The 55765-nt window shown below is 70.2% G+C and carries 57 protein-coding genes and 2 tRNA genes (1 of these 59 running past the window's edge); 34 read left to right on the forward strand and 25 right to left on the reverse strand.

Translation table 11 applies throughout. The features are described from left to right. The 3 genes from ACZ7P3_RS02585 to ACZ7P3_RS02595 form a co-directional block, all read left to right on the forward strand. Positions 1–86, forward strand: the end of a protein-coding gene (locus tag ACZ7P3_RS02585; RefSeq protein WP_472078529.1) for a ketosynthase chain-length factor. 1153 nt of this gene lie to the left of the window's left edge; the window shows 86 of its 1239 coding nt (coding positions 1154–1239); its start codon lies off the left edge, out of view; the stop codon is at positions 84–86. A 20-nt stretch (positions 87–106) separates the two neighbouring features. Next, on the forward strand, positions 107–364 hold the full coding sequence (locus tag ACZ7P3_RS02590; RefSeq protein ID WP_472078530.1) for an acyl carrier protein: 258 nt from the start codon (positions 107–109) through the stop codon (positions 362–364). Between the two features lie 91 nt (positions 365–455). Next, positions 456–1409, forward strand: a complete 954-nt coding sequence (locus ACZ7P3_RS02595) for an aromatase/cyclase (RefSeq protein WP_472078531.1) — start codon at positions 456–458, stop codon at positions 1407–1409. Here the strand turns inward: ACZ7P3_RS02595 and ACZ7P3_RS02600 are convergent. Beyond that, positions 1406–2197 carry a DUF6081 family protein gene (locus ACZ7P3_RS02600; protein WP_472078532.1) on the reverse strand — a complete coding sequence of 264 codons (792 nt, stop codon included), beginning with the start codon at positions 2195–2197 and terminating at the stop codon, positions 1406–1408. The genes ACZ7P3_RS02595 and ACZ7P3_RS02600 overlap by 4 nt on opposite strands. Before the next feature lie 129 nt (positions 2198–2326). Between ACZ7P3_RS02600 and ACZ7P3_RS02605 the strand changes: the two genes are divergently transcribed. From ACZ7P3_RS02605 to ACZ7P3_RS02615, 3 genes are read left to right on the forward strand one after another with little or no spacing between them, the layout of a single operon-like run. Then, a complete protein-coding gene (locus tag ACZ7P3_RS02605; RefSeq protein WP_472078533.1) occupies positions 2327–2755 on the forward strand; it encodes a nuclear transport factor 2 family protein in 429 nt (142 codons plus the stop codon). Then, positions 2739–3470, forward strand: a complete 732-nt coding sequence (locus tag ACZ7P3_RS02610; RefSeq protein WP_472078534.1) for a 4'-phosphopantetheinyl transferase family protein — start codon at positions 2739–2741, stop codon at positions 3468–3470. Before ACZ7P3_RS02605 ends, ACZ7P3_RS02610 begins: the two co-directional genes overlap by 17 nt. Positions 3471–3513: 43 nt before the next feature. Next, positions 3514–4464: an MBL fold metallo-hydrolase gene (locus ACZ7P3_RS02615; RefSeq protein WP_472078536.1), complete on the forward strand. Its 951-nt coding sequence runs from the start codon at positions 3514–3516 to the stop codon at positions 4462–4464. A gap of 11 nt (positions 4465–4475) precedes the next feature. Here the strand turns inward: ACZ7P3_RS02615 and ACZ7P3_RS02620 are convergent, their stop codons facing one another. After that, entirely contained in the window at positions 4476–4994 is a 519-nt protein-coding gene (locus ACZ7P3_RS02620) for a flavin reductase family protein (protein WP_472078537.1), read from the reverse strand. 583 nt (positions 4995–5577) lie between these two features. Further along, positions 5578–5650, reverse strand: a tRNA-Ala gene (locus tag ACZ7P3_RS02625). Positions 5651–5832: 182 nt separating this feature from the next. Between ACZ7P3_RS02625 and ACZ7P3_RS02630 the strand changes: the two genes are divergently transcribed. Both ACZ7P3_RS02630 and ACZ7P3_RS02635 read left to right on the forward strand, forming a co-directional pair. After that, complete coding sequence (locus tag ACZ7P3_RS02630) at positions 5833–6381, forward strand: helix-turn-helix domain-containing protein (protein WP_472078538.1); 549 nt, start codon at positions 5833–5835, stop codon at positions 6379–6381. Between the two features lie 143 nt (positions 6382–6524). Beyond that, positions 6525–8264 (forward strand): serine/threonine-protein kinase, encoded by a 1740-nt coding sequence (locus tag ACZ7P3_RS02635; protein WP_472078539.1) that lies wholly within the window; start codon positions 6525–6527, stop codon positions 8262–8264. Here ACZ7P3_RS02635 and ACZ7P3_RS02640 read toward each other — a convergent pair. Both ACZ7P3_RS02640 and ACZ7P3_RS02645 read right to left on the reverse strand, forming a co-directional pair. Beyond that, positions 8228–9766 (reverse strand): hypothetical protein, encoded by a 1539-nt coding sequence (locus tag ACZ7P3_RS02640; protein WP_472078541.1) that lies wholly within the window; start codon positions 9764–9766, stop codon positions 8228–8230. The genes ACZ7P3_RS02635 and ACZ7P3_RS02640 overlap by 37 nt on opposite strands. A 306-nt stretch (positions 9767–10072) precedes the next feature. After that, complete coding sequence (locus ACZ7P3_RS02645) at positions 10073–10201, reverse strand: DLW-39 family protein (RefSeq protein ID WP_003999697.1); 129 nt, start codon at positions 10199–10201, stop codon at positions 10073–10075. Between the two features lie 348 nt (positions 10202–10549). Between ACZ7P3_RS02645 and ACZ7P3_RS02650 the strand changes: the two genes are divergently transcribed. The 3 genes from ACZ7P3_RS02650 (at position 10550) to ACZ7P3_RS02660 (ending at position 12627) form a co-directional block, all read left to right on the forward strand. Beyond that, positions 10550–10885, forward strand: coding sequence for a DUF6344 domain-containing protein (locus ACZ7P3_RS02650; RefSeq protein ID WP_472078542.1), 336 nt, complete (start codon positions 10550–10552; stop codon positions 10883–10885). A 270-nt stretch (positions 10886–11155) separates the two neighbouring features. After that, positions 11156–11803, forward strand: coding sequence for a UTRA domain-containing protein (locus tag ACZ7P3_RS02655; RefSeq protein ID WP_472078543.1), 648 nt, complete (start codon positions 11156–11158; stop codon positions 11801–11803). Positions 11804–11811: 8 nt separating this feature from the next. Then, complete coding sequence (locus tag ACZ7P3_RS02660) at positions 11812–12627, forward strand: glycosyltransferase family 2 protein (RefSeq protein ID WP_472078544.1); 816 nt, start codon at positions 11812–11814, stop codon at positions 12625–12627. A gap of 93 nt (positions 12628–12720) precedes the next feature. Here ACZ7P3_RS02660 and ACZ7P3_RS02665 read toward each other — a convergent pair whose 3' ends face one another. Both ACZ7P3_RS02665 and ACZ7P3_RS02670 read right to left on the reverse strand, forming a co-directional pair. Then, positions 12721–12909, reverse strand: coding sequence for a ferredoxin (locus ACZ7P3_RS02665; RefSeq protein ID WP_472078545.1), 189 nt, complete (start codon positions 12907–12909; stop codon positions 12721–12723). A 102-nt stretch (positions 12910–13011) separates the two neighbouring features. Then, positions 13012–13500 (reverse strand): hypothetical protein, encoded by a 489-nt coding sequence (locus tag ACZ7P3_RS02670; protein ID WP_472078546.1) that lies wholly within the window; start codon positions 13498–13500, stop codon positions 13012–13014. A 171-nt stretch (positions 13501–13671) separates the two neighbouring features. Here ACZ7P3_RS02670 and ACZ7P3_RS02675 point away from each other — a divergent pair, with 171 nt between their 5' ends. Continuing rightward, positions 13672–14217 (forward strand): hypothetical protein, encoded by a 546-nt coding sequence (locus ACZ7P3_RS02675; RefSeq protein ID WP_472078547.1) that lies wholly within the window; start codon positions 13672–13674, stop codon positions 14215–14217. A gap of 545 nt (positions 14218–14762) precedes the next feature. Continuing rightward, on the forward strand, positions 14763–18965 hold the full coding sequence (locus ACZ7P3_RS02680) for an nSTAND1 domain-containing NTPase (protein ID WP_472078548.1): 4203 nt from the start codon (positions 14763–14765) through the stop codon (positions 18963–18965). Positions 18966–19208: 243 nt separating this feature from the next. Here ACZ7P3_RS02680 and ACZ7P3_RS02685 read toward each other — a convergent pair whose 3' ends face one another. The 4 genes from ACZ7P3_RS02685 to ACZ7P3_RS02700 form a co-directional block, all read right to left on the reverse strand. Next, complete coding sequence (locus ACZ7P3_RS02685; RefSeq protein WP_472078549.1) at positions 19209–19850, reverse strand: SIMPL domain-containing protein; 642 nt, start codon at positions 19848–19850, stop codon at positions 19209–19211. A 421-nt stretch (positions 19851–20271) separates the two neighbouring features. After that, positions 20272–20850, reverse strand: coding sequence for an HNH endonuclease (locus ACZ7P3_RS02690; protein ID WP_472078550.1), 579 nt, complete (start codon positions 20848–20850; stop codon positions 20272–20274). Between the two features lie 529 nt (positions 20851–21379). After that, positions 21380–22045, reverse strand: coding sequence for a YdcF family protein (locus tag ACZ7P3_RS02695; protein ID WP_472078551.1), 666 nt, complete (start codon positions 22043–22045; stop codon positions 21380–21382). Further along, positions 22042–22836, reverse strand: coding sequence for a GntR family transcriptional regulator (locus tag ACZ7P3_RS02700; RefSeq protein WP_472078552.1), 795 nt, complete (start codon positions 22834–22836; stop codon positions 22042–22044). The genes ACZ7P3_RS02695 and ACZ7P3_RS02700 overlap by 4 nt, the downstream gene beginning before the upstream one ends. Positions 22837–22997: 161 nt before the next feature. On the opposite strand from ACZ7P3_RS02700, the gene ACZ7P3_RS02705 reads away from it, so the two are divergent. From ACZ7P3_RS02705 to ACZ7P3_RS02760, 12 genes are all read left to right on the forward strand, one after another. Then, on the forward strand, positions 22998–23327 hold the full coding sequence (locus ACZ7P3_RS02705; RefSeq protein ID WP_472078553.1) for an SCO3933 family regulatory protein: 330 nt from the start codon (positions 22998–23000) through the stop codon (positions 23325–23327). A gap of 2 nt (positions 23328–23329) precedes the next feature. Next, a complete protein-coding gene (locus tag ACZ7P3_RS02710) occupies positions 23330–24670 on the forward strand; it encodes an FtsK/SpoIIIE domain-containing protein (protein ID WP_472078554.1) in 1341 nt (446 codons plus the stop codon). Positions 24671–24752: 82 nt separating this feature from the next. Next, positions 24753–25235, forward strand: coding sequence for a hypothetical protein (locus ACZ7P3_RS02715; protein ID WP_472078555.1), 483 nt, complete (start codon positions 24753–24755; stop codon positions 25233–25235). After that, entirely contained in the window at positions 25235–25903 is a 669-nt protein-coding gene (locus ACZ7P3_RS02720) for a DUF2637 domain-containing protein (RefSeq protein ID WP_472078556.1), read from the forward strand. Before ACZ7P3_RS02715 ends, ACZ7P3_RS02720 begins: the two co-directional genes overlap by 1 nt. Before the next feature lie 19 nt (positions 25904–25922). Further along, the gene (locus tag ACZ7P3_RS02725; protein WP_388758263.1) at positions 25923–26111 is read left to right on the forward strand and encodes a mobile element transfer protein; all 189 of its coding nucleotides are present in this window, start codon (positions 25923–25925) and stop codon (positions 26109–26111) included. Between the two features lie 14 nt (positions 26112–26125). Further along, positions 26126–26284: a hypothetical protein gene (locus tag ACZ7P3_RS02730; protein WP_472078557.1), complete on the forward strand. Its 159-nt coding sequence runs from the start codon at positions 26126–26128 to the stop codon at positions 26282–26284. A gap of 23 nt (positions 26285–26307) precedes the next feature. After that, entirely contained in the window at positions 26308–26613 is a 306-nt protein-coding gene (locus ACZ7P3_RS02735) for a SpdD protein (RefSeq protein WP_472078558.1), read from the forward strand. 5 nt (positions 26614–26618) lie between these two features. Beyond that, positions 26619–27164: a GGDEF domain-containing protein gene (locus ACZ7P3_RS02740; protein ID WP_472078559.1), complete on the forward strand. Its 546-nt coding sequence runs from the start codon at positions 26619–26621 to the stop codon at positions 27162–27164. A gap of 94 nt (positions 27165–27258) precedes the next feature. Further along, positions 27259–27438, forward strand: coding sequence for a hypothetical protein (locus ACZ7P3_RS02745; RefSeq protein ID WP_472078560.1), 180 nt, complete (start codon positions 27259–27261; stop codon positions 27436–27438). Beyond that, positions 27435–28829, forward strand: coding sequence for a replication initiator protein RepSA (gene repSA, locus ACZ7P3_RS02750; protein WP_472078561.1), 1395 nt, complete (start codon positions 27435–27437; stop codon positions 28827–28829). Before ACZ7P3_RS02745 ends, repSA begins: the two co-directional genes overlap by 4 nt. After that, the gene (locus ACZ7P3_RS02755; RefSeq protein ID WP_472078562.1) at positions 28826–29014 is read left to right on the forward strand and encodes a helix-turn-helix domain-containing protein; all 189 of its coding nucleotides are present in this window, start codon (positions 28826–28828) and stop codon (positions 29012–29014) included. Before repSA ends, ACZ7P3_RS02755 begins: the two co-directional genes overlap by 4 nt. After that, the gene (locus ACZ7P3_RS02760; protein WP_472078563.1) at positions 29014–30171 is read left to right on the forward strand and encodes a tyrosine-type recombinase/integrase; all 1158 of its coding nucleotides are present in this window, start codon (positions 29014–29016) and stop codon (positions 30169–30171) included. The genes ACZ7P3_RS02755 and ACZ7P3_RS02760 overlap by 1 nt, the downstream gene beginning before the upstream one ends. 81 nt (positions 30172–30252) lie before the next feature. On the opposite strand, the gene ACZ7P3_RS02765 is transcribed toward ACZ7P3_RS02760, so the two are convergent. From ACZ7P3_RS02765 to dnaA, 9 genes are all read right to left on the reverse strand, one after another. After that, a tRNA-Ile gene (locus tag ACZ7P3_RS02765) sits at positions 30253–30326 on the reverse strand. A 112-nt stretch (positions 30327–30438) separates the two neighbouring features. Then, positions 30439–31176: a DUF3566 domain-containing protein gene (locus ACZ7P3_RS02770; protein WP_472078564.1), complete on the reverse strand. Its 738-nt coding sequence runs from the start codon at positions 31174–31176 to the stop codon at positions 30439–30441. An 18-nt stretch (positions 31177–31194) separates the two neighbouring features. Then, on the reverse strand, positions 31195–33792 hold the full coding sequence (gyrA, locus tag ACZ7P3_RS02775) for a DNA gyrase subunit A (protein ID WP_472078565.1): 2598 nt from the start codon (positions 33790–33792) through the stop codon (positions 31195–31197). A 42-nt stretch (positions 33793–33834) separates the two neighbouring features. Beyond that, complete coding sequence (gyrB, locus tag ACZ7P3_RS02780) at positions 33835–35892, reverse strand: DNA topoisomerase (ATP-hydrolyzing) subunit B (protein ID WP_472078566.1); 2058 nt, start codon at positions 35890–35892, stop codon at positions 33835–33837. 411 nt (positions 35893–36303) lie between these two features. Beyond that, positions 36304–36903 (reverse strand): DciA family protein, encoded by a 600-nt coding sequence (locus ACZ7P3_RS02785; RefSeq protein WP_472078567.1) that lies wholly within the window; start codon positions 36901–36903, stop codon positions 36304–36306. Beyond that, positions 36900–38021 (reverse strand): DNA replication/repair protein RecF, encoded by a 1122-nt coding sequence (gene recF / locus ACZ7P3_RS02790; protein ID WP_472078568.1) that lies wholly within the window; start codon positions 38019–38021, stop codon positions 36900–36902. The genes ACZ7P3_RS02785 and recF overlap by 4 nt, the downstream gene beginning before the upstream one ends. Before the next feature lie 52 nt (positions 38022–38073). Next, complete coding sequence (gnd, locus tag ACZ7P3_RS02795; protein ID WP_472078569.1) at positions 38074–38949, reverse strand: phosphogluconate dehydrogenase (NAD(+)-dependent, decarboxylating); 876 nt, start codon at positions 38947–38949, stop codon at positions 38074–38076. 179 nt (positions 38950–39128) lie between these two features. Beyond that, on the reverse strand, positions 39129–40259 hold the full coding sequence (gene dnaN, locus ACZ7P3_RS02800) for a DNA polymerase III subunit beta (protein ID WP_472078570.1): 1131 nt from the start codon (positions 40257–40259) through the stop codon (positions 39129–39131). A gap of 1182 nt (positions 40260–41441) precedes the next feature. Further along, the gene (gene dnaA, locus ACZ7P3_RS02805) at positions 41442–43430 is read right to left on the reverse strand and encodes a chromosomal replication initiator protein DnaA (RefSeq protein WP_472078571.1); all 1989 of its coding nucleotides are present in this window, start codon (positions 43428–43430) and stop codon (positions 41442–41444) included. A 396-nt stretch (positions 43431–43826) separates the two neighbouring features. Here dnaA and rpmH point away from each other — a divergent pair, with 396 nt between their 5' ends. The 9 genes from rpmH to ACZ7P3_RS02850 all read left to right on the forward strand — a co-directional run bounded on the left by rpmH (position 43827) and on the right by ACZ7P3_RS02850 (position 50756). Beyond that, a complete protein-coding gene (gene rpmH, locus ACZ7P3_RS02810) occupies positions 43827–43964 on the forward strand; it encodes a 50S ribosomal protein L34 (RefSeq protein WP_005482975.1) in 138 nt (45 codons plus the stop codon). Positions 43965–43984: 20 nt separating this feature from the next. Further along, a complete protein-coding gene (gene rnpA / locus ACZ7P3_RS02815) occupies positions 43985–44356 on the forward strand; it encodes a ribonuclease P protein component (RefSeq protein ID WP_472078572.1) in 372 nt (123 codons plus the stop codon). Continuing rightward, complete coding sequence (gene yidD / locus ACZ7P3_RS02820; RefSeq protein WP_472078573.1) at positions 44353–44718, forward strand: membrane protein insertion efficiency factor YidD; 366 nt, start codon at positions 44353–44355, stop codon at positions 44716–44718. The genes rnpA and yidD overlap by 4 nt, the downstream gene beginning before the upstream one ends. Positions 44719–44721: 3 nt before the next feature. Continuing rightward, on the forward strand, positions 44722–46002 hold the full coding sequence (yidC, locus tag ACZ7P3_RS02825; RefSeq protein ID WP_472078574.1) for a membrane protein insertase YidC: 1281 nt from the start codon (positions 44722–44724) through the stop codon (positions 46000–46002). Positions 46003–46017: 15 nt separating this feature from the next. Further along, positions 46018–46530, forward strand: a complete 513-nt coding sequence (locus tag ACZ7P3_RS02830; RefSeq protein WP_472078575.1) for a Jag family protein — start codon at positions 46018–46020, stop codon at positions 46528–46530. Between the two features lie 116 nt (positions 46531–46646). Further along, positions 46647–47363 carry a 16S rRNA (guanine(527)-N(7))-methyltransferase RsmG gene (rsmG, locus tag ACZ7P3_RS02835; RefSeq protein ID WP_472078576.1) on the forward strand — a complete coding sequence of 239 codons (717 nt, stop codon included), beginning with the start codon at positions 46647–46649 and terminating at the stop codon, positions 47361–47363. Positions 47364–47650: 287 nt separating this feature from the next. Then, on the forward strand, positions 47651–48724 hold the full coding sequence (locus tag ACZ7P3_RS02840) for a ParA family protein (RefSeq protein ID WP_472078812.1): 1074 nt from the start codon (positions 47651–47653) through the stop codon (positions 48722–48724). Continuing rightward, entirely contained in the window at positions 48721–49821 is a 1101-nt protein-coding gene (locus ACZ7P3_RS02845) for a ParB/RepB/Spo0J family partition protein (protein WP_472078577.1), read from the forward strand. The genes ACZ7P3_RS02840 and ACZ7P3_RS02845 overlap by 4 nt, the downstream gene beginning before the upstream one ends. A 317-nt stretch (positions 49822–50138) precedes the next feature. After that, positions 50139–50756, forward strand: coding sequence for a GNAT family N-acetyltransferase (locus ACZ7P3_RS02850; RefSeq protein WP_472078578.1), 618 nt, complete (start codon positions 50139–50141; stop codon positions 50754–50756). A 100-nt stretch (positions 50757–50856) separates the two neighbouring features. On the opposite strand, the gene trxA is transcribed toward ACZ7P3_RS02850, so the two are convergent. The 5 genes from trxA to ACZ7P3_RS02875 form a co-directional block, all read right to left on the reverse strand. Continuing rightward, positions 50857–51186: a thioredoxin gene (gene trxA / locus ACZ7P3_RS02855; protein WP_472078579.1), complete on the reverse strand. Its 330-nt coding sequence runs from the start codon at positions 51184–51186 to the stop codon at positions 50857–50859. A 47-nt stretch (positions 51187–51233) separates the two neighbouring features. Beyond that, positions 51234–52199, reverse strand: a complete 966-nt coding sequence (gene trxB, locus ACZ7P3_RS02860; RefSeq protein ID WP_472078580.1) for a thioredoxin-disulfide reductase — start codon at positions 52197–52199, stop codon at positions 51234–51236. Between the two features lie 172 nt (positions 52200–52371). Then, positions 52372–53313, reverse strand: a complete 942-nt coding sequence (locus tag ACZ7P3_RS02865) for an anti-sigma factor family protein (protein ID WP_472078581.1) — start codon at positions 53311–53313, stop codon at positions 52372–52374. Then, positions 53310–54035, reverse strand: coding sequence for an RNA polymerase sigma factor SigM (sigM, locus tag ACZ7P3_RS02870; protein WP_472078582.1), 726 nt, complete (start codon positions 54033–54035; stop codon positions 53310–53312). The genes ACZ7P3_RS02865 and sigM overlap by 4 nt, the downstream gene beginning before the upstream one ends. A 20-nt stretch (positions 54036–54055) precedes the next feature. Beyond that, entirely contained in the window at positions 54056–55756 is a 1701-nt protein-coding gene (locus tag ACZ7P3_RS02875; protein WP_472078583.1) for a protein kinase family protein, read from the reverse strand. Between the last annotated feature and the right edge of the window lie 9 nt (positions 55757–55765).

Below are 55765 nucleotides of genomic sequence, written 5' to 3' on the forward strand. Positions count from 1 at the left end.
GCGCGGCCCTGGACACCGCGCTGGTGCTCGCCCGCGGTCGGCACGGCTTCAACTCGGCCGTCGTCCTCACCACCCACCGCCCCTGATCCCCCAAGGAGACCCAGACATGACTCAGCTGACCCTCGACGCCTTGCGCGCCATCCTCGTCGCCTGCGCGGGTGAGGACGACAGCGTCGACCTGTCCGGCGACATCCTCGACGTCACCTTCGAGGACCTCGGCTACGACTCCCTCGCCCTCATGGAGAGCGCCGCGCGCATCGAGCGCGAGTACGGCGTCTCGCTCTCCGACGACGACGTCAACGAGGAGCTCACCCCTCGCCTCCTCCTCGACCTCGTCAACGCCACGGTGGCCGAAGCTGCCTGACGTACACCGTCACCAGGCTGCGGGGGCACGCACGTCGCGTTCCCCCGCAACACCCCCGCCTGTACCCCAACCCGCCGAAGGAGTACGCACCATGGCCCAGACCGCCGCCCTCCCCACCGTTCACCGCAGTGAGCACACCGTGACGGTCGCCGCGCCGGCCGAGGCACTGTACGCGCTGGTCGCCGACGTGACACGGTGGCCCGCCGTGTTCGAGCCGACCGTGCACGTGCGGCACCTGGCCCGGGAGGGGCGGACCGAGCGGTTCGAGATCTGGGCCGAGGTGAATGGTGAGGTCGCGCACTGGCGTTCGCGCCGGGTCCTCGACCCGGAGCGCCTCTACGTGTCGTTCCGCCAGGAGCACAGCCGTCCGCCCGTGACGTCGATGTCCGGCGGGTGGCTGTTCAGGCGACTGGCCGACGGCGGCACGGAGATCGTCCTGCGCCACCGGTTCACCGTTGCCGACGACAACCCGGCGGCGGTGGCCCGCATCGAGGAAGCGCTCGACCGCAACAGCGTCCGCGAACTCGGCGCGCTCGCCGCACTCGCCGAGACCGGCCACGCCGTGGACGACCTGGTCTTCTCGTTCACCGACACGATCCCGCTGCAGGGCGCGGCCCTGGACGCGTACACCTTCATCGAGCGCGCCGAGCGCTGGGCCGAGTTGCTACCGCACGTGGCCCGGGTCGAGCTGACCGAGCCGGAGCCGGGCGTGCAGTGGCTGGAGATGGACACCGTGACGGCCGACGGCTCCGCGCACACCACGCGCTCGGCGCGGATCTGCCGGGCACCCGAGTGGATCGCCTACAAGCAGCAGCGCACCCCGCGGCTGCTGTCCGGGCACAGCGGCGAGTGGACGTTCGCCGAGACCCCGCAGGGGCCGGTGGCGACCGCCCGCCACACGGTCGCCGTCGACCCGACCGGCATCACCGAGGTCCTCGGCACGGACGCCACCCTGGCCGACGCCCGTACCTACCTCCGCGACGCACTCGGCCGCAACAGCCTGGCCACCCTCCGCCACGCCGCCGAGGCGGCCCAGCGCGTCTAGGGCGTGCCCGACGGGTCCGGCTGGGCCAGCGACACGCTGCGTGCCCGCAGCCGGACTCCCTGTCCGTACGCCGTGGTCGCGAGCAGTCCGAGGCCCAGCGCCAGGCGGTCCGGGGCCACCTCGGTGCGCGGGCCCGGGGTGGACCGCTCCAGGTGCTGGCCGTACCGGCGGGCGTCGAGCTCCAGGCCCGTGCGGTCCACCGCGAACACCTCCTCGCCCCCGAGCAGCCAGCGGGCCCGCCCGGCCGACGGGTCCACCTCCACCGCACAGCGGTGCCACGTCCCGGCGGCGCGGTGCGCCACCGGGACGGCGTACGCGAACGTGCCGTGCGCCGATCCGGGGCGCGGCAGCCGCTCGTACAGCACCCACACGAAGTGGTTCGTCAGGGCGAAGTCGAAGGCCAGGCCGGACGCAAGGTCCACGCAGATCAGCGCGGCCATGGCACAGCGCGGCCCGTCTCCGTCCGGGTGCCGGTCCGTACCGAGCACCCGCGCCGACAACTCCGCCTCGGCCCGGAACGGGCCGGGGCCGCGCGCCTCGGGCTCCGCGAAGGCCGCCCACCGCAGATGGGCCGCGCCCTCCTGCCCCTGTGGCGCCCGGGTGAAGACGGGCTCCTCGAACTGCCCCGTGCCGTAGCCGGATTCCACGCACAGCCCGTCGCCGTCGCCGGGCGTCCTCGCTCGCCCGTCGCCCTCGGCCAGCCACGGCAGCGGCCGCAGCCGCCAGCGGGCCGCCCGGCCCGGCGCCGCCCAGTCCTCCCGGAAGTCGTCCTCGAACAGCATGCCCATGCCCCACTCCTCCAGTGCCTCAGGTAACGCCCCGAGGCTCTTCGGCCGGGCTCAAGCCGTAGTGGAGGGCACTTCGAGCCCGCCCGGCGAGGGTGACGCCATCGACCATCTCCCGCTCTGGAGGAACCGGTGACCGCCACCGCAGTCCGTACCGACGTCTACGCCCAGGTCCAGCACTTCTACGCCCACCAGATGCAGGCCCTCGACGGGGGCCGCTTCACCGACTACGCTGCCACCTTCACCGAGGACGGCACCTTCCAGCACTCCCCCGCCGCCGAGCCGGCCGTGGGCCGCGCCGGGATCGTGGCCGAACTGGTGGAGTTCCACAAGCGCTTCGAGGGCGACCCGGTCCAGCGCCGGCACTGGTTCAACCACATCGCCCTGGAGCCGCAGGCCGACGGCTCGCTGCGCTCCACGGTGTACGCCCTGGTCGTCACGGTTCGCCCCGGCGGGAAGCCGGAGATCGCCCCGAGCTGCGTCGTGCACGACGTCCTGGTCGTGACCGAGGAGGGCGTGCACACCCGCTCCCGCCTGGTCACCCATGACCAATTGGCCTGACCCGCCGGTGCGGACCCCGCCCGCGCCCGGCCCCGGGCGTCCGCTGCTCGTCCACGGCATCGTCGAGGAATGGGCGGCTCGGGCGGCCCGGCACCCCGGGCACCCGGACGACGCGGAGCGACTGGAGGGGCTGCGCGACGACCGGCTGCGGCGGCGTTTCCGGGCCTCCCGGCTGCTGCTCCGCACCACCCTCGGCGCGCTGTCGGGCCTTGACCCGGACCAGGTCCGCCTGGGCCGGACCGCGCTGGGCCGCCCGTACGCCCGAGATCTTCCGGAGCTGGACTTCAGCCTCAGCCACACCGGCTCCCTGCTGGCCGTCGCGGTCCTGCGCGGCGGCCGCGTCGGCGTGGACGCGGAACGGCCGGGGCGCCCCATGTCCGTACTGGAGCACCGGATGTGCACGCCCCACGAGCGCGCCGGTCTTGACGCACGGGGGCTCCGCGACGCGGCCCGCGACGCGGAGCTGCTGCGCCTGTGGACCCTGAAGGAGGCGTACACCAAGGCGCTGGGGACGGGGCTGCGCCACCCACCGCGCACCTTCGGCCTGGATCCGGCCGACCCGGCGGGCCGCCCGGTCCTGCGGGACGCGGCGGGCGCCGCGCTGACCGGCCTGCTGACCACCCGCACACAGCTGCTGAGCGGCGTGCTGGTCAGTGTGGTCGCGGCGCGTCCGAGCCGGGAGCCGGTGGAGTTCGAGCCGGGCTCCAGTCGCTGAGCCGACGATGAACCAGATCCATGATGTCGAACAGGAGGCCCACATGACCGGAGTGACTGCCGGAGTGACTGCCGGCGCGACCGGAGGACCGGTCGGCCGCAGGCCGGAGTTGGCGGAGGTCGCCGACGGCGTTTTCGCCTATGTGCAGCCCGATGGCGGCTGGTGCCTGAACAACGCCGGCCTGATCGTCTCGGGCGACCGCGCGGCCGTCGTGGACACCGCGGCCACCGAGGCGCGCGCCCGGGCGCTGCGCGCGGCGGTGCTCGACGTCGCCCCGGGCGCCCCACAGGTCCTGGTCAACACCCACTTCCACGGCGACCACACCTTCGGCAACTTCGTCTTCCCCGAAGCTTTGATCGTCGGCCACGAGCGCCTTCGTACAGAAATGGCCGAAGCGGGCCTGCATTTGACGGGTCTGTGGCCGGACGTGGAGTGGGGCGACATCGCACTCGTCACGCCCACACTCACCTTCCGCGACCGGCTCACCCTGCACATCGGCGACAAGACCGCCGAACTGCTGCACCTGGGTCCGGCACACACCAGCAACGACACGGTGGTCTGGCTGCCCGCCGAGCGGGTCCTGTTCACCGGCGACGTGGTGATGAACGGAGTGACTCCGTTCTGCCCCATGGGTTCGGTCGCCGGCACCCTGGAGGCGCTGGACACGATGCGTGCCCTCGCCCCCGAGGTGGTCGTCACCGGCCACGGACCGGTCACAGGACCGGGGGTGTTCGAAGAGACCGAGGGGTACTTGCGCCTGCTCCAGGACCTCGCGCGACAGGGACTCGCCGAGGGACTCGACCCGGTCGCCCTGGCCCGCCGCACCGACCTGGGCCGGTACGCGCGGTGGCTGGACGGTGAGCGACTCGTCCCCAACCTCTTCCGGGCGTATGCCGAGGAACAGGGCGAGCCCCGCGGTTCCCGTGTGGACATGGGAGAGCTTTTCCGGCGTATGGTCGAGTACCACGGCGGACTGCCCGCCTGCCACGCCTGAGCGCTCGGCGCTCACGGGCGCGCGGCGATCTCTGCGGGCGCCGCGTCCCACGCGGCGAAGGCCCTCCGCCGGTACAGCAGCGGGCGGGCCTCCTCCCTCATCTGGACCTGCTCCATCCGCCCGATGAGCAGCCGGTGGTCGCCAGCCGGAATGCTCCGCTCCAGGGTGCACTCGGCGTGCCCGAGCGCACCGTCGAGCAGTACGGGGCAGTCGGGCACCGACTCGCCGCGCCGCCACGCCACCCCGTCGAACTTCCGGTCCGAGCGCCCCGCGAAGGTCAGGGCGAGCTCCTCGCCGCCCTCGGCGGACAGCAGGTGCAGCGCGAAGACCTCCGAGCTCAGCAGCGCGGGCAGCGTGCGGGACTTCTCGTCCACGGACACCAGGAGCAGCGCCGGGTCCAGGGACACCGCGCAGAACGCGTTGCAGGTGAAGCCGAGCGGTCTGCCGTCCGGGCCCACCGTGGTCACCACGCCGACGGCCGTCGGTACGGATCCGAAGAACTCGCGGAACGCCTCAGGCCCCAAAGCCATGCCCCTCACCGCCGTCACATCGCACGTTCGCAGCGCCGGGCGGACCCCGGCCACGCTGGACAGCGTCGTCGGGCTCTCTGGAGGTCACCTGGACTCCCGCTGGAGCCCGACCATCGGGCTTCCGTGAGGGGCGACCGGTCAGCCGGCGGCGGCGGGGGACTTCTTCGCTGATGCCGGGATGGGAGGTGACTACGCGGAGGACGTTCCAGGGGTGGGTGGCCTGGGGGGCGACTCCACATCCGGTGCCGTCTGCGTTGCCTCCGTAGTCCATGTGGCCGGTACCCGGACTGCCGTCGATCACCAAGTCCGGAGTCGCCGGCCGGCAGGAGACTCGAAGCGCCATACCGGCCTGGGAGCGCACGGCCTCGGTCTGCTGAAACGTGATGACCACGATCAGGGCTGGACCTCAGTCCACCCGGCGAGCCCGGGAGATCAGCAGGAGAGCACGGACACTGCCGGCGCCCCCGAGTGCAGCCGTCCGAAGCCGATCGTCAGCATCACCGTGCTGACACGTCAGCACGGAAAATTGGGACAAAAACACCCACCTGACAGCGTTTCCGCAGGTCAGATGGGTGCAACAGCGTGGAGCCTAGGGGAGTCGAACCCCTGACATCCGCCATGCAAAGACGGCGCTCTACCAACTGAGCTAAGGCCCCGAAAGGGAAGCGACGGCCGAAGGTATCGCGTACTCCGGCGCGTGCCAGAGACCAGAGTACCGGGTCACCCCCCGTATCCCGCAAAAAGATTGGGGGTCCCCCTGGATGACCACTCTCCGTAAGATGCTCGACATGGTTCGCTACAGCGAACCGCGGTTCAGGGGAAGCGATGGGGAGACGCAATGGACGCCGCACAGCAGGAAGCCACCGCGAGAGCGCGGGAGCTGCAGCGGAACTGGTACGGGGAGCCGCTGGGGGCGCTCTTCCGTAAGCTCATCGATGATCTCGGGCTCAACCAGGCCCGTCTCGCGGCGGTCCTGGGCCTGTCGGCTCCGATGCTGTCGCAGCTGATGAGCGGCCAGCGCGCCAAGATCGGCAATCCTGCCGTGGTCCAGCGGGTACAACTGCTGCAGGACCTGGCGGCGCAGGTCGCGGACGGCAGCGTCAGCGCGGCGGAGGCCACCGACCGCATGGACGAGATCAAGAAGTCCCAGGGGGGATCCGTGCTCAGCAACACCACACAGACGACCAGCAGTTCGGGGGCGCCGACGGTCAAGCGCGTGGTGCGCGAGATCCAGTCGCTGCTGCGCTCGGTGGCCGCCGCCGGCGACATCATCGACGCTGCCGACACCCTCGCCCCGACCCACCCCGAGCTGGCAGAGTTCCTCCGGGTCTACGGCGCCGGCCGCACCTCCGACGCGGTCACGCACTACCAGTCCCACCAGAACTGACCCCGGGGCCCGGTTCCGCGGAGGGGGGTCCGGGGGGCCGGGCCGAGGGGTGGCCCGTTTCAGGGCGTGGGAGAGGGGTCGTCACGCTCGTCCGGGGGGAAGAGGGGGAGACGAGGGGCTAGGGGGAGGAGCGGCGGACTGTCATGGGTGAGGTCTTCGCCGGCCGGTACGAGCTGGCCGACCCGATCGGACGTGGCGGCGCGGGGGCCGTATGGCGTGCCTGGGACCACCGGCGGCGGCGCTATGTGGCCGCCAAGGTGCTCCAGCAGCGCGACGCCCACTCGCTGTTGCGCTTCGTACGGGAGCAGGCCCTGCGCATCGACCACCCCCATGTGCTCGCTCCGGCCAGCTGGGCCGCCGACGACGACAAGGTCCTGTTCACCATGGACCTGGTCGGGGGCGGCTCGCTGGTCCACCTCGTGGGCGACTACGGCCCGCTGCCGCCGCTGTTCGTGTGCACCCTGCTCGACCAGCTCCTGTCGGGTCTTGCCGCGGTCCACGCGGAGGGTGTCGTACACCGGGACATCAAGCCCGCCAACGTGCTGCTCGAAGCAACCGGCACCGGCCGGCCACGGCTGCGGCTGTCCGACTTCGGCATCGCCATGCGGTTCGGTGAACCGCGTCTGACGGAGACCAACCTCGTGGTGGGCACGCCGGGCTATCTGGCGCCGGAGCAGATGCTGGGGTCCGAACCGGACTTCCCCGCCGACCTGTTCGCCGTGGGACTGGTCGCCCTGTATCTGCTGGAGGGCGCCAAGCCCGATGCCAAGGCGCTCGTCCAGTACTTCATGGAGCACGGAACGCCAGGCCCGCCCCAGGACGTTCCCGAGCCGCTGTGGCAGGTGGTCGCCACCCTGCTCCAGCCCGATCCGGAGGCCCGGTTCCGTACCGCCACGGGAGCACGCAAGGCGCTCGCCTCCGCCGCGGAGCTCCTGCCGGAGCCGGGACCCGACGACGAGTTGATCGAGGTCTTCGATCAACTGGGGCCGCTGCCGCCCGGGTTCGCGTCCGACGGCCCCCTCCGGCGCGCCTCCGGAGTGCGGGAGGGCCGGCCTGCCGCGGGCGCCCACGAAGGCGATGCCGACGGCACCGGCAGCACGGCGGGGCGGGCCGCCGACGGCACCGGGAGCGCGTCGGGGGCGGTCTCCGCCGCCGTACCCCTCGATCCGCGCCTGAGCGGCGACGGGACACAGCACTCCGTGTCGCCCCCCGCTTCGTCCTCCGTGCCGTCCCCCACGTCGTGGCCCTCCGCCCCAAAGGCCTCCACGCCGCCCGCCTCCACGCCGCCGGTATCCACGTCATCGCCGTCCACGTCATCGCCGTCCATGTCGGACACCGGGAGCTTCCACCTGCCGCCCCCGCAGCCGACTCCCAGCCCGCAGGCGTACGGGCTCCGGCACCCGCACGAAGACAGCGGGCAGGCACAGCAGGGCGGGCAGCACGGCGGCCGGTACGGCGGGCAGCACGGCGGCCGGTACGGCGGGCAGCACGGCGGCCGGTACGGCGTCCAGGCCGGCCCGGATCCCGCCGAGCATCCGCCCACCCCCGCCACAGCCCCTGTCTCCCGTTCCCCGCACACCCCCGCCCAGCCGCAGTCCTCCCTCCACCCGTACGACACCTGGCACCCCGCCCCGGCGGACCCTCCGCCCCCGGTCCCGGTGCCGGAGGAGCAGCCGCGCGGTGACACCTCCACCGCCGAGTACACCGCTCGGGACGCGCGGGTTCCCCCTCCCCTGCGGCCCGCCGAGCCGGGTCCCGCGCACGGCCGCCGGGCCCGCCGCGCGAAACGCCGTCCCGGCCCGCCGGCCAAGGCGGCGATCCCGGTCCTGCTCCTGGCGCTGGCCTGCTACGCCGTGGGCTTCTGGGCGCTGACCCGACTCTGAGTCCGCCGGGCCGCCAGCATCCACCCGCCCAGCCCGAGCAGCAGTGCGGTCCCGGCGCCGAACCCGACGACCGCGAGCACCTTCATCGCGGTGTCACCGGCCCCGGTGCTCCCGGTGACCGCCGCCTCCCGGTCGTGCTCCGTGACCGCGAAGATGCCGTCCGGCACGGATCGCCCAGCGTATCCGGGCCCGCCGTGCGCCTGCCCGCCGACCCGCACCCGCAACGTCACCGCGAACGGCCCGGTCCCGAACGTCCGGGTCATCTGGTCGCTGAGGTGCACGACCAGGTAGTAGTCGCCGGCGAACCGCACCGCGCGCTGCGCGCTGAGCACGGTGTACCGGTTGGTGTACTCCACGGGCGGCAGCGGGCTGAGCGCGGCGGGCTTCCGGGTGCCGGTGTAGCCGAGGGAGGCGTCGTCGACGAGGCCGCGGACGGGGTTGTACAGCGACAGGTTCAGGGCGCCGCCCACATATCCCCGGCCCTGGGGGGAGCTGTCGAGTTCGGCAACGGCGTGCACCTGCCGGCCCCAGTCGACCGGGACCTTGTAGAAGAGGGTCTGGCCGGGGACGATGTCGGTCCGCCAGACCCCCTGGCCGAGCGGGCGGGCCCCGGCGAACCCGGCGCCGCCGGACCGGCGGCGGGGCTCCCCGGAGAGGGGCTCGGGGGAGGCGGAGTCCCAGGTCCCGGGCGCGCTGGTGGGCCCGGCCTCGGCCAGGCGCGGCTCCATGACGGGCGCGATCTCCAGACCCCAGCGCTGCGCCGCACCGGAACCCGTACCGGAGCCCGCCGTACCGGAGCCGGAGTCCGTCGCCCCCGAGCCCGCCGCACCGGAGCCTGCTGTAACGGAGCCCGGCGTTCCGGAGCCCGCCGCACCGGTACCGGAGCCCGGCGTTCCGGAGCCCGCCGCACCGGTACCGGAGCCCGTCGCCCCCGAGCCCGCCGTCCCGGAACCCGCCGGGCTCTCCGACTCGACACGTTCGACCAGGACGTAGTACGTGCCCGCTCCCTGGCACAGCGTGCCGCCCGTCTCGCGCTGACCGAGGGCCGTGACGGGGCGCGGGCTCAGTCCGGCGCCGAAGCGGGCGGAGGAGTAGGAGCAGGCGCTGCCGCGCGCGTCCCGGAGCGAGACGCGGATTCCGTCGGTGGCGGAGACGGTGGCGTGGGCCGGGGGCACGGCGGTGACGGGGACGTACGCCGTGGTCGTGGCGGCGAGGTCCAGGCGGTAGTAGAGCTTGCCGTTCCTCGGGAGGAAGCTGCGGTAGGTCCGTCCGGGCTCCAGCCGTGCGGCGCCGGAGGTGGCTGCCGCACCCGCGACCGGCAGGGCGTCCGGAGCGAACGCGTACGTCCCGTCCTGGACACCGGCCGCCGTCCCGCCCGGCAGGACGGCCACGGCGCACAGCACCGCGGCCACGACCGCGGCCTTCACGACCGCGGCCTTGACGCAGACCCCTGCCGGACCGCCGACCCGCCGCCACCACGTCGTACGCGCTCGCCCCCGCACGTGCCACCCCCTGTAGCTGCCCGCCCTGTCCCTGCCCACCCGGCCGTGGCCCGCTCTGTCGCGGCCCACCCGGCCGTGGCCCACACGGCCTGGCCCATCCTGCCCCGGGCGGCTCTGCGGCATCCGGGGAATGCGTACGGCCGTCCGAAACGGCGCTCCGGTCGGTGCCGGGCCCTACGGCGCGCGTACACCACCCGTCGGGAGCCGGCAACACGAGGCGGGATCACGGCCCCGCTGCGCCGTCCGGGCAACACAAAACCCCGACCGCAGGGGCGGTCGGGGTCTGATCAGATTCTGGATCGGTACTCACGAACCCGTGGGCACGGAGTCAGTCGCCTCCGTCCACAGGTCCTGCTCGGCGCGATCCGCCTGGATCTGGCGGTACACGAGGAGCCCGCCGATGGCGGCCAGTGCGACCAGGAGCAGCTTCTTCACCGCGCGACCTCGTCTTTCCTTGACGTAGGGGACCTCTGGCGCCCGACTATACACACCGACCGATATCGATCGGTGACCTGCACAGGGCCCCAACTCCGGCCTGCGGCAGCGCATTAGGCGAGGTCGGAGCCGTTCCGATCGGAGGGTGATCACACCCCCACGGAACGTGACATTGCTCCCCCTTCGGTCTCCCTCACCTGGCTTTGGGGGTTTTCCGACGCTCTTGCGTCCATCCGAGTGGTGTTCATCGGAACATCGACGCGCCACGGGCGTAGGTCCACCACTTCGCGAGCCCCATACACATCATGAACAAAGTACGCAAATCGCCCGACCCGAAAGTGAGGGGCCATGACCCAGAACAAGGTCATGAAGCTGTGGACCGCCATCGTCACCGCCTTCGTCGCGCTGTTCACGGCGCTGGGACTCGTCACCGCGACCGACGCGACGGCCGCCACCCGGCCCGAGACCCCGAGCAACGGCACCACGCACCACACGGCCCCCACGATCCCGGCGATGAACCCCTGGGCCCGATCCCATCCCAGGGCCCTCCTGCCCCCCACGATGAAGCAGCGGATCCGGGCCGAGGCCCACGGGAAGTCCCCCAGCTGCCGGCACCGCCCCCTCACCGAGACAGAAGCCGAGACGGACGCCACGACCCAGGACACGGCCCCTCTCGCCTGCTGAGCACGGCGGCAACACGCAGGACCGCAGACGTTTCGACTTCACGGCGACTTGCGTACGCAGCAGTCGACACGGAAAGACCCCCGGCCGGGATCGGCCGGGGGTCTCGCGCGTTCGGGGGGCTTACGCGTCCCCGGGGGGCTTGCACGTTCGGGGGGGCTTGCACGTTTTTTTGGGGGGCCTGCGCGTTCCGGGGGCTTGCGCGTTCCGGGTGCCGCCGGCCGTCCCCGTCCCGACTCGCCGGCTTCGTTCGACCGGTCGTAGCCTGGACGAGTGCCCCAGGCCTACGAGGAGATCGCGGACGACGGGCAGCACGGGCGCGGGGCGTTCGCACGGCGTCCTCGCACCCGGGTGGTGCGCGACAACCGGCGACACCAGTGGGAGAAGGACCGGGCCCTGCAGCCCGCTGACACGCGGGCCCGGACCGGCGCCACGGAGCACGACACCGGTCTGACACCGGGCGACCTCGTCTTCTTCGCGCGCTACCGCACGCTCCGGGCGCCCGCCGGGCTGGCCGGGGCCTTCGGCGTACCGGAGGGCACGGCGCTCCTGGAACGCACCTACCGGACGCGGTACGCGGCGGAGACGGCCCCCTTCAGCCTTGTGACCTCGTACCTCCTGCACGCCATGGCGGCGGCCAATCCCGACCTCCTGGACGAGTCCAAGGAGCCCTGGCCCGGCGGCACACCCCACCAACTCTCCACCGTGGGCGTCGAGATCGACCGCGTCGAGGAACGGTGCACCGTGCGCCCGCCGATCCCGCAGGAGGTAAGGGAGTTGGCCCTGCCGGCCGGCACGCCGGTGATCCTGCTCCGCAAGACCTCGTACGACACCGGCGGCCGGGTCGTGGACGTCTCCGACGTCGTACTCCCCGGCGACCGTACGGAGTTGCTCTTCACCACGCCTCTGGAAAGGTGGTGAATGCCGCCGTGAGCCGGCGCGTCACCGTGATCACTGCTGTCCATGCCCCGTCCGCCGGCTTTCTGCCGCAGGCCTACGCGTCCCTGCGCGAGCAGCGGCTTCCGGACGGCTGGGAGTGGGACTGGGTGATTCAGGAGGACGGCAGGACGGACGCGGTACGCCCGTACGTCCCCGACGACGCGCGGGTGAGCTTCCGTCAGGGGCGGCCGGGCGGCGGGCCCGGCATCGCCCGCACGATCGCGCTGGCGCACGCCGACGGCGCGTATGTGAAGGTCCTGGACGCCGACGACCAGTTGCTGCCCGGCACGCTCGCCCGCGAGGTGGCCGTACTGGAGGCCGACCGCACGCTCGGCTGGACGACGTCCCGGGTGCTGGACCTGCTGCCCGACGGCTCCACGGCCGGTTTTCCCGGCGATCCGGACGAGGGTCCCGTCGAGCGCGGGGCCGTACTGCGCTACTGGAAGGAGCACGGGTACCGGGCCCAGGTCCACCCGGCCACGCTCTGCGTCCGCCGGGATCTGCTGACGGCCCTGGGCGGCTGGATGGCCCTGCCCGCGTCCGAGGACACGGGTCTGCTGCTGGCGCTGAACGCGGTCAGCCGCGGGTGGTTCTGCGCGGAGGCCGGGCTGCTGTACCGCAAGTGGGACGGCCAGATGACGGGGCAGGCCTCGCACGTCGATCCGGTGGAGCGGGAGGCCCGGATGGCGGTTGCGGAGGCCAGGGCACGGGCGCTGGCCTCGTTCGAGTGGGCCTATCCGGCCGGTCCGGCCTCTTCAGCCCGTCCGGCTCCTCCGGCTCCTCCGGCCCGTCCCGCCGGGAACTGAGCCGAGCCGCGGCTCCGTTGCTGCGGGGAAACCGGGCATCGCTCCGTTCCCGCCGGGAACCGGGATCCCCTCTCCTCCTGGGGACCCGGGCCCTCACTCCGTGAGGACGATGGCCTGTGAGGGGCACTTCTCGACCGCTTCCCACACCTGCGGATCGTCCCCGGCCCCTTCCCGGCCGGGCCGGACGACGCCGTATCCGCCCTCGAACGCGAACACGGACGGGGCCCGGTGCGCACACTCGGCGGAGCCGTAGCACACGGTGCGGTCGACGGAGACCTTCATACGTCCTCCAGCCCTCGGTGACCTTCAGAGTGACCTTCAGGACGTCACTGCCCGGCGCAGCGCACGCCGAACCGGGCCGGGCCGTACGGAGGCGGCCCTGCCTCAGGGGGCCTGGCCGTTCCGGCGTCCGGCGCCTGCGGTCGAGAGCCAGTGCGCCACGCGGCGGACCGTGGGTTCGTCGAGCCGTTCCACGAGTGCGCGCACCGCGTCCTCGTCCTCGGGGGCGAGGTCGTAAAGACCCGCCTTGCTCAGACCGGCCATCAGCACCTGGTGCCGGCGGTCCGACATGCGTTCCGCGAGCCTGACCGGCTCCTCGGCGGCCTTCGGGGACGGCTGCGCAGCGGCGGCGGCCGCCTTGCCGGCCGGAGCGTCGAACCGCTGCCAGGCGCCGTCCTGCGGGCCCCACAGAGCGACCGCCACCTCGCCACCGCGCGCCCGCACCGTCTGGGCCATGTCTCCTACGGCGTACAGCACGGGAGCCCGGTCGGGGGACTCCGCACCCACCTGCCAGGAGGCCTGCGCCGATCTGTAGAACATCGCGACCCAGCGGGGCACACCGGGAGGCTGTGGGCATTCGGGACGCTTCACCATGGCACTCACCCCTTCGGGAACGGGCGGGAGGCAGACCCTATCTGACGGATCGTCAGTTATCCAGAGAGCCGGTACCCCTGGCCTCTTCACGGTGGGCGTGGCACCCTGCCCGCGCCCGGCCCGGACACCCCCACAGGGAGACCGAAGAGACACCCCACAGGGAGACCGAAGATGAGCGGACTGGAAGAGGCAGCGGCAGGGACCGCCGTACCGACGGCGGCTCCGGCAGCCCTGCGGAAGATCCACGCCGACCGTGCACGCCGTGCGTACGAGCGCGCCGCCGCCACCTGCCTGCATGCCGGAGTGGGCGAGGACGATGCCCAGCTCGTGCCGACGAGTCCCGTCGGCCGGGCCGCAGGCGCACTGCGTCTGTCGGCCGGGTCCATCGCCGCGCTGGCCTCGAGTGCGCCCGACCCCGCGGCGGACGCACGCTGTGCCCGCAACGCCGCCGCCGCGGCGGCCCTGGCGGCCCAGGTGGCCGCGGCACACCACACCGGGACCGAAGCGGGCACCACGGCAGCCGTCTCCGCCTCCGCCCTGCGCGCCGCGCTGACCGCTTCCCAGGCCGCCGCGCTGGCCGCGGGCGGCGCGGCACTGGGCAGGGACGCCGCGTTGAACGCCGCCGCCGACGACGCCGAGCGGCACGCCGCCGCAGCGGCGCGCGCGGCGGGATGGATCTCCCGGGCGGCTGAAGGACCGGGCCACCGTCCCGCCTGAAGCACAGGCGGAACAGGCCCGTCCGAAGCGCAGGAGGAGCCGGCCCGTCCGAAACGAAGGAGGACCCGGCGGCCCGGCCCGTCCGAAGCCCCGGGGCACCGGCCCGTCCGGCACCGGTCCCTCCCCACGTGGGGACCGGTACCGGACGGAGCAGGTGGTCTCGACCGTGCCGTGACGGCGTATCGGCACGGACCGAAGCAACGGCATCGAAGCAGGGCCCGGCCCGTACCCGGTCCGGTCACCCGCCGCCGATGTCCGTGACGGCTCTCGTATCTGGCATCTCTCTGGTGCCTGCGCTGCGTGTGAAGCCTTGGGCGGAAGTTGTCCAAGAACGCTCGGCGCCACCTGGTGTCTCATCGTGCACTGGGCCGGTGGCCTGTCCGGACGCCTTGTGTCGGGCCCGCTACCGCGACGTGATCCTGCCATCTGTCGCCCCGGAGGAGGAGATTCCCGTCTCCGGTCCAGGGCTTATCCGCAGGTCAGCCATATAGGGTGAGTTTTCCGGTCCGGACGTCCAGATGCGGGGGGAAGTAAGGGGTGGGGCCTTGGGTTCCGACTCAGGGGCACGCACGGCCTTCGCCGAGCGCCTCGCACTGCTCTACAAGGAGGCCGGAAATCCGCCTCTGAAGAGCGTGGCCGAGGCGGTCGGACGACTGCAGCGGACGGACGAGCGCGGCCGGCCCGTGCGGGTGTCCGCCCAGCGCATCAGCGACTGGCGGCGGGCCAAGAACGTACCGGCCCAGTTCGCCGCCCTCGCGGCCGTCCTGCAGATCCTGATCCCCGAGGCGCGGCGCCAGCGGCCCGTTCCGGTCTCCGGCGGCCTGTACGACCTCGCGCAGTGGCAGCGCCTGTGGGAGCGCGCGCTGGCCGATCCGGCCGGCGACCGCCCGGCGGTGCCCGCGGAGGAGGAGCAGCGCCCGGCCGCCGAGGCCCCGCCCGTCGCCGGCGGTGTGTGCCCGTACCGCGGGCTGGCTCCCTACCGCGAGGAGGACGCCCGGTGGTTCTTCGGCCGGGAGCGGAGCACGGATGCCCTCGTCGCCCAGTTGCGGGCCGCGGAGAAGACGGGCGGGCTGACCATGCTCGTCGGCGCCTCGGGCGCCGGGAAGTCGTCGCTGCTGAACGCGGGCCTGGTGCCCGTGGTCCAGGACGGTGCGCTCGGGGACGGCAACAGCCGGCCGAGCGTGGTGCTCCAACTGGTGCCCGGCGTCGATCCGCTCGGCGAGCTGACCCGCCGCATCCCGGAACTCGCCTCGCTCGCCGCCGCCGCGCGCCGGGCCGAGAAGGAGGCGGCCGGGAACCCGGCGGCGACGGGGTCCGAGGCCGCGCACTTCGCCCGCGGGGTGCGGGAGGCCGTCACGGCATGGGCCGAGCGGGAGGCGTCCGCGGCCGAACAGCCGACCGGGGAAGGGTCCCCGGACGGACCGGTGCCGGAGGAGGCGTCCCCCGGCACCGTCCTGCCGGAGAAGGAGACACCGGCCGCCGCTCTGCGGGAGAAAGAAGCACGGGCGGGCGGCCTGCGGGAGAAGGAAGCACCGGCCTCCGGCCTGTCCCCGACCGCCCGGCCGGTCCTGATCGTGGACCAGTTCGAGGAGACCTTCACCCTCTGCACCGACGAGGCGGACCGGCGCACCTTCCTGCAGTTCCTGCACGCGGCCTGCACGCCGGCCACCGACTCGGGCGGTCCCGCCCCCGTGCTGGTGGTCCTCGGCATCCGCGCCGACTTCTACGAGCAGTGCCTCCGCTATCCGGAGCTGGCCGACGCGCTGCAGCACCGGCACATGGTGCTAGGGCCGCTGACCACGGCCGAGCTGCGCGAGGCGGTGACCGGCCCCGCCAAGGCCGTGGGTCTGGAGCTGGAAGCGGGGCTGGCCGAGCTGATCGTGCGGGAAGTGAGCGCCGACGGCCCGCGCGGGTCGCACGACGCCGGAGTGCTCCCGCTCCTCTCGCACGCCCTGCTCGCCACCTGGCAGCGCCGCAAGGCGGGCCGGCTGACGCTGGCGGGCTACCGGGCGGCGGGCGGCATCCAGGGCGCGGTGGCGGCGACCGCCGAGCGTGCCTGGTCCGGCCTCGACCCCGCCGCCCGTACGGCCGCCCGGCTGCTTCTGCTGCGTCTCGTCCGGCTCGGCGAGGACACCCAGGCCACCCGCAGGCGGGGCACGCGGCGCCAGCTGTCGCAGGAGTCGTCGGACCCCGGCAAGACCGAGGAGTCGTTGGAAGCCCTGGTGCGCGCCCGCCTCGTGACCCTCGACGCGGAGACCGTGGAGATCACCCACGAGGCGCTCCTGCACGCCTGGCCCCGGCTGCGCCACTGGATCGACGACAACCGCAACGACCATCTGGTGCGCCAGCGGCTGGAGGAGGACGGCCGGGCCTGGGAGGCCTCGGACCAGGACAACTCGCTCCTGTACCGCGGCTCCCGCCTCGAACAGGCCCGCGGCTGGGCGAAGTCCGCCGGGGACACCTATCTGACCCGCAGTGCGGTGCAGTTCCTGGCCGCCGCGGTCAGGCTGCGCAGGCGCACGGTGCTGATCAGCCGTGCCGCGGTGACGGCGCTGGTCGTGCTCGCCGTGCTCGCCGCCGGTTCGGCGGTGGTCGCCTGGCAGCAGCGGGACGACGCCGTGTTCGAGCAGGTGCTCGCCGAGGCGGACCGGGTCCAGTACACGGATCCGTCGCTGGCCGCCCAGCTCGATCTGGTGGCCCACGATCTGCGGCCGAACGACCAGGGGACGTACAGCCGCCTGATCTCGGTGGTGAACGCGCCGCTGGCCACCCCGCTGCTCGGCCACACCGGCGCCGTCTACCTCACGTCCTTCAGCCCCGACGGCAAGACCCTGGCCACGGCCGGCTACGACCGCACCGTCCGGCTGTGGGACGTGGCCGACCGCAGCCACCCCAAGCCGCTGGGCAAGCCCCTGACCGGCCACACGAGCTGGGTGAGCAGCGCGGTCTTCAGCCCGGACGGGCACACCCTGGCCAGCGCCGGCGACGACGGCACGATCCGGCTGTGGGACGTGACCGACCGCAGCCGTCCCAAGCCGCTGGGCAAGCCCCTGACCGGCCACAAGGGCACGATCTACCTGGTCGCCTTCAGCCCGGACGGGCACACGCTGGCCTCCGCGAGCGAGGACCGCACGGTGCGGCTGTGGGACGTGGCCGACCCGCGGCGCCCGAAGCAGCTCACCGTGCTGGGCGGCCACACCGCGGCGGTGCGCTGTGTGGCGTTCAGCCCCGACGGGCGCACCCTCGCGGCGGGCGGCGACGACAAGACCATCCGGCTGTGGAACACGGCCGACCCGCGGCATCCCGTACCCCTGCACCGGGTGCTGACCGGTCACACGGACCTCGTGCACTCGGTGGCGTTCAGCCCCGACGGCAAGACCCTGGCCAGCGGCAGCGCGGACGACACCATCCGGCTGTGGAACGTCTCCGATCCCGGCCGCGCGGCACCGGTCGGCTCGCCGCTCACCGGGCACACCGGCCCCATCTGGTCCGTGGCCTTCAGCCCCGACGGCGGCCGGCTCGCCGCCGCCAGCGCGGACAGCACGGCCAGCCTGTGGAACGTCGCCGACCCCACGTCTCCCTCCCAGGTCGGCGAGCCGCTGGTGGGCAGCAGCGGCGAGATGTTCGCCCTGGGGTTCAGCCCCGACGGGCGCACCCTGGCCACCGGCAGCGGTGACAGCAAGGTCCGGCTGTGGTCGGTCCCGACGTCGGACATGATCGGCCGCAGCGGGGCGTTCCGGCCGGACGGCAAGGTGCTCGCCACCGCCGGCCGCGACGGCAGGGTCCGGCTGTGGAACGTGGCGGCGCCCGGCAGGCCCGTGGCGCTGGGCAAGCCGTTCATGCCCGCGGACGGCGGCCACCGTTCGATGCTGTTCTCCCCCGACGGCCGCACCCTCGCCATGCTGAACGGGACGGGGACGCTGCACCTGTGGAACGTCACCGACCCGGCCCACCCGGTCCCCGCCAGGCCCCCGATCACCCTGCGCACCCGCTTCGCGGGCGGCCACACGCTGGCGTTCAGCCCGGACGGACACACCCTGGCCACCGCCTACGACGACCGCACCATCCAGCTGTGGAACGTCACCGACCCCTCCCGTACCGTCCCGCTCGGCAAGCCGCTCACCGGCCACCGGGGCTATGTCAACGCCCTCGTCTTCAGCCGGGACGGGCACACCCTGGCCAGCGGCAGCGCGGACCGCACCATCCGGCTGTGGAACGTGACCGACCCCCGCCGCGTCACCCTGCTCGGGCATCCGCTCACCGGGCACTCCGGTCCCGTCAACGCCCTCGCCTACAGCCCCGACGGCCACACCCTGGCCAGCGGCAGCGACGACGACACCGTACGGCTCTGGAACGTCACCGACCCCCGGGCGGCGAACGCCTACGGCGCCCCCCTCATCGGCCACACCGAGGCGGTCACCTCGCTGACCTTCACCACGGACGGCCGCACCCTGGCCAGCGGCGGCGACGACAGCACGGTCCGGCTCTGGAACGTCACCCGTCCCTCGTCGGCCAAATCCATCGGCCAGTCGATGAGCCCGTACGCCAAGACGGGCAACTTCCTGTCCTTCAGCCCCAACAGCCGTGTGCTCGGGGTGTCGAGCGGCGCGGACACCGTCCGCCTGTGGAGCCTGAACGCCGACGAGGCCATCCGGCACATCTGCTCGGTCACCCGCGACGTCCTGACCCCGCAGAAGTGGCACGAGTACCTGCCCCGCCTGTCGTACGACCCGCCCTGCCCCCGCTGACCGAACAAGATCGGCCAACTACCCGGCCAAACCGTCCCGTTGCCTCCCGCAGTCCCCGCAACCTTGTTACCCTTGGCCATAGCCCGATCGCTGGTGCATCCCCCGTCGCCAGCGATCGGGCCTTTTTTCGTGTCGTGAACCGGCCTCCGCGGCGCCCCCCTACTGCCGTCCCGCCCCCACGAAAGCCCCGGCCCAGGTGGACCGGGGTCTTCGTCCTGCGCGGCCGACAGGTCCGGAAGAGCCCTATTCGGGCAGCAGACTGAAGCCGAGCAGCACGGCGGCCTCGACGCGCACCGTCCCGGGAGCCAAGACACCGTCGGACTCGGGATCGCCTCCCGTGCGGCTCCCATGACTGCGCAGCCCGACCGATTCCGGGTCGACGTCCTGGATGTGCACCACGGGGCCGAGCCGCACACCGCAGGCATCCGCGTAGACCTCGGCCTTGCGCCGTGCGGCCCCGACCGCCCTACGGCGGGCCTCGTCCCGCAGCGCGGGCTTGTCGAGCACGTCGAAGTGCACTTCGTCGACCCGGTTCGCGCCGGCCCGGACGGCGTCCTCTATCAGAATGTCGAGCCGGTCGAGGACTTCCATCTGCACGGTGTACGTCGCCTCGCAGCGATAGCCGAGGAACGTCCGGTCCGCGCCGTAGCCCTTGAATTCCGACTGGAGGGCGAGGCGTGATCCGGATACCTCGGAGTCGGGTATTCCATGCTCCCGCAGCACGATCCGCAGCCTGGCAACTGCTGATCCCGCCCGTTCAAAGGCTTCTTTGGGTGTCGGTGCCAGAAGGTCAACCGCGAGCTTCACCTGAGCGAGCCGGGGTTCCGCCGACACGTTCCCCGCCCCGAGCACACTGAGCCCCCAGGGCTCCTTGATCTCTGCCATCCGAGGATGGAATCAATAACGCCTCACCACCACAACAGCCTTGAAATCCGTCATGGCAGCGATGGCGCGGTTCACGGCCGGGATCGCTACGGGCGAGCCGGCAGGGGACCGGATCACCGGAGACGGGTCCGCGCACGACCGCAACCGAAGTGATCACCGGCTGCACGCCTCAGCCGTTCGGTGTCAGCCGTGGACGGAAGCCGCAGATGGCAGTCGTAGATGTGAGCCATGGATGCCAAAAACCCCCAACCATGATCGATTGGGGGTCTTCGCACTGGTGGGGCTAACAGGATTTGAACCTGTGGCCTCATCCTTATCAGGTCGGTCATGGGGTTCACGGACCACGGTCAACGGGCCCCTCAACTCGGCAGCTTGTCCGCAGGGGGTCGTTGTCAACCGGCGCCGTTCGTGCTTGTTGGTGTCAGCTGCTGGTGTCAGCCGACGTCGTTCCCTCGGCTACTTCATCGCCCGGATCGATTGGCTGCGCGGCCGCCCATCGCTTGACGAACTCAGTGCCTGCCTCGGTGAACTGGTACACCTCTAGCAACGGGACATCACCGATCTTCACTCCACCCCATGGAACCCGGACCAGGTAGCCATCCTGGACCAGGTACATCACTTGGAGTGCTGTGCCGACTCCGAGCCGGAAGTGCGGCGGTCCGCTCGCTGTATGGCTCTGCTGCTGCAGAAGATTGGCATAGAGCTCGATGAGTCGGCGTTCGGTGTCTCCATACCGGCTGTTGAGCACAGCGAGATTCGCCTTGTACTGGCGGAGTGACTTGCGGTCGATCTGATTTGCGCCGTTTCCTTTGCGCCGGTGGCACGTAGGGCACAGGGCGATCAAGTTTTCGAACTCATGCTTCTTGACCTGTGCCCAGTCGTCGATGTGCTCAATGTCGACGGGGTGCTGTCGGCACGTAGGGATGGCGCATCGATGTCCAGCTTCGACGAGCACTCGTCGCTTGAGCTCTGCTGGGATGGAGGGACGTCCTTCGGCCATGTAGGAAGGCTAGGCCAGATCTGGCCGATGGCCAGGCCACTCGTCTTAACCCACACCTTCCTTAGGCTCCCATCCCGTCCGCCGTCGACCCACACACCGTGGAGCGGGCGTGGTTCATGGCGTCCAGGTGGAGCGCGCCACTGTACGAACGACCTGGACGCCATGGGCCGCGTCTGCTCGGCTTCGCCTGGGTCGACGGTGGACGGGATGGGAGCTCCCCGCGCACGCCCCTACGGACCTGCACTCGGGAACGGCGCCCCCTCCATCCCGGTGCCGGCCGATCCCCCGCCGGAGGCATTGCCTTGACCTCGGGCCGCGCTATGCGGTGATCGACTCATGGCCACCGGCCCTATCCAGATGTGGGCGCGCGTCGGCGCAGCGTGCGCGGAGCGGGCCGAAGGCAGGAGCGCAGCGCGCAGTGGAGCCGGGAAGCGCGCCCGGCGGAGCGGAGCGCAGCCGGGGCTTGATGAGGTAGAGAAACCTGTAACAGCTCGCTCCACTGGGCCCAGGGCAAGACGCCTCGGTGGTGTCAGGTAGAGGGCGCGTCGCTGCGGAGGAGTCGGCTGGTGAAGCCTCGCTGGCGGAGGCGGTCATAGGCGTGGATGACGTCGTCCGGTACGTGCTGGCTGATCATGAAGCCTTGTTCCGGGTAGATCAGAAGTCGCTGTAGCGCACCCACGAGCATGTCGATCACCAAGCGCGCGTCGCCGATGGAGTCGACGTACTCCTCCAGCGACATCGGGGTGGACGCACTGATGATCTCGACTTCGGGCCAGAGTTTGCGCGCCGTGGCGTACGCCCTCCTCTCCTCGTACGGCTTGCTGATCAGGAGGACCGAGGCCACGTCGACCCCGGCCTCCTCCAGCACGGCCCTCGAAAAGAGGATGTTCTCGCCCGTGTTGCGGGCGCGCGGTTCCACCAGCACGGCGGAGCTGGGCACGCCAAGCTCCAACGCCCGTTCCCGGTAGTGCACGGCTTCACCTCGGGGCATGCGCTCCCGGGTCGTGGGGCTGGTGGCTCCGGTGAATACAAGCAGGGGCGCCATACCGCGCTTGTAGAGATCAACCGCAGTGTCGGCCACTCCCAGGTCGTGGCTCCCCAAACCAACTGCAACGGAGCACGGCCGGAGCGAGTGGCCCATCTGGTGGTAGTCCCACAGGCGTCGCGTGTCAGCCCAGTCCTGTGCTGAGATCACTTCTGCGCCTCCCTGTCTCTCGCCGAGTCCGGCACCTTGAAGTCGTACTCCCACGCGAAGCGTGAGGCCGCGTGTACTCCGATGGCGAACTCGACCACTGTGCCAGCGGCCGTGTAGGCGGTCCGGTGCAACTCCACGACGGGTTCCCCAGGTGGCAGTTGCAAGAGCTTCACCTCGTCCGGGGTGGCGGCGCGGGCCCAGAGTTCTTCCTTCATGTGATCGATCTCGTAACCCGCGTCGTACAACACGCGAAATCCGCCGCCTCGGCCGGCCGGACCCGGCGTCGGGTCCACCAGACGCGTTCCTTCAACGTGCTCCGGCCGGTAATAGCTGGTCAGCGTGTGCGTTGGCTGCTCGCCTTCCTTTACCAGTCGCGCGCGTGCGTAGACATCGGCGCCGACCGGTAGCCCGTGGGCGGCTGCCACCGCGGGGGGCGCTTCAACGAGACTGACTGTCTGGGTCTGCTCGTTCCGGCGGTACGCCCGGCCGGTGGCCACTCGGTCCGCGATGAACGCCACCTCGTCCCCGTCCCGCCACTTCGCCTTGTCGTACCGGGCGATGCCAAGTCGCTTGAGCGGGACCTGTTGCCGCACGACAGTGCCGTGACCCCGGGACGAAGTGACCAGGCCTTCCGCTTCCAGCGCCTTGTAAGCGGCATGGACGGTCGCCTTGGAGCCCTCGCCGGCCTCGACCAGCTCTCTGATGTGCGGCAGCTGCTGGCCCGGTGCGTAGTCACCCCTCTTGATCTGCTCGGCCAGCTTGTCTGCCAGCTCTCGCCACTTGGGCGCCATCACGAACCCCTCTCGACAGGGTCTAGTGAAGCACATAGTCCTAGGACTGTTGACAGTCCTAGGACTGCGGTGCAATATCTCTCTTGTCGCTCACAGTCCTAGGACAGCGAGGAATGGAAGCCCTTCTCTGGGCTGCCCCGACGTCAACGCAGGGAGTACTGATGCCGTCCTTCAAGATCGACCTCTCGACCGCCGTGGTGTTCGTTGCGACCGCCCCCGAACCCAAGATGGCCAACAAGAAGACCGGTGAGCGGGCCGTGGACCGGGAGACCGGTGCGGACCTGTCGACCGTGGGCCTGCTGGTCTCGGACGAGGGAGAGGGCAACCTCTACCAGGTGACCGTTCCCGAGACGGGCTACCCGGAGGGTCTGGCGCCGGGCATGCCGGTGCGCGTCACGGGCCTGAAGGCGCGGGACTGGGAGAACGAGTTCAACGGCCAGAAGCGTCACGGCATCTCGTTCCGCGCCATCGCGATCACCCCGGCGGCCTGACCATGACCGACCTGACGATGTGGCTGGAGACCGCAGGGGGCCTGGCGGCCGTCGGTGGTGTCGGCTACGCGAAGGTCCGGGCGCCGCGTGCGTACTGGGCGCTGGTGGGTCTGCCGGTGACGCTGACGCGGTTCGGGTTCTCGTACCGGTCCACGATGGACGTGTGCGGGCTGACGGTGCGGCCGTCGGGTCTGCGGGCGTTCGTGACGCGGAACCTGGCACGTCGTGAGGTGCAGCCGGTCCCGCCGAAGATCCGCCGGGTGCGGGGAACGTCGACCGGGCTGCGGGTGACGCTTCGGCTTCCGGCCGGCCTGGAGCCCGCCGACGTTGCGGCTGCCTCGGAACGGCTGCGTCACGCCTGGGGCGTGCACTCGGTGACCGTGGCAGAGACCAAGCCGGGCTTCGTGGAACTGCGGATGACCGGGTATGACGTGCTGCGTCGGGTCCGGATGCCCCGTAAGGCCGTGCCGCACGACATGATCGTGCCGGTCGCCTTGCGTGAGGACGGGACCGCCTTCGAGCGCGACTACCGCAAAGCGCCGATGGCGCTCACCCTGGGTGCGAACCAGTCCGGCAAGTCCATGTATCAGCGCAATCTCATAAAGGGCCTGGCCCAACTGAGGATCGCCCTGGTTGGAGTGGACTGCAAGCGCGGTGTGGAACAGTCCGGCTATGCGCCGCGTCTGTCGGCTCTGGTCACCACCCCGGACGACGCTGCCTCCCTGTTCGGCGGCCTCGTGGCGGAGATGGAGGATCGCTTCGACCTGCTGAGCAAGCAGGGCGCGTCCGACATCTGGGAACTGCCCGAACGCCTGCGGCCGGTGCCCGTGGTCGTTCTGGTGGACGAGGTCGCGGAACTGTTCCTGATCTCCTCGAAGAAGGATGAGGAGCGGCGGGAGCGGATCGTGACCGCGTTGATCCGGCTGGCGCAGATGGCTCGCGCGGTCGGGATCTACCTGGAGGTCTGCGGTCAGCGTTTCGGGTCCGACCTGGGCAAGGGCGCCACCATGCTCCGCGCTCAGCTCACGGGCCGTGTCGTGCACCGCGTCAACGACAAGCAGACCGCCGAAATGGGGCTCGCCGACGTCGCCCCGGACGCTGTACCGGCCGCGAGTCTGATCCAGATGGACCGCCCCGGTACCGCCGTCGCGGCGGACACCTCCGGCGGCTGGTCGAAGATCCGCACCCCGGCCATCACACGAGACGAAGTGATCGCTGTCTGCCGGGACTTCGCCCACCTGGTCCCGGACCTTCCGTTCCTCGACCCCTTCCGCTCCTACGTGCCCGCCAAGGCGCCGGCGGACAGCCCGTCGCTGCTCAAGCCGCGACCAGTCACCGAGTAACACCCCCCTTCCACGGTCGGCGCGACCGTCCTTCGCGCCACGTCCCTACCCCCTCCATGCCTGATTCCGAAGGGAACCCCCGATGTTCTGCGAGTACTGCGGCGACGTCGACGGCGAGGAAACCGGCGTCGACCACGACGAACGCGACTGCCCCTGGTACGACACCGACAACGGCGCGGTGACGATCGACGCTGACCAGCTGGCCGACACCCTGACGGCCACGGCGGACGGCGTCCCCGCCCAGCGGGCCGCGATCGGCCTCCTGGTCGCCCACGGCCTCTGGATCAACCGCCTGGCCGAACGGCCCGGGCTGCTGCTCATCGACTACTCCGGCCCTGCCCCCTCGCCGTACGGCGTGGACTGGGTCAAGGTCGTCGAGGCCTTGGGCGCGAAGGAGTTGCCGGCCTCCAGCGGGGAGCTGCGCATCCTGGCGCTGGCCGCCTCCCTCGCCCACCCGGCCGCCCGGGTCCCGCTCGGGGATGCGGTCAGCGGTCTGGACGCGGCCAACCTCGACTTGGTCCTGACGGCCATCGCCGAAGCCAACGGCCGCCCCAGGGTGCAGTGATGGCGTCCCGACTGCGCCCGGACGCCGTTCTCATCCAGGCCGTCATCGCGGGTGCGCTGTCTTTCGCCCACCTGCACGACTTGGCCGGGGCGGCCGGCCAGTCCGGGTGGAAGGCCTGGGCCTATCCGGTCTCCGTCGATCTGCTGTTGGTCGCCGCCTGGCGCCGACTGCGGACCGCCCGGCGGGACCGCTCGGCCTGGACCTGGTTCGTCATCGCCCTGGGTGCCTCGCTCGGCGCCAACATCGCCACCGCCGGACTCCTCGACCTGCACCAGGTGCCTTCCTGGCTGCGGATCCTCGTGGCTGGCTGGCCCGCCCTGGCCTTCCTCGGCGGCACCCTGCTCGTCCACTCGCCCACCACCCCGGCTCCGCCTCCCGCTGAGCCGGAAGCCGAAGAACCGACCGCGCTGGACGTCGAGGTCCACCGCGCCGACGAACCCGCGCCCGCTCCGGCTCCGGAACTGGCTTCGGCGCCGGAACCGACACCTGTGAAGCCCGCGGTTCCTGCCCCGGTCGTCCCGGTGGCTCTGCTGGATCACGCCCGCAAGCTCGCCGACGCGCACCGGGCCTCCACCGGGTCCCCGATGCCCGCCGGCACGCTCTCCGCCCGCCTCGGCCTGCCCGAGGACATGACCCGCGCCATCACCGATCAACTCCAACTCGCCTGACCCCAAAGGGGGATTCGCCGTGACCGTCTACCGCCGCTTCCGCGACGTGATCCGCATCGGCCCCGTCCAGGTCGCCACGTACTTCGACGGCCGCGGGCGTGAGAAGCACACCGCCGCCTGCACCGCCCCCGGCTGCGGCTTCTCCGCCGACTACCCCGACCGCTCAGCCGCCGAACTCGCCGCCCGCACCCACCGCTGCAAGGCCTAGGAGGACAGCTCGTCATGAACGTTCCGCTCTGGCTCGCCCTGCTCGCCGTCGGCTACCTCGGCGTCAAGCTCGCCCGCCCGCCGTGGTGGCTCGTGGCCGCTCTCCTCATCGGCGGCTACCTCGTCGCCCACAGCGTCCTCGGCCCCGTCGTCGCCTCCGCCATCGACAAGTAACCCACCCCGAAGGGACAAGGCTCATGCTCACCCCGAAGTACCCGCCCCAGGACACCGCCCCAGCCCAGGCCGCCATCCAGCCGCAGACCACCGCCCCGGCCCCCGTGCAGGCGGCCCCTGCCCCGGTCGCCCCGGCCTTGAACCGGCCCACTGTCCAGCTCACCCCCGGCAGCGCGCTCGCCCTCGCCGCCGGCGGCGGTGCCGTGGTCCTCGTCATCGGCGCGGTCCTGGTCTCGCTGCTGCTGGCGGTCGCCATCACCGGCGCCTCCGTCGCCCTGGTCGCCGTCGTCCTGCGCCTGCTCATCAAAGACCTGAACAACGGTCGGTGACCGGCATGGACACGAACCTGATCGCCGCGGGCTTACCGGCCCTCGGCTGGACCATCCACGGCGGAGTACTCCTGCGCCGCCTGGCCACCGCCCGCCGCGACCCCCTCACCGGGCTGCACACCCGCGACGGATGGACGGCCCGCGCCGAACGCCTGCTCGCCAAACACCCCGGCGCCCTGGTGCTCCTGGTCGACCTGGACGACTTCAAGGCGATCAACGACACCCACGGCCACGCCGCCGGAGACGACGTACTCGCCGCGACCGCCCGCCGCCTGAGCACCTGGTGCGGACGCAACGGCATCGCCGCCCGCCTCGGCGGAGACGAGTTCGCCGCGATCGTCACCCACCCCGGCCACACGACCGGCCTCCACGCCCTGCAGGACTCCTTGGACCGCCCGGTCGACCACAACGGACACGCCCTGCCGGTCTCGGCCTCGGTCGGCTTCAGCCACCGCCCCGAGCTGGCAATCGCGACCCTCACCGACGCTCTCTCCGCCGCCGACTCCGCGATGTACGCGGCCAAGGGCCACGGCAGGCGCAACACACGCTAAGCGGCCCCCGGAGCGGCCTCGGTCGCCAAACTTCGTCCGCTCCGGGCGCCTTCCCACCTTCCTGATCCAACGGACCCGAAAGGGAAGCCTCATCATGCCCCAGCCCGCCTCGAACAGGCCCATCTGCCGCGACTGCGACGGCTTCTCCACCGCCGCGATCACCACCGGCACCCGCAACACCGACGGCACCCGCGCCACCCTCACCGCCGTCTGCCCGACGTGCAAGGGCACCGGCGCCGCTCGCACCACGCGCAAGCAGCAGGTGACCGCGTGACCGACACCGCCACCATGGCGGGCCTGGACCCGGCCACCCTCGCCGACGTGCTGAGGCTGGCCGGGTCCACCGGCTTCGACCGCCTTCAGGAACAGCTCCGCCGTACCGGCGGCTGCTCCGACCCGATCCACCTGACGGGCGCCACCGTCACCCGCGACCGCACCACCAGGCAGGTTCTCCACTCGTACTCCACGGACAGCGAACCCGGCGGCCGACTCCGCCTCGCCTGCGGCAACCGCCGTGCCTCCCGCTGTCCCTCCTGCGCCTGGACCTACGCCGGAGACACCTACCACCTCATCCGCGCCGGCCTCGTCGGCGACCCCGACAAGGGCACCCCGCACACCATCCGGGACCACCCCCGCGTCTTCGCTACCCTCACCGCCCCCTCGTTCGGCCCGGTCCACAACCGGCCCGGCAACCGTCCCTGCCGCTGCGGCACCCACCACCAGGAGGACGCGGCCGAACTCGGCACCCCGCTCGACCCCGAGACGTACGACTACGCGGCTGCGGTGCTGTGGAACAACCACGCCTCCGACCTGTGGCGCTACTTCACGATCTACCTTCGCCGCGAGATCGCCCGCCGCGCCGGCCTCACCCAGAAAGCCGCCCGCGAACAGTCCCGCGTCTCCTTCGGCAAGGTCGCCGAGTACCAGAAACGCGGCGCCGTCCACTTCCACGCCGTCATCCGCTTCGACGGTCCCGACGGACCCGACAGTCCGCCCCCGGCCTGGGCCACCTTCGACCTGCTCACCGACGCGATCCGCGCCGCAGCCGCCCGCGCAACCGTCGACGTCGACCCGGCCGGAGACCAGCCCGCCCGCACCCTCACGTGGGGAACACAGCTCGACGTGCGCCCGATCCGGGCCTTCGGCAACGGCGAGGAGATCACCGAACAGGCCGTCGCCTCCTACGTCGCCAAGTACGCCACCAAAGCTGCCGAGACAACCGGCACCGTCGACCGCCGCATCGGCAACAAAGAGGCCCTGACTCTGCTCGGCGTCCCCGACCACCCGCGGCGACTCATCGAGGCCTGCCTCGACCTGCACCCGCTCTACCCGGACCGCAAGCTCCAGAACTGGGCCCACATGCTCGGCTTCCGCGGCCACTTCTCCACCAAGTCCCGCCGCTACTCCACCACCCTCGGCGCCCTCCGCCAGGTCCGCGCCGACTACCGCGCCGCCCAGCAACGCGCCGCCCTCGGCCTGCCCGACTCCGACGACGAGGCCGAGGCCACCACGCTCACCCTCGCCCACTGGACCTACGCCGGCCACGGCCACACCCTCGGCGAATCCTGGCTCGCCGCCAACATCCGCCGCGACATCCAGCAAAACCGCGAACTCGCCCGCGAAGAACTACCCGCCCTGCTCGACCTGGAAGGAGCCGCCGCATGACCACCGCCGCCCCCGAGCTGCTCACCGTGCCGGAGGTCATGGTCCGGCTCAAGGTCGGTCGTACCAAGGTCTACGACCTGATCCGCACTCACCGGCTGGTGTCCATCAAAGTCGACGGCTGCCGTCGTATCCCGACCGACGCGGTGCGGGACTTCATCAACGGTCGGATCGGAGAGGCCGCCTGATGGCCAAGCGTCGCCCCAACGGCGGGGGAACGATCACAAAGCGCAAGGACGGCCGGTACCAGGGCGCCGCCTACGTCACCGACACCGACGGCCACCGGGTCCGGAAGTATGTCTACGGCGCCACCTGGGACGAAGCGAACGAGAAGCTCGGCAAGCTCCAGGACCAGGAGCGCAACGGCATCCCGGTGCCCTCCCGCTCGTGGACGCTCGGCGAGTGGCTGACGTACTGGCTGGAGCACATCGTCAAGCCGGAGCGCGAGCACAACACATACGTCAAGTACGAGTCGAAGATCAGGCTCTACCTGCTGCCGCATCTCGCCAAGAAGCCGTTGGTCAAGCTCACACCAGCGCAGGTCCGCACCTTCATGGCCGCGCTGAAGCGTGAGGAGGTCGGTGCCTCGACACGTTTCGAGGTGCTCCGCGTCCTCCGCAACGCCCTCAACCGGGCCATCCGTGAGGAGCTACTGACGCGCAATGTCGCGCTTCTGGTCGACATGCCCAAGGTCACCAAGGACAAGGGCAAGGCGTGGAACGCCCGTGAAGCGATCACGTTCCTCCGCTCGACCCGTGCTCATCGCCTCTACGCGGCCTGCATCCTGGTGCTCGTCCTGGGCCTCCGCCGGAGCGAAGTCCTGGGCCTGCGCTGGCAGGACATCGACTTCGAGGCTCACCAGTTCACCCCGGTCAAGCAGGTACAGCGGGTCAAGGGCGTCGGCCTGGTCCTCAAGGATCTCAAGACGGAGTCCTCACAGGCCGTGCTGCCCCTGCCTGAGTTCTGCGCCCGTGCCCTGGAAGAGCGGCGTGAGCTGCAAGAGCTGGAACGGAAGATCGCTGGTGAGCACTGGTCGCAGGCGCCGGACCATGACCTGATCTTCTCCTCGGAGCATGGCGGCATGATCGACCCGGTCGGTTTCTCCCGGACCTTCGAGCGGCTCGTGAAGCGCGCCGGCGTCCGCCGCATCACGGTCCGGCTCGCCCGGCACACCTGCGGCACCCTGCTCGCCTTCCTGAAGGTGCATCCCAAGGTCGCTCAGGCGATCCTCCGGCACAGCCAGATCAGCATGACCATGGACGTCTACACGCACGTGGTGGGTGACAGCGAAAGGGAAGCTGTCGGGATGCTGGCCGAACTTCTGGAAGACCCGCTTATCGGATGATCGTCGCAATTCATAGCCGTTGATGTCAGCCGTAGATGTCAAAGACCCCCGGGCTTGATCACCTGGGGGTCTTTTCGCATGTGGGGCTAACAGGATTTGAACCTGTGGCCTCATCCTTATCAGGGATGCGCTCTAACCAACTGAGCTATAGCCCCGCCGCGCTCTGCGGTGTATGTCCCGCGCGCTGACTCCTGAAGATTAGCGCACGAGGGCGGCAGTCCCAAAATCGGTTCCCGGGGGACCGTCAACGCAAGGCGGCAGGCGGGTTCACTCGTCCTCGGCCAGCGTCAGCTCGATGCCGCCCACGAAGCCCGCGGACAGGTTGTAGATGAACGCGCCGAGGGTGGCGAGCGCCGTCGCGAGGACGACGTCGATGACCGCGATGATCGACGTGAACGTCAGAACGTGCGGCAGGGAGAGGAAGGCCTGGAGGTCGAAGCCGTTCGCCTCGTTGGAGCCGGTCGCCTCCGAGATGGTGCCGCCGACCGTCGAGAACACGCCCATCGCGTCCATGACCATCCACAGCACCGCCGAGGCGACGACCGTGCAGATGCCCAGCGCGATGGAGAGCAGGAAGCTGACCTTCATGACCGACCACGGGTCGGCCTTGGCGACGCGCAGCCGGGCCTTGCGGGTGCGCGGCGCGGTCTTCGCGCCGGTGCGCGGCCGGCGTACGGCGCCGGCCGGGGCCTGCGCCGGATAGGCCTGCGGCGGGTGGTAGGGCCCGGCGGACTGCTCGGTGCGCCGCTCCCCGGGCAGCGGAGAGGCCTGCTGCCCCTCGGCCGGGCCGGGCTGGGTCTGCGCGCCGCGGGTGTCCGTCACAGTTCCCCCCTGGGATCCTTGTGTGTCGGTCGAGGACGAGCCGCCCTTGCCCGCGTCGATCTTGCGCAGCTGGGTCGTGTGCGGGTCACCCGCACCCTTGGCGCTCGTGGCGGAGCCACGGCCGCCGCCCGTTTCCGTACCCGTGGAGGTACCGGCCGATCCGGCGCCCGTGGCTCCGCTCACGATGACTCACTCCTCGTGCTACTCGGCCGAGGGCGCCTCACCCTCGTCCGTGCCGGTGGTCGCGGCATCCTCGGCGATCTCGTCCACGGCCACGTCGCCGTCGACTTCCTCCGCCTCGCGCCCCGCCTCGGCGTTACGTGCGATACCGACCACGGCATCGCGCTTGCCCAGGTTGATCAGTTGGACGCCCATGGTGTCACGGCCCGTCTCCCTGACCTCGTTGACTCGCGTACGAATCACACCGCCGGACAGGGTGATGGCGAGGATCTCGTCGTTCTCCTCGACAATCAGCGCGCCGACGAGAGAACCACGGTCCTCCACGATCTTGGCGGCCTTGATGCCGAGGCCGCCGCGACCCTGGACGCGGTACTCGTCGACGGCGGTCCGCTTCGCGTACCCGCCGTCCGTCGCAGTGAACACGAACGTACCGGGTCGAACAACATTCATCGAGAGAAGCTCGTCGCCCTCGCGGAAACTCATCCCCTTGACGCCGGAGGTGGCGCGGCCCATCGGGCGCAGGGTGTCGTCCGAGGCGGTGAACCTGATCGACTGTGCCTTCTTGCTGATCAGAACGAGATCGTCGTCGGCCGAGACCAGCTCGGCACCGATCAGCTCGTCGTCCGAACCGTCCTCGCGCTCGCGCAGGTTGATCGCGATGACACCGCCGGAGCGGGGCGAATCGTAATCCTTCAGAGGCGTCTTCTTGACCAGACCGGCCTTGGTGGCCAGGACCAGGTAGGGCGCCGCCTCGTAGTCACGGATCGCGAGGATCTCGGCGATCGCCTCGTCCGGCTGGAACGCGAGCAGGTTCGCCACGTGCTGGCCGCGCGCGTCCCGGCCGGCGTCCGGAAGCTCGTACGCCTTGGCCCGGTAGACCCGGCCCTTGTTGGTGAAGAACAGCAGCCAGTGGTGCGTGGTGGAGACGAAGAAGTGGTCGACGATGTCGTCTTCCTTCAGCTTCGTGCCGCGCACGCCCTTGCCGCCGCGCTTCTGCGCCCGGTAGTCGACGGTCTTGGTCCGCTTGACGTAACCGCCGCGCGAGACCGTGACGACGATGTCCTCCTCGGCGATCAGGTCCTCGATGGACATGTCACCGTCGTAGGGCACCAGCATGGTCTTGCGGTCGTCGCCGAACTTCTCCACGATGGCGGCGAGCTCGGCACTGACGATCCCGCGCTGACGGACCGGCGAGGCCAGGATCTCGTTGTACTCGGTGATCTTCGCCTGGAGCTCGTCGTGCTCCTGGACGATCTTCTGGCGCTCCAGGGCGGCCAGGCGCCGCAGCTGCATCTCGAGGATGGCGTTGGCCTGGATCTCGTCGATCTCCAGGAGCCCCATCAGGCCGGTGCGCGCGATCTCGACGGTGTCACTGCGCCGGATCAGCGCGATGACCTCGTCGATGGCGTCCAGGGCCTTCAGCAGACCGCGCAGGATGTGGGCGCGCTCCTCGGCCTTGCGCAGCCGGAAGCGCGTCCGGCGGACGATGACCTCGATCTGGTGCGTCACCCAGTGGCGGATGAACGCGTCCAGGGACAGCGTGCGCGGCACGCCGTCGACCAGCGCCAGCATGTTGGCGCCGAAGTTCGACTGCAGGTCGGTGTGCTTGTACAGGTTGTTCAGCACGACCTTGGCGACCGCGTCCCGCTTGAGGACGATCACCAGGCGCTGGCCGGTACGGGACGACGTCTCGTCGCGGACGTCCGCGATGCCGCCGATCTTGCCGTCCTTGACCAGGTCGGCGATCTTCTGCGCCAGGTTGTCCGGGTTGGTCTGGTACGGCAGCTCGGTGACCACCAGGCACTGGCGGTTCTGGATCTCCTCGACCTCGACCACCGCACGCATCGTGATGGAGCCGCGGCCGGTGCGGTACGCCTCCTCGATGCCCTTGCGGCCCACCACCAGGGCGCCGGTCGGGAAGTCCGGGCCCTTGATGCGCTCGATCAGCGCGTCCAGCAGCTCCTCGTGGCTGGCCTCGGGGTTCTCCAGGTACCACTGGGCGCCGGCCGCGACCTCGCGCAGGTTGTGCGGCGGGATGTTGGTCGCCATGCCGACCGCGATACCGGCCGAGCCGTTGATCAGCAGGTTCGGGAAGCGGGAGGGCAGGACGGTCGGCTCCTGGGAGCGGCCGTCGTAGTTGTCCGTGAAGTCGACGGTCTCCTCGTCGATGTCGCGGACCATCTCCATCGACAGCGGCGCCATCTTGCACTCGGTGTAGCGCATGGCCGCCGCCGGGTCGTTGCCCGGGGAGCCGAAGTTGCCGTTGGAGTCCACCAGCGGCATCCGCATCGACCACGGCTGGGCGAGGCGCACCAGGGCGTCGTAGATCGAGGAGTCGCCGTGCGGGTGGTAGTTGCCCATGACGTCGCCGACGACACGGGCGCACTTGTAGAAGCCGCGCTCGGGGCGGTAGCCGCCGTCGTACATCGCGTACAGCACACGGCGGTGGACGGGCTTGAGGCCGTCCCGGACGTCGGGCAGCGCACGGGACACGATGACGGACATCGCGTAGTCCAGGTACGAGCGCTGCATCTCGGTCTCGAGCCCGACGGGCTCGATGCGCACGGTGGTGTCGCCCTCGGAGCCCTCGGGCGTCACTGGAGTGTTCTCGTCGGCCATTGCTGGTGAAGATCCTTCCTGATGCGGTCAGCTGAGACCGACTCAGATGTCGAGGAAGCGGACGTCCTTGGCGTTGCGCTGGATGAACTGGCGGCGGGCCTCGACGTCCTCGCCCATGAGGACCGAGAACAGGTCGTCGGCCTGGGCGGCGTCGTCCAGGGTGACCTGGCCGAGGACGCGGTGCTCGATGTCCATGGTGGTCACGCGCAGCTCCTCGGCGTTCATCTCGCCGAGACCCTTGAAGCGCTGGATCGAGTCCTCCTTGACGCGCTTGCCGCGCTGACGGCCCATCTCCAGCAGCGCGTCGCGCTCGCGGTCGGAGTACGCGTACTCGACCTCGTCCCGGCCCCACTTGATCTTGTACAGCGGGGGACGGGACAGGAACACGTGCCCGGCCTCGACCAGCGGCCGCATGAAGCGGAACAGGAACGTCAGCAGCAGGGTGTTGATGTGCTGGCCGTCGACGTCGGCGTCCGCCATCAGGATGATCTTGTGATAGCGGAGCTTCTCGATGTCGAAGTCCTCGTGCACACCCGTGCCGAACGCGGAGATCAGCGCCTGGATCTCCTGGTTCTGCAGGATCTTGTCGATCCGGGCCTTCTCGACATTGAGGATCTTGCCGCGGATCGGGAGGATCGCCTGGTACTGCGGGTTGCGGCCGGACTTGGCCGAGCCGCCGGCGGAGTCACCCTCGACGATGAAGATCTCGCACTTGGTGGGGTCGTTGGACTGGCAGTCCGACAGCTTGCCCGGCAGGGACGCCGTCTCGAGCAGGCCCTTGCGCCGGGTCAGGTCGCGGGCCTTGCGGGCCGCCACGCGCGCGGTGGCCGCCTGGATGCCCTTGCGGACGATGTCCGCGGCCTCGACCGGGTAGCGGTCCAGCCAGTCGTTGAGGTGCTCGTAGACCGCCTTCTGCACGAAGGTCTTGGCCTCCGTGTTGCCCAGCTTGGTCTTCGTCTGGCCCTCGAACTGCGGCTCGCTCAGCTTGACCGAGATGATCGCGGTCAGACCCTCGCGGATGTCGTCACCGGTGAGGTTGTCGTCCTTCTCGCGCAGCAGCTTCTTGTCGCGCGCGTACTTGTTGATCAGGCTGGTGAGGGCCGCGCGGAAGCCCTCTTCGTGCGTACCGCCCTCGTGGGTGTGGATGATGTTGGCGAACGAGTACACACCCTCGCTGTAGCCGCTGTTCCACTGCATCGCGACCTCGAGGGACAGGCTCTTGTCCTTGTCCTCGGCCTCCAGGTCGATGACGGTGGGGTGCACCGCCTCTCCCTTGCGGGAGTTGAGGTACTTCACGAAGTCGACGATGCCGCCCTCGTAGTGGTACGTGACGGTCTTGACCTCGTCCTTCTCGTCCGCACCCGCCTCGTCCGCCCCGGCCGTGGCCTTCGCCGACTCGCGCTCGTCAGTGAGTTTGATCGTCAAACCCTTGTTGAGGAACGCCATCTCCTGGAAGCGCCGCGAGAGCGTCTCGAAGGAGTACTCGGTGGTCTCGAAGATGTCCGGGTCGGCCCAGAAAGTCACCGAGGTGCCGGTCTCGTCGGTCGCCTCGTGCTGGACCAGCGGGGCCGTCGGGACGCCCAGCTTGTAGTCCTGCGTCCAGCGGTATCCGTCGGTCCTGATCTCGACGGCGACCTTCATGGACAGGGCGTTCACGACGGACACGCCCACACCGTGCAGACCGCCGGAGACGGCGTAACCGCCGCCGCCGAATTTGCCGCCCGCGTGCAGCACGGTCAGCACGACCTCGACGGCCGGCTTGCCCTCGGAGGCCACGATGCCCACCGGGATGCCACGGCCGTTGTCGACGACGCGCACGCCGCCGTCGGCGAGGATCGTCACGTCGATGGTGTCCGCGTAGCCGGCCAGCGCCTCGTCGACCGAGTTGTCGACGACCTCGTACACCAGGTGGTGCAGACCGCGCTCACCGGTGGAGCCGATGTACATGCCGGGCCGCTTGCGGACCGCGTCCAGCCCTTCGAGCACGGTGATGGCACTGGCGTCGTAAGAGGCAGAGCCTGCGGCAGAGGCGGTGGCCTCGCCGTTCACGCCGGCGTCGGTGGACGGGATGTTCTCGTTGGGGTTGCCGGAATCGGCCACGAAGCGCCCTTTCTGGCACTGGCACAGCACGAGCCGGGCTCCTGGGGGTGCCCCCTCTGGTGGAGGGGTGCCGGAGCGGCTGCGGCATGTTGCGTTGGTAAGCCTTGATCAGCGTTGCTCAGCTTTTCCCGGGCGGTCCCCACGATTGGGGCGGGATCGGCTTCCAGTCTACCGGTAGCGCCGACAGTGATGGGGGTTTGCCGGTACCTGAGTCCTCATGTGCCGCCCTCAACCGGTCTCGACCGGGTCCCGATATGTGGAAGGGGGCTCCAAGCGGCTCACAGCGCCACTCAGCGCTTCGGGCCGTCAACCCTTGGCTACTGGGGGGTCAGCTCGGGATCCACGCCTGGAGAAGGGCGTACGGCAAGGGGTGCGCCGGCACCGCGCGTCGGCCGAATGACGTGAGGTACGTCACCCGTAGGTATCGCCGGGACCCGTGCTCCCCGGCGCCCGCAGGGGGCCGTAACGCCGGGCGGGGCCGCCGGGACCGTTGACCTTGAGCAGCCGGACCGTGCCGTGCCCGAGGTCCTCGTTGAGGCGCGCGACCAGCGTCGGGGCGAGCAGGCGCAGCTGGGTCGCCCATGCCGTCGAGTCGCACTGCACGGACAGCACACGCTCGTCCTCGTCGTAGCGCTGCGGCACGCAGTGCTTGGCCAGGTCCTCGCCGACGATCTGCGGCCAGCGGCCCATGACGCCGCCCACCGCCGCCGGGGTCTCCCAGCCGCGCTCGTTGATCAGCCGGTTGATCGCGGCGCCGAGCGCCATCGGGTCGCGTCCGTCGGCGCGCGCACCGGAGCGCAGACCGCCGCCGCGCCGTGCCTGCTTCTTCTGCCGCGCCGCGTCCCCGCGCGCGCGTGCCTGCTCCTTCGCGGCACGCAGCGCCACGCGCGCGAGGTCGACACCGGAGGACTCCGGAGATTTCTTCTGGTCGTCCGAGCCCTTCGAGCCCTTGGGACTCTTCGGGCTCTTCGGGGCGTCCGGGTTCTTCGGGGCGGGATCGCCGGTGCTCATACGCGCTCCACCGTCCCGTCGGCCACCGCGTACCGGGCGCCGGCCAGCACATGCGGTACGTCGTCGTCCACAGCGGCGGTGACCAGCACCTGCTCGCCGGGCGCGACCAGCTCGGCCAGCCGGTCACGGCGGCGGGCGTCCAGTTCCGCGAAGACGTCGTCCAGGATCAGCACCGGCTCGTTGCCCTCCGCGCGCAGCAGGTCGTACGAGGCCAGGCGCAGGGCGAGGGCGTAGGACCAGGACTCGCCGTGGGAGGCGTATCCCTTGGCGGGCAGCTGACCGAGTTTGAGCGTCAGATCGTCCCGGTGCGGGCCCACGAGGGTGACGCCCCGCTCGATCTCCTGCTTGCGCGCCTCCGTGAGGGCGGCCGTCAGCTGGGCGTAGAGGTCCTCGCGCGTGTGGGCGTCGCCGGGCGCGGACGGCTTGTACTCCAGCGCGAGCGGGCCGCCGCCGGGGGCCAGCTGCTCGTACGCCTTGTCGGCCAGCGGCTGCAGCGCGGCGATCAGGTCCAGGCGCTGGGCGAGCAGCTCGGCGCCCGCGCGCGCGAGGTGCTGGTCCCACACGTCGAGCGTGGACAGGTCCAGGGAGCGGCCGCCGTGCCGACGTGCGAGGGCGGCGGTCTTCAGGAGCGTGTTGCGCTGCTTGAGCACCCGCTCGTAGTCGGAACGCACGCCCGCCATGCGCGGGGAGCGCGCGGTGACCAGCTCGTCCAGGAACCGGCGGCGCTCCCCGGGATCGCCCTTGACCAGCGCGAGGTCCTCGGGCGCGAAGAGCACGGTGCGTACGATCCCCAGCACGTCCCTCGGTCTGACCTGCGAGGAGCGGTTGATGCGGGCGCGGTTCGCCCGGCCCGGGTTCAGCTCCAGCTCGATCAGCTGCTGCCGCTCGCCCTGTCTGACCTGCGCCCGGACGATCGCGCGCTCGGCGCCCATACGGACCAGGGGAGCGTCCGAGGCGACCCGGTGGCTGCCGAGGGTGGAGAGGTAGCCGATCGCCTCGACCAGGTTGGTCTTGCCCTGGCCGTTGGGGCCGACGAAGGCGGTGACGCCCGGGTCGAGCGGGACCTCGACCCGGGCGTAGGAACGGAAGTCGGCCAGCGAAAGATGCGTGACGTGCATGGTCGTGCGCCGACCTCCCCCAGGGTTGTGGATCGCGGGGCGACCCTGTGGATTACTTCTTCTCTACGGCGTGGCCGCCGAACTGGTTGCGCAGCGCGGCGATCATCTTCATCTGCGGCGAGTCCTCCTGGCGGGAGGCGAACCGCGCGAACAGCGACGCGGTGATCGCGGGCAGCGGCACCGCGTTGTCGATGGCGGCTTCCACAGTCCAGCGTCCCTCACCGGAGTCCTGTGCATAACCGCGCAGCCCGTCGAGGTGCTCGTCCTCGTCCAGGGCGTTCACCGCGAGGTCGAGCAGCCAGGAGCGGATGACCGTGCCCTCCTGCCAGGAGCGGAAGACCTCGCGGACGTTCTCCACGGAATCGACCTTCTCCAGCAGCTCCCAGCCCTCGGCATAGGCCTGCATCATCGCGTACTCGATGCCGTTGTGGACCATCTTCGCGAAGTGCCCCGCGCCGACCTTGCCGGCGTGCACCGCGCCGAAGTCGCCCTCCGGCTTGAGCGCGTCGAAGACCGGCTGCACCTTGGCGACGTTCTCGGCGTCGCCGCCGTACATCAGCGCGTAGCCGTTCTCCAGGCCCCAGACGCCGCCGGAGACGCCGCAGTCGACGAAGCCTATGCCCTTCGCGGCCAGCTCCTCGGCGTGCTTCTCGTCGTCCGTCCAGCGGGAGTTGCCGCCGTCCACGACCACGTCGCCGGGCTCCAGCAGCTCGGCAAGCCGGTCGACGGTGGTCTGGGTGGGCTCGCCGGCCGGGACCATCACCCAGACCACGCGCGGACCGCTGAGCTTGCCCACAAGCTCTTCCAGGCTGTGGACGTCCGCGAGGTCGGCGTTGCGGTCGTATCCGAGGACGGTGTGGCCCGCGCGGCGGATCCGCTCGCGCATGTTGCCGCCCATCTTGCCGAGGCCGACGAGACCGAGCTCCATCAGTTGTGTTCCTTAGGTTGCTGTGTGGCGTGTGGGGCACCTGCGTACCCGGGGTCCGAGCCTAGCCCCGGCCCCTCACGCACAGCTGTGGGCATCCGCGCTCATGCGTAGCCCCTCACCTGCGGATTCCCACAGGCCGGTGAGGGTTCTCCACCGGCCTGTGGACGACCGACGGCGACTCAGCCGCTCAGCCGCACCGGCATGATCAGGTACTTGTACGCGTCGTCCGCCTCGGCGTCCAGCGCCGGCTTGCCGCTGAGCAGCGCGGGCTTGGTGGACGTCGTGAACGACAGCTGGGCCACCGGGGAGTCGATGGCGCTCAGACCGTCCAGCAGGAAGGTCGGGTTGAAGGCGATCGAGATGTCGTCGCCCTCCAGCTGGGCGTCGACCCTTTCCACAGCCTGTGCATCGTCGCTGGAGCCGGCCTCCAGGATCAGCACGCCCTGCTCGAAGCTGAGCCGCACCGGGGTGTTGCGCTCGGCGACCAGGGCCACACGCTTGACGGCCTCCACGAAGGGGGCGGTCTCGATCACGGCGACGGAGTTGAACTCGGTCGGGAACAGCGTGCGGTACTTCGGCAGGTCGCCCTCGAGCAGACGCGTGGTCGTCCGGCGGCCCGCACCCTCGAAGCCGATCAGACCCTCGCCCGCGCCGGAGCCGGAGAGCGCCAGCGTGACGCTGTCACCCGCGCCAAGCGACTTGGCGGTGTCCAGCAGCGTCTTCGCCGGGACCAGGGCGACCGCGGAGGCTTCCGGGTTCTCCGGCTTCCACAGGAACTCGCGGACCGCGAAGCGGTAGCGGTCGGTGGAGGCCAGGGTGACCGTGTCGCCCTCGATCTCGATGCGCACACCGGTTAGGACGGGCAGCGTGTCGTCGCGCCCGGCGGCGATGGCCACCTGGGACACGGCGGCCGCGAAGACCTCGCCGGGGACGGTGCCCGTCGCGTTCGGCATCTGCGGCAGTGCCGGGTACTCCTCCACAGGCAGGGTGTGGAGTGTGAACCGCGAGGAGCCACAGACCACGGTCGCCCGTACACCGTCTGTGGAAATCTCCACCGGGCGGTTGGGCAGGGCGCGGGAGATGTCGGCGAGCAGCCGGCCGGAGACGAGGACCGTGCCCTCCTCGTCGACCTCGGCCTCGACGCTGACCTTCGCGGAGACCTCGTAGTCGAAGCTCGACAGGCTCAGCTGGCCGTCCTCGGCCTTCAGCAGCAGGCCGGCGAGGACAGGCGCCGGCGGACGGGCCGGGAGGCTGCGTGCTGCCCACGCCACTGCCTCCGCGAGTACGTCGCGTTCCACCCGGATCTTCACCGTAAGCCGCCTCCTGCTGTTGCTACTGAGTCCTCCGACTCGGTGTCACCGCCCACTGCGACGGGAAGGACACCGGGGACCAGTCTGACGCACCGCACTGACAGTAGGTGCCTGTCGGGGTCAAGTCGCTCCGAGGGGCAGCCGGGCTCGAGAGAGCGAGTTGTGCACAGGCCCCGCTTCGAAACGGTTCCCAGGCTCTCTCTAGTCGGGAGTAGTAGTAGGGCCTGTGGATACCGTGGATAACCACGTTTTCCCAGCTCAGAGCCCAAATTTTGTCCACTGCCCCTGTGGGTGGAGGCGGTGGACAACCAGGTGTCTCTGTGGAGAACAGAAAGTTCTGCACACACCGCCCACAGCCCGAGGGCAGTTCTCCCCAGCTGCGTCCCCAGGTTTACCCACGTTTCCCACACCCCAATCCGGCACCTTCGTGTGACGGCTTTCACTCGAGGCGGTGAGTGGGTGCGTCGCGTTGCCGAACAGTGGACAGCCGTGTGGAGAAGCCGGGAATCGCTGGGGACAACCGGCTCCAACCTGTGGGCTGCCAGTGGACAACTTGGTGCACAGCCTGTGGATCTCGACTTTGTCCACAGTCTGTGGAGATCGTTTGTCCACGATTCCACAGGCTGCTGAGCTGGGCGGACGGCTCTTCCCCAGGTTCCCTGTGGACACAGTTCGGGACAACTCGGCAGTCCCCAGGATGTGGACGGAAGAAAGTCACCGAATCTGTGGAGAGTGGCCGTAACCAGGCACTTAATCGAACAGCGAGTGTCCGGGGAGGGGCGCCGACGGGACGGCGCGAAGCCGGTTCGGGGGTGGCGACGAGCCCAGAACGGGGCGGTGGTGAGCCGAGGACGGGGCTGTGACGGGGCGGCGGTGAGCCGGCTTCCGGGGGCGGCGAGCCGTCGGCAGGCCGGCGTCGGGGGCTGTGGCGGGGTGGCGGGCGAGGACGGGGCAGTGCGGGGCGAGCCGAGGACGGGGCAGTGGCGAGGCGGGGCAGTACGGGGCGAGGCGGAGCGAGGACGTGGCGCTGACGTGGCGCTGACGGGCGGGGCGGGGCTTGCGCAGGGCGTCGGCAGGCCGCGGCAACCGGTGCCGGCGGCCTGCCGGGACGCGAAAAGGCGCCCCCGGGATCTCCCGGAGGCGCCTCTGCGCCGTTCTGCGGCCGGTGTCAGCCGTTCGTTGTCAGCCGTTCTTGATGCGGTTCGTCAGCTCGGTCACCTGGTTGTAGATCGAGCGGCGCTCGGCCATCAGCGCGCGGATCTTGCGGTCGGCGTGCATGACGGTCGTGTGGTCGCGGCCGCCGAACTGCGCGCCGATCTTCGGCAGGGACAGGTCGGTCAGCTCCCGGCACAGGTACATGGCGATCTGCCGGGCGGTGACCAGCGCCCGCCCGCGCGAGGTGCCGCACAGGTCCTCCACCGTCAGCCCGAAGTAGTCGGCGGTGGCGGCCATGATCGCCGTGGCGGTGATCTCCGGTGCGCTGTCCTCGCCGCCCGGGATCAGGTCCTTCAGGACGATCTCGGTCAGGCCGAGGTCCACCGGCTGCCGGTTGAGCGAGGCGAACGCCGTCACCCGGATCAGCGCGCCCTCCAGCTCGCGGATGTTGCGCGAGATGCGGGAGGCGATGAACTCCAGTACCTCCGGCGGGGCGTTGAGCTGCTCCTGCACCGCCTTCTTGCGCAGGATCGCGATGCGCGTCTCCAGCTCGGGCGGCTGGACGTCGGTGATCAGGCCCCACTCGAAACGGTTCCGCAGCCGGTCCTCCAGCGTGACCAGCTGCTTGGGCGGCCGGTCGGAGGACAGCACGATCTGCTTGTTGGCGTTGTGGAGCGTGTTGAAGGTGTGGAAGAACTCCTCCTGCGTCGACTCCTTGTCCGCGAGGAACTGGATGTCGTCGACGAGCAGGATGTCCATCTCGCGGTAGCGCTTGCGGAAGCTGTCGCCCTTGCCGTCGCGGATGGAGTTGATGAACTCGTTGGTGAACTCCTCCGAGCTGACGTACCGCACGCGCGTGCCCGGGTAGAGGCTGCGCGCGTAGTGCCCGATCGCGTGCAGCAGATGCGTTTTGCCGAGTCCCGACTCCCCGTAGATGAACAGGGGGTTGTACGCCTTCGCCGGCGCTTCGGCGACGGCCACCGCGGCCGCGTGCGCGAACCGGTTGGAGGCGCCGATGACGAACGTGTCGAACAGGTACTTCGGGTTCAGTCGCGCGGTCGGTTCACCGGGGCCGCTCGCCGGCGCGGGCTGTGCGGCCAGCGGACCGGGCGCGCCGCTCCCTCCGGCCGGCGGCAGGTCCGGGCGGCCGGGGCCGCCGCGGTGCACCGGGCCGACGCCGGAGGGCGGTTCGGGCAGCTCACGGCGGACGGGATCGCGCTGGTCGTACTCGGTCCGGGACGATTCGTACTCGGAGCGCGGGGAGTCGTACTCGGGGCGGTCGTAGTCCGGGCGCGGCGAGTCGTAGTCCGGGCGGTCGTAGTCGGGGCGCGGTGCCTCGTACTCGGAGCGCTGCTGATCGTACGACGGACGGTCCCTGCCCGGCGAGCGGTAGTCCTGGGCCGGCGAGCCGTAGGCGTCCTTCTTGGAGGAGCCGTAGGCGTCATGCGGCGGCGAGGCGTACGGGTCGCGCTCGGGGAAGCCGAGGCGCGGCTGCTGCCAGCTGTACTCGTCCTGCGTGGGCCGCGGCCAGGCGCCGGGCTCGGGGCGCTGGTACTCGGACGGGTACGCGGGGCGGGCGGTGGGCAGCTGGTCCGGGCGGGAGGACGGTTCGCCGCCCGGGTGCTGGTCGCCGGCGCGGTGCCGGCCGTAGCCCTCGTACGGACCCGAGGGCAGCTCCGGCTCCTCGTAGCGAGGCTGCGGCTGCTGTGCGGGCGGCGCCGCGGGAGCCGGCGGCTCGCCCGCGGAGTCGTCCACGGTGATGGCGATGCGGATGGGCCGGCCGCACTCGCGGCTGAGGGTCTCGCTGACGACCGGAGCGAGACGGCCCTCCAGCACGTTCTTCGCGAATTCGTTCGGTACGGCGAGCAGAGCGGTGTCCGCGACCAGCGCGAGCGGCTGGCAGCGCCGGATCCAGCGCTCGTCCTTCGCCTCGAAACCCTGTCCGCGGCCCTCGCCGAGGAGCTGCTCCAGTACGCGTGGCCACACTGCGGCAAGATCGGCAGGTACGTCAGCCACGGGGCACGCTCTCTCACAGGTCCCACGAACGTGTGGTTCGGGGACAGGTCGGGACGGAATCCGGATCGGTGGGCGGGGCAATCCCGCTCGGGCCGGGACAAGGGAACGAAACGGAGTTCAGCCACGGTAGTCAGCGTGGCGGCTGCGGTTCAAGTTGTTGTCCCCAGCCTGTGGATAGTGTCTCTCCGTGACCCCTGGTTTGACCGGATGGCGTAGCCCCGCGTACCGTAACCAGGTCGAGTTGTCGATGGCTGCTGCCGCCTGCCTCCGATGGGCACAGATCACTTCAGGTGATCGGGAAGCGGTGCAATCGGGCGTGACGCGAGCTACTCGTGGGCGCACGGTGACAGCCAGGACGGCACCCCGCCACCACCGATTAATTTCTGGAGCCCCCGAGTGAGCAAGCGCACCTTCCAGCCGAACAACCGTCGTCGCGCGAAGACCCACGGCTTCCGCCTGCGGATGCGTACCCGTGCCGGCCGCGCGATTCTCGCGAACCGCCGCAGCAAGGGTCGCGCCAGCCTGTCCGCCTGATCCGATCAGGTCATGACGTCGTGCTGCCTACCGAGCATCGGCTGAGGCGGCGCGAAGACTTCGCGACCGCGGTACGACGGGGTCGCCGGGCAGGCCGCCCGACCCTCGTCGTCCACCTTCGTAGCGGTGCCACGGACCCGCACGCGCCTGGGGAGAGCGCTCCCCCGACGCGTGCGGGTTTCGTCGTGAGCAAGGCCGTGGGTGGCGCGGTTGTGCGCAACAAAGTGAAGCGCAGACTGCGCCATCTGATGCGTGACCGAGTCGCCCTCTTTGCCCCCGGTAGCCTGGTAGTCGTACGAGCGCTGCCCGGATCGGGCGACGCAGACCACGCACAGCTGGCCCGAGACCTGGATGCCGCCCTGGAGCGGCTACTGGGAGGGGGCGCGCGATGAAGTACCCGCTGCTGGCTCTGATCAAGCTGTACCAGTGGACGATCAGTCCTCTGCTGGGGCCGGTTTGCAAGTACTACCCGTCGTGCTCCCACTACGGCTATACGGCCATCGACCGGCACGGTGCGATCAAGGGCACGGCACTCACGGCCTGGCGCATCCTCCGGTGCAACCCGTGGTCGCTCGGCGGCGTGGACCATGTTCCGCCGCGCAAGCGCCCGCGGTGGCACGAAATGCTGCGCAACGCTTGGCGTGCACGCAGGGGCGGACCCTCCGCCGCCGAACCGGCCACCGGCGGGAAGCTCCCCTCCGAGCTTCCTCCGAGCCCGGCCGCAGAGACTCCGTCCCATGCCCAAGGAGCATGATTAGTGGACACGATTGCCAGCCTGTTCAGCTTCATCACGACACCCGTCTCATGGGTCATCGTCCAGTTCCACACGGTGTACGGCGCCATCTTCGGCCCTGACACCGGGTGGGCCTGGGGCCTGTCCATCGTGTCCCTCGTGATCCTGATCCGTATCTGCCTGATCCCGCTCTTCGTGAAGCAGATCAAGGCGACCCGGGCCATGCAGACGCTGCAGCCCGAGATGAAGAAGATCCAGGAGCGCTACAAGAACGACAAGCAGCGCCAGTCCGAAGAGATGATGAAGCTGTACAAGGAGTCGGGTACCAACCCGCTCTCCTCGTGCCTTCCCATCCTGGCGCAGTCCCCGTTCTTCTTCGCCCTGTACCACGTGCTCAACGGCATCGCGTCGGGCAACACCATCGGCGTCATCAACGAGTCGCTGCTGGCCAGTGCCCGTAAGGCGCACATCTTCGGGGCCCCGCTCGCCGCGAAGTTCAAGGACGGCTCCGCCACCGTCCAGGCCCTGGGCGCGACGGTCACCGATGTGCGGGTCGTCACCGCGGTCATGATCATCCTGATGTCGGCGTCGCAGTTCTACACGCAGCGCCAGCTGATGACGAAGAACGTCGACACCACGGTGAAGACGCCGTTCATGCAGCAGCAGAAGATGCTGATGTACGTCTTCCCGGTCATGTTCGCCGTCTTCGGTATCAACTTCCCGGTCGGTGTCCTCGTCTACTGGCTGACCACCAACGTGTGGACCATGGGCCAGCAGATGTACGTCATCCACAACAACCCGACCCCGGGTTCCAAGGCTCAGGCCGCCTACCTCGAGCGCCTGACCAAGCACGTCACCCACCACGGCAAGATCCGCCGGCGGAGCGAGAAGGCCATCGTCAAGGCCATCGTCTCCAAGGGCCGCGACCGCAACGAGTTCGAGCGCAAGTTCATCAACGCTCTGAACAAGGCGGGCCTCGCCGCCCAGGCGGACGGCACCGTGGGCAAGAGCGAGGCCCAGACCGTGGTGGAGACCGAGGACGGTACGACCACCACCGCGGCCGCCGCTGCCGCCGGGCGGCGCCAGCAGCCCAAGCGCCAGAGCAAGGCCCAGCGCCAGTCCGGGCCCAAGCAGGCGGGCGACGACACGTCGGCCACCTCCCTGGAGAAGTCCGAGGAGCCGCAGGACGCCAGGCCTGCCGCTGCCAAGCAGCCCCAGAAGCCCGGCTCCGGCACCCGCAGCAAGGCCCAGTCCGGCCAGCGCAAGGGTGGCCCGCAGCGGCCCAAGTCCCCGTCCAAGAAGTAAGAAGGAGCCCATCCCGTGACGGAAGGCACCACCTCCGCCGCTGCCGAGGGTGCAGACACCCTGACCCGCCTGGAGCAAGAGGGCGAGATCGCGGCGGACTATCTGGAGGGTCTGCTCGACATCGCTGACCTCGACGGCGACATCGACATGGATGTCGAGGCCGACCGGGCAGCCGTGTCGATCATCAGCGACGCCAACACCCGGGACCTGCAGAAGCTGGTCGGCCGAGACGGCGAGGTGCTGGAAGCGCTTCAGGAGCTGACGCGCCTGGCCGTGCACCGGGAGACCGGTGATCGCAGCCGGTTGATGCTGGACATCGCGGGCTACCGGGCCAAGAAGCGTGCCGAGCTGTCCGAGCTGGGCGCCAAGGCCGCCGCCGAGGTCAAGAACACCGGTGAGGCCGTGAAGCTCAAGCCGATGACCCCCTTCGAGCGCAAGGTCGTGCACGACGCGGTCAAGGCCGCCGGACTGCGCAGCGAGTCCGAGGGTGAAGAGCCGCAGCGGTTCGTCGTCGTGCTGCCCGCCTGATCGGCCCCTACGTTTCACCGGCCCCGTCTGCCTGCAGACGGGGCCGAACTTTGTCAGCCTGGTAGTTCTGGTGGCCGGCGCGCACAGCGTCGGCGCTGTACGGAAGGACGGTCCCCGTGACGGAGGCAGCGGAGCTTCCCCCCGCGCCCGAGCAGGCGCGGGAAGTGTTTGGTGATCGCTTCGCCGATGCGGTCCGCTATGCGGAGCTGCTCGCCGAGGCGGGCGTGCAGCGTGGCCTGATCGGTCCACGCGAAGTGCCCCGCCTGTGGGAGCGGCACCTGCTGAACTGCGCGGTGCTCTCGGAGGCGGTCCCCGAGGGGGTGACGGTGTGCGACGTCGGGTCGGGCGCCGGCCTGCCGGGCATCCCGCTGGCCCTGGTCCGCGAGGACCTGAACATCACTCTGCTGGAGCCGCTGCTGCGGCGCACCAATTTCCTGACCGAGGTCGTCGAGCTACTGGGCCTGGACCACGTCACCGTGGTGCGGGGCCGGGCCGAAGAGGTCATGGGTAAGCTGCCGCCCGTCCATGTGGTGACCGCCCGCGCCGTGGCCCCACTGGACCGCCTGGCCACCTGGGGCATCCCCCTGCTGCGCCCGTACGGCGAGATGCTCGCTCTGAAGGGGGACACCGCCGAGGAGGAGCTGAAGGCGGCGGCCACCGCGCTCACCAGGCTCGGGGCGGTGTCGACGTCCATCCTGCAGGTGGGAGAGGGCGTGGTGGATCCCCTGTCCACGGTGGTGCGTGTCGAGGTGGGCGAGAGCCCTGGCGGTGTGCGATTCGCGGCCAAGCGGGCCAAGGCGGCGCGAGCGGGTCGGGTACGCCGTCGTCGCTGAGTGAGGATGTGGGCGTCTCTGATCCGTCCCGGCGAAGAGACGTACTCCACACAAGCTGCCAAACCTACGCGAGTCGGAGTGTCGCGAAGCCCCGGTCGCTATCGCTGTGCATCGTGTTTCACGTGAAACGTCGCTCACTGCTGCACGGCATCATCAGTCGTGGTCGCGCTGCGGCCGAACCGCGGGACCGGAAGCCTCTCGGTTCACTCGGAGAGGTACCGGAGTTGTCCACAGAGGTGGATTTCTCCACAGAACAACAGGCCTCACTGGTTCACGACCCCGAAGGCATGGGAGGCTCTGTTCATTGCGAGCCTGAAGTCGAGGAGAGTGAATCCGTGCGGTCCGACGCCAACATCGCGGGACCGATGACCGATCCGGTCCCCGGTCCCCGTACCGAGTCGATGGGGGCGGATGTTTCACGTGAAACACCGCCTCCGATGGACGACACTCCCATCGGTCGCGCTGCCCAACTGGCGGTGGAGGCTCTGGGCCGCGCCGGCGAAGGCCTGCCGCGACCGGAGCAGACCCGAGTCATCGTGGTCGCCAACCAGAAGGGCGGCGTGGGCAAGACAACGACGACCGTCAATCTTGCTGCTTCGCTGGCTCTGCATGGTGGCCGTGTCCTGGTGATCGACCTGGACCCGCAGGGCAACGCCTCCACCGCCCTGGGGATCGACCACCACGCCGAAGTTCCCTCCATCTATGACGTGTTGGTCGAGAGCAAGCCTCTTGCCGAGGTCGTCCAGCCGGTGCCCGACGTCGAGGGGCTCTTCTGTGCTCCTGCCACGATCGATCTCGCCGGTGCGGAGATCGAGCTGGTGTCTCTGGTGGCACGGGAGAGCCGACTGGAGCGGGCGATCCAGGCGTACGAGCAGCCGCTGGACTACATCCTCATCGACTGCCCACCGTCCCTGGGCCTGCTGACGGTCAATGCGCTCGTCGCGGGCCAGGAGGTCCTCATCCCGATCCAGTGCGAGTACTACGCGCTGGAGGGCCTGGGACAACTGCTGCGCAATGTCGACCTGGTGCGGGGGCACCTCAACCCCGACCTGCATGTGTCGACCATCCTGCTCACCATGTACGACGGCCGGACGCGTCTTGCGTCCCAGGTCGCGGACGAGGTGCGCACCCACTTCGGTGACGAGGTGCTGCGGACGAGCATTCCCCGCTCGGTCCGTATCTCCGAGGCGCCGAGCTACGGGCAGACGGTGCTGACCTACGATCCTGGATCGAGCGGCGCCCTCTCCTATCTTGAGGCCGCACGAGAAATCGCCCTGAGGGGTGTCGGTATCAGCTATGACCCGACGCAGCCCCACATCGGCGCACAGAGCAACCCGAGCATGGTGGAGGGCATCCAGTGAGCGAGCGACGGAGGGTGGGACTGGGCCGTGGTCTCGGCGCACTGATCCCTGCTGCCCCAACGGAGAAGACCCCGACTTCGGCTGGAGTGGGAGGCGCGTCGACGTCTCCCGCAGCGGTACCGGTTCTTCTGTCCGACCGCGGTGTGGCCGCTGCGAAGGTGGCCGGCCTGCCGCCTGCTGCCCAGGACGCCGATGAGCTGTCGGTGAACGCCGCCGTGGAAGCGCCCGCGTCTCCGGTGGGCGCGCACTTCGCCGAGATCCCTCTCGACTCCATTACGCCGAACCCCCGTCAGCCTCGTGAGGTCTTCGACGAGGACGCGCTGCAGGAGCTCGTCACCTCCATCAGGGAGGTCGGTCTCCTCCAGCCCGTCGTCGTACGACAGCTGGGTCCCGCCCGGTACGAGCTGATCATGGGCGAGCGCCGCTGGCGCGCCTGCCGTGAGGCCGGACTCGAAGCCATCCCGGCGATCGTCCGGGCCACGGACGACGAGAAGCTTCTCCTGGACGCCCTGCTGGAGAACCTGCACCGGGCGCAGCTGAACCCGCTGGAAGAGGCGGCCGCCTACGACCAGCTGCTCAAGGACTTCAACTGCACCCATGACCAGCTGGCCGACCGGATCGGGCGCTCCCGTCCCCAGGTCTCCAACACGCTTCGGCTGTTGAGGCTCTCGCCGGCTGTCCAGAAGCGGGTGGCCGCCGGTGTCCTGTCTGCCGGTCACGCCCGGGCGCTGCTGTCCATCGACGACTCGGAGGAGCAGGACCGGCTGGCCCACCGCATCGTGGCCGAGGGCCTCTCGGTGCGGGCCGTCGAGGAGATCGTGACCCTGATGGGTTCGCGGCCTCAGACGCCCCAGCGCGCCAAGGGACCGCGGGCCGGTGCCCTGGTCTCTCCGGCGCTGACCGATCTGGCCGGCCGTCTCTCGGATCGCTTCGAAACCCGGGTGAAGGTCGACCTGGGCCAGAAGAAGGGCAAGATCACCGTCGAGTTCGCCTCGGTGGAGGACCTTGAGCGGATCCTCGGCACTCTCGCTCCGGGCGAGGGGCCGATCCTGCAGAAGGTGCTTCAGGAGGGCGAGCCCGAGCAGGACGACCTCTGATCCTCGGGCGATTCTGTCCCATGGGCGCAGGAGAGCGGATCGTGTCCGGTGTGTAACGGATCGCGGTCCGCTCTTTGCTTTGAGGCGGTATCGAGGGAATCGCATCGTGGATACGATGCCAAAGGGTATGGCGCATCCACCTGGCAGATCTCTGAGTGGGGAGACAGAGCCATGCGATCGATGAGCCGCACCGGACTGGTGAGCGCGGTCCTGGGCTTCGGAGCGGTCGGCGGATTCGTCGGCAGTCTCCTCAGCGACCGGAGCGCTCTGGCAGCCGCTCGCGATGCCGCGGGCGAAGGAAGCGAGGAACAGCCTTCATGGGGCGTCGGCTCGTACCGCTCACGCTGGACAACCTTCAGGACCTTCCCCCACGCTGCCGCTCGTGCGTCTTCTGGGAACTCGACCCCGTCCGCGGCGAGGCAGCGGTAAAGGCGGGAACCTCCGCAGTGGAGAAGGAGTCCTGGATCTCCGCCGTCCTGCTGGATTGGGGATCATGCGGCCGGGTGGTCTACGTCGATGATGTTCCGGTGGGCTATGTGGTCTACGCACCGCCGGCCTATGTCCCCCGCTCGACGGCGTTCCCCACGAGCCCGGTCTCGCCGGATGCCGTCCAGCTCATGACGTCGTTCATCATGCCCGGCTACCAGGGGCAGGGGCTTGGCCGGGTGATGGTCCAGACAGTCGCCAAGGATCTGCTGCGCCGGGGCTTCAAGGCGATCGAGGCGTTCGGTGACGCCCGTTGGAAGGAGCCTGCCTGTCTGCTGCCCGCCGACCATCTTCTGGCCGTGGGCTTCAAGACGGTCCGGCAGCACCCCACGCATCCCCGGCTGCGGCTGGAACTGCGGTCCACGCTGTCGTGGAAGGAAGACGTCGAGTTGGCTCTCGACCGGCTCCTGGGCGCCGTCCAGAAGGAGCCCGCACTGAGACCGCTCTAGGGGCGGGTGCCAGGCCGCTCCAGAGGCGAGTGTCAGCTGAGCGTCTCATGCAAATGGGCCAACCCGGAGGGGTTGGCCCATTCGTGTTTCACGTGAAACGTCACTCGGCGATGAAGTCCGAGAGGTCGCGCTCGATGGCCGCCTTCGGCTTGGCGCCGACGATGGTCTTGGCGACCTCGCCGTTCTGGTAGACGTTCAGGGTCGGGATGGACATGACGCCGTACTTGGCGGCCGTACCCGGGTTCTCGTCGATGTTGAGCTTGACGACCTCGATCTTGTCACCGTGCTCCTTGGCGATGGCCTCGAGGGACGGAGCGATCTGACGGCACGGACCGCACCAGGCAGCCCAGAAGTCCACGAGGACGGGCTTGTCGCTCTTGAGGACGTCTTCCTCGAAGGAGTCGTCGGTCACGTTCTTCAGGTCGGCCACAGCGGGGCTCCTAACTGGGTGTGCGAGGGGGTGGGGGAAGGGGAAGGTCAGACGGTCGCCTGGGCCTGAGCCTTGTCCTCGTCCGCAAGAGCAGCGAGGAAGCGCTCGGCGTCGAGGGCGGCGGAGCAGCCGGTGCCGGCCGCGGTGATCGCCTGCCGGTAGGTGTGGTCGACCACGTCACCGGCGGCGAAGACACCGGTCAGGTTGGTGTGGGTGGACGGAGAGGCGACCTTCAGGTAGCCCTCCTCGTCCAGGTCCAGCTGGCCCTTGAACAGCTCCGTGCGCGGGTCGTGGCCGATCGCGATGAACAGACCCGTCACGGGCAGCTCCGACAGCTCGCCGTTCTTGATGTTGCGCAGCTTCAGGCCGGAGAGCTTCTGATCGCCCTCGATCTCGGCAACCTCGCTGTCCCAGACAAACTTGATCTTCGGGTCGCCGAAGGCACGCTCCTGCATCGCCTTGGAGGCGCGCAGGGAGTCACGGCGGTGGACGATCGTCACGGACTTGGCGAACCGGGAGAGGAAGGTGGCCTCCTCCATCGCGGTGTCGCCGCCGCCGATCACGGCGATGTCCTGGTCCTTGAAGAAGAACCCGTCACAGGTGGCGCACCACGAGACGCCACGGCCGGACAGGGCGTCCTCGTTCGGCAGCCCGAGCTTGCGGTGCTGGGAGCCGGTCGTCACGATGACGGCCTTCGCCTGGTGGACCGTGCCCGCGGTGTCGGTGACGGTCTTGATCTCACCGGCCAGATCGACGGAGACGATGTCGTCCGGGATCAGCTCGGCGCCGAAGCGCTCGGCCTGCGCCCGCATGTTGTCCATCAGGTCGGGGCCCATGATGCCGTCGCGGAAGCCCGGGAAGTTCTCCACCTCGGTGGTGTTCATCAGCGCACCACCTGCGGTGACAGCGCCCTCGAACACCAGGGGCTTCAGCGATGCACGGGCGGTGTAGAGCGCCGCCGTGTAGCCCGCGGGCCCGGAGCCGATGATGATCACGTTACGGACGTCGCTCACGGCTTGATTCCTCGTCTCTGGTCTGCGTCATGTCGACCGGTGGGAGCCCCTTTCGGAACTCTCACCCCACCCAACGGATCCTAAGGGGCGAGCATTCCCGGTGTGTCTGGGCGCACGGCGTTGCCCACAGTACGGGTGGCCGGAAGGGGCCGAGACGAACGCCTTTCCCGGCTCAGGGACGAGCGAGGGACTCCTTCAGCAGCACCTTGCCCGGGGAGGCGGGCTGCCGGCCGACGCAGGCCGCGTCGACGACGTAGACCGTGACCCGCGTGCTGTCGTCGGTGTCGGGCAGCACGACGAGATAGGCACTCTTCCCGGCGTACATTCCTGTCTTGGCGCCGAGAACATCACCACTGCGGGTGATCGCATTCCGTACGCAGTCGGGCACGGAGGGCTGGGTCTGGAGGAACGTGTTGGCGCTCTGGGTCGACCCTGGGGTGTTCTGCTCCGACTGGACGCCCGATCGTGGCCGCTGGCTGTCGGAGCCCGAATGCGTGCCCTTGTCGACGGAGAGCAGATTCTTCACCTGATTCTGGACGCTGTCCCCGGAGAAGGTCCCGACGGACGACGTCGGTTTCCCATGAGCCGTCGTGTCAGAGCCGCCGCTGCCGAGCGACTGCAGGACCAGAGATCCTGCTCCCAGGACCGCGGCGGTGAGAACGGCACCCAGGACGACCGTCCTGCGGCGGCGCCCGCGGTCGCGTGCCTTGCGCCCCGGTCCCGCCGCCCCTTGGGGGCGGCCGACAGGGCGGTCCGCAGAGGGCGCTGTTTCACGTGAAACAGCGTCGCCGGGGACCTGGTCGGCCGGTTCCCCGGTCCCGGAAATCAGGACCGATGTGTCCAAGGCGTTGGGTGCGGCGGCGTTCAGCAGCGCTTCGGCGGCGAGGGCGGCGTCAATACGACCTGCCACGTCCGCCGGCATGCGCGGAGGGCCCGGCACCGTGCCCAGCAGCCCCCGGATCTCCGCCAGGGAGGCACGGACGTCCGCGCACGGCTCGCACCCGTCCAGATGGCGCCGTAGCTCCGCGCTCCGGTCCGGGGGGAGGAGGTCTTCGGTGAGGTCGGAGATCTCCTCGACGTCCGGGTGCCCGGCCGTGTCTGTCGTGGAACTCACGCTCGCCCACCTCCGCCCTTCACTACGGTTGAATCGCTCGGACCCGTGACTCGGGAACCTCCGTCCCGAGGTCCCGTCGCCGGTGGGACGGGGGGATCCGGCATCCGGTTCCGTCCCGGGCGGGATTCTTCTTCGTCGCCAGTGCTGCCCGGACGTAGATGTGTGATCAGCGGCAGGAGCCTGGCCCTTCCCCGGGCACACCGGCTCTTCACCGTCCCCGTGGGTACATCGAGGATGCGAGCAGCCTCGGCCACGGGGTAGCCCTGCATGTCCACGAGGACCAGAGCGGCACGTTGCTCATGCGGCAGCGTGCCGAGTGCCTCGATGAGCTGCCGGTGCAGATCGTTCCGCTCGGCGGGAGCGGAGGCCGACTCGTGCGGCTCCAGCAGCTGCTCCAGCCGCTCGGTGTCGTCGACGGGAGCGGTTTTCCGGGTGTCGGCCTTGCGAGCCCGGTCCAGACAGGCGTTCACCGTGATCCTGTGCAGCCAGGTCGTGACGGCAGACTTCCCCCGGAAGGTATGCGCGGCACGGTACGCGGAGACCAGCGCATCCTGAACGGCGTCAGCCGCCTCCTCCCGGTCCCCCAGCGTCCGCAGCGCCACCGCCCACAGCCGGTCCCGATGCCGCCGCACAATCTCGCCGAAGGCATCGGGGTCGCCTTCCACATGGCGAGCGAGCAGCTCGTGGTCGCCCACTCCGTCGTATCCGGCGCCCTCTGCCATCTGCCCCTCCCGGGGGGAACTTAGCTGGTCACCTTGATGTCTGCCACCCTGCCTCGCCATTGGCCCTGAGCGTCGGGGTCCGGAGGCAGCTGGGTCAGCCACACCAGCAGGTATTGCGTCCGGAGCGGCTTATCGGGCTTGAGCGTCACCGTCGTGCCCGAACCGCCGGCGACCTTGCTGAAGGCCGCGAACGACGTCGGCTCCGATCCCGCGTCCGCCCCGGCGGCACGGAGTTCGACCGACGTCTCCCCCATGAAGCTGATCGTTGCCTTCCCGACCTGCTGGACCTTGCCGAGGTCGAGGATGACACCGACACCTGGCTTCAGGTTGCCGAACTTCGGACCGAGATAGAAATCCGTGTGCCAGTAGGAGGCGGGGTCGTTGTCGTAGGCCTTCTTTATGTCGGCAGGCTTCTCGGACTGGTCGCCGAACGGATCGAAGTCACGAGCGCCCTGGATCGCGATGGGCTTGCCCGACGTCGGCTTCGGGGCGTTCTTGCCGCCGCCGTCCTGCGTCTGCGTCTTGTTGGTGTCGTTCGACTTGTCGCTCTGATCCATCAGCGCGTCCGCCAGCTGCCAGCTGCCCAGGCCGAGGGCGGCGATGAGCAGGGCCGACACCGTCCACTTCAACACCTTGCCGGCACGGCTCTGGAGCGGGGGCGGCGGGGCGGCGATCGGCTGCGCGGCACCGGGACGCGGCGCAGGGCGGCCGTACGTGCCCTGCTGGTACGTCGTGCGCTGGTACTCCGGCGGAGCCGTGAACGAAGGCTCTGGCGGGCGGATGCGGGGCATCTCGCCGATCGCCTTCACCAGTTCCTCGGGCGTGGTGCACGGAGCCTCGTGACGGGACGCCGTGGCCCCGTCGTTGACGAGAGCCCGCATGGCGAGTTCGGACAGGCCACGATGGACACCGGCCCGTACCTGGTCCGGCGCGATCAGGCCGATGGTCTTGGGCAGACCGGACAGACCGTAGGCGTCATTCTCGTACGGCCAGCGCTGGGTCAGCGCCGCGTACAGCAGGGCGCCGATCGACTCGGTGTCGGTGCGCTGCGGGGTGTCGGAGTTGATGCCCCGCAGCGCCGCGTTCACGGCGAGGCCGCGGATGCGCCACTGACCGGTGGAGGCACGCAGCACGGCGTTCGGGTTCAGCCGCAGATGGGCGAGGCCCTCACGGTGTGCGGCGGCCATGGCGGAGGCGATCTGACTGACCATCTGGTAGGCGTCGTGCGGCTCCAGCGGGCCGGCCGCGAGCAGCGCGGTCAGCTCGGTGGCATCAGGCAGCCACTCGTGCACGACGTAGACGAGGTCGTTCTCCTCGACGGCGTCGAGGACCTGCACGAAGCGTGGATCGCCGAGCAGGGCCGAGGAACGGGCCGCGGCCAGTACGGAACGGGCCCGTGTGTGGTCCGCGGGCAGGATGTGGACCCCGACGGCACGCCGCAGTTTTTCGTCGACCGCACGCCAACTGCTGAATCCGTCCAGACGGGTGACGCACTCCTCCAGACGGTAGCGTCTGGCGAGTTTGTGTCCGCTGTGCAGTTCGGGAGGCGAGGCCTTCTTTCCGGGACCCTCCGTCCCGCTCCCCTGAGCCTCGTTGCTGTCCGTGTCCCGCTCCGGGTTCTGGGCCACCCCGTCGGCCGTGGACTGGTCCGCCTTGGCGGTCAGCGGCTGCTCGCCGCTGTTGTCTGCCACGTCGACGGCAGCCGTGCTCCGTTCCGCCACCGTCGTCCC

The sequence above is a fragment of the Streptomyces sp. NPDC107581 genome (assembly GCF_055657175.1).

What these genes read in the sequence shown, in the direction of transcription:
- ACZ7P3_RS02595 (WP_472078531.1), top strand. Translation starts at nt 456, where the DNA reads ATGGCCCAGACCGCCGCCCTCCCCACCGTTCACCGCAGTGAGCACACC.
- ACZ7P3_RS02670 (WP_472078546.1), bottom strand. Translation starts at nt 13,500, where the DNA reads ATGGTGAAGCGTCCCGAATGCCCACAGCCTCCCGGTGTGCCCCGCTGG.
- ACZ7P3_RS02715 (WP_472078555.1), top strand. Translation starts at nt 24,753, where the DNA reads ATGTTCTGCGAGTACTGCGGCGACGTCGACGGCGAGGAAACCGGCGTC.
- ACZ7P3_RS02615 (WP_472078536.1), top strand. Translation starts at nt 3,514, where the DNA reads ATGACCGGAGTGACTGCCGGAGTGACTGCCGGCGCGACCGGAGGACCG.
- gyrA (WP_472078565.1), bottom strand. Translation starts at nt 33,792, where the DNA reads ATGGCCGACGAGAACACTCCAGTGACGCCCGAGGGCTCCGAGGGCGAC.
- ACZ7P3_RS02635 (WP_472078539.1), top strand. Translation starts at nt 6,525, where the DNA reads ATGGGTGAGGTCTTCGCCGGCCGGTACGAGCTGGCCGACCCGATCGGA.
- ACZ7P3_RS02755 (WP_472078562.1), top strand. Translation starts at nt 28,826, where the DNA reads ATGACCACCGCCGCCCCCGAGCTGCTCACCGTGCCGGAGGTCATGGTC.
- ACZ7P3_RS02705 (WP_472078553.1), top strand. Translation starts at nt 22,998, where the DNA reads ATGCCGTCCTTCAAGATCGACCTCTCGACCGCCGTGGTGTTCGTTGCG.
- ACZ7P3_RS02785 (WP_472078567.1), bottom strand. Translation starts at nt 36,903, where the DNA reads ATGAGCACCGGCGATCCCGCCCCGAAGAACCCGGACGCCCCGAAGAGC.
- ACZ7P3_RS02675 (WP_472078547.1), top strand. Translation starts at nt 13,672, where the DNA reads ATGAGCGGACTGGAAGAGGCAGCGGCAGGGACCGCCGTACCGACGGCG.
- ACZ7P3_RS02720 (WP_472078556.1), top strand. Translation starts at nt 25,235, where the DNA reads ATGGCGTCCCGACTGCGCCCGGACGCCGTTCTCATCCAGGCCGTCATC.
- ACZ7P3_RS02650 (WP_472078542.1), top strand. Translation starts at nt 10,550, where the DNA reads ATGACCCAGAACAAGGTCATGAAGCTGTGGACCGCCATCGTCACCGCC.
- ACZ7P3_RS02850 (WP_472078578.1), top strand. Translation starts at nt 50,139, where the DNA reads ATGGGGCGTCGGCTCGTACCGCTCACGCTGGACAACCTTCAGGACCTT.
- ACZ7P3_RS02745 (WP_472078560.1), top strand. Translation starts at nt 27,259, where the DNA reads ATGCCCCAGCCCGCCTCGAACAGGCCCATCTGCCGCGACTGCGACGGC.
- ACZ7P3_RS02590 (WP_472078530.1), top strand. Translation starts at nt 107, where the DNA reads ATGACTCAGCTGACCCTCGACGCCTTGCGCGCCATCCTCGTCGCCTGC.
- ACZ7P3_RS02685 (WP_472078549.1), bottom strand. Translation starts at nt 19,850, where the DNA reads ATGGCAGAGATCAAGGAGCCCTGGGGGCTCAGTGTGCTCGGGGCGGGG.
- ACZ7P3_RS02610 (WP_472078534.1), top strand. Translation starts at nt 2,739, where the DNA reads ATGACCAATTGGCCTGACCCGCCGGTGCGGACCCCGCCCGCGCCCGGC.
- ACZ7P3_RS02735 (WP_472078558.1), top strand. Translation starts at nt 26,308, where the DNA reads ATGCTCACCCCGAAGTACCCGCCCCAGGACACCGCCCCAGCCCAGGCC.
- gnd (WP_472078569.1), bottom strand. Translation starts at nt 38,949, where the DNA reads ATGGAGCTCGGTCTCGTCGGCCTCGGCAAGATGGGCGGCAACATGCGC.
- ACZ7P3_RS02710 (WP_472078554.1), top strand. Translation starts at nt 23,330, where the DNA reads ATGACCGACCTGACGATGTGGCTGGAGACCGCAGGGGGCCTGGCGGCC.
- ACZ7P3_RS02630 (WP_472078538.1), top strand. Translation starts at nt 5,833, where the DNA reads ATGGACGCCGCACAGCAGGAAGCCACCGCGAGAGCGCGGGAGCTGCAG.
- sigM (WP_472078582.1), bottom strand. Translation starts at nt 54,035, where the DNA reads ATGGCAGAGGGCGCCGGATACGACGGAGTGGGCGACCACGAGCTGCTC.
- ACZ7P3_RS02700 (WP_472078552.1), bottom strand. Translation starts at nt 22,836, where the DNA reads ATGGCGCCCAAGTGGCGAGAGCTGGCAGACAAGCTGGCCGAGCAGATC.
- ACZ7P3_RS02760 (WP_472078563.1), top strand. Translation starts at nt 29,014, where the DNA reads ATGGCCAAGCGTCGCCCCAACGGCGGGGGAACGATCACAAAGCGCAAG.
- ACZ7P3_RS02600 (WP_472078532.1), bottom strand. Translation starts at nt 2,197, where the DNA reads ATGGGCATGCTGTTCGAGGACGACTTCCGGGAGGACTGGGCGGCGCCG.
- ACZ7P3_RS02740 (WP_472078559.1), top strand. Translation starts at nt 26,619, where the DNA reads ATGGACACGAACCTGATCGCCGCGGGCTTACCGGCCCTCGGCTGGACC.
- recF (WP_472078568.1), bottom strand. Translation starts at nt 38,021, where the DNA reads ATGCACGTCACGCATCTTTCGCTGGCCGACTTCCGTTCCTACGCCCGG.
- ACZ7P3_RS02620 (WP_472078537.1), bottom strand. Translation starts at nt 4,994, where the DNA reads ATGGCTTTGGGGCCTGAGGCGTTCCGCGAGTTCTTCGGATCCGTACCG.
- ACZ7P3_RS02730 (WP_472078557.1), top strand. Translation starts at nt 26,126, where the DNA reads ATGAACGTTCCGCTCTGGCTCGCCCTGCTCGCCGTCGGCTACCTCGGC.
- ACZ7P3_RS02690 (WP_472078550.1), bottom strand. Translation starts at nt 20,850, where the DNA reads ATGGCCGAAGGACGTCCCTCCATCCCAGCAGAGCTCAAGCGACGAGTG.
- ACZ7P3_RS02840 (WP_472078812.1), top strand. Translation starts at nt 47,651, where the DNA reads ATGGGAGGCTCTGTTCATTGCGAGCCTGAAGTCGAGGAGAGTGAATCC.
- yidD (WP_472078573.1), top strand. Translation starts at nt 44,353, where the DNA reads ATGAAGTACCCGCTGCTGGCTCTGATCAAGCTGTACCAGTGGACGATC.
- ACZ7P3_RS02665 (WP_472078545.1), bottom strand. Translation starts at nt 12,909, where the DNA reads ATGAAGGTCTCCGTCGACCGCACCGTGTGCTACGGCTCCGCCGAGTGT.